General features: G+C 58.5%; 56 protein-coding genes (2 of these 56 only partly in view). 30 read left to right on the top strand and 26 right to left on the bottom strand.

Translation table 11 applies throughout. The features are described 5' to 3' along the window. Both ftsE and ftsY read right to left on the bottom strand, forming a co-directional pair. Positions 1-117, bottom strand: the 5' portion of a protein-coding gene (ftsE, locus tag AU11_RS14210; RefSeq protein ID WP_043319950.1) for a cell division ATP-binding protein FtsE. 567 nt of this gene lie to the left of the window's left edge; the window shows 117 of its 684 coding nt (coding positions 1-117); the start codon lies at positions 115-117; its stop codon lies beyond the left edge, outside the window. A gap of 224 nt (positions 118-341) precedes the next feature. Further along, a complete protein-coding gene (gene ftsY / locus AU11_RS14205; protein ID WP_043319949.1) occupies positions 342-1,631 on the bottom strand; it encodes a signal recognition particle-docking protein FtsY in 1,290 nt (429 codons plus the stop codon). 148 nt (positions 1,632-1,779) lie between these two features. Between ftsY and rsmD the strand changes: the two genes are divergently transcribed. The 4 genes from rsmD to sugE all read left to right on the top strand — a co-directional run bounded on the left by rsmD (position 1,780) and on the right by sugE (position 5,158). Continuing rightward, complete coding sequence (gene rsmD, locus AU11_RS14200; RefSeq protein ID WP_043319948.1) at positions 1,780-2,373, top strand: 16S rRNA (guanine(966)-N(2))-methyltransferase RsmD; 594 nt, start codon at positions 1,780-1,782, stop codon at positions 2,371-2,373. A 108-nt stretch (positions 2,374-2,481) separates the two neighbouring features. Beyond that, a complete protein-coding gene (gene coaD / locus AU11_RS14195) occupies positions 2,482-2,961 on the top strand; it encodes a pantetheine-phosphate adenylyltransferase (protein ID WP_043319947.1) in 480 nt (159 codons plus the stop codon). 57 nt (positions 2,962-3,018) lie between these two features. Beyond that, positions 3,019-4,779, top strand: coding sequence for a gamma-glutamyltransferase (gene ggt, locus AU11_RS14190; protein WP_231491946.1), 1,761 nt, complete (start codon positions 3,019-3,021; stop codon positions 4,777-4,779). 52 nt (positions 4,780-4,831) lie between these two features. Further along, positions 4,832-5,158, top strand: a complete 327-nt coding sequence (gene sugE, locus AU11_RS14185; RefSeq protein ID WP_043319945.1) for a quaternary ammonium compound efflux SMR transporter SugE — start codon at positions 4,832-4,834, stop codon at positions 5,156-5,158. A gap of 8 nt (positions 5,159-5,166) precedes the next feature. On the opposite strand, the gene AU11_RS14180 is transcribed toward sugE, so the two are convergent. The 6 genes from AU11_RS14180 to radC form a co-directional block, all read right to left on the bottom strand. Beyond that, positions 5,167-5,742: a disulfide bond formation protein B gene (locus tag AU11_RS14180; protein ID WP_231491938.1), complete on the bottom strand. Its 576-nt coding sequence runs from the start codon at positions 5,740-5,742 to the stop codon at positions 5,167-5,169. A gap of 20 nt (positions 5,743-5,762) precedes the next feature. Then, entirely contained in the window at positions 5,763-5,921 is a 159-nt protein-coding gene (locus AU11_RS18490) for a DUF5993 family protein (RefSeq protein WP_043319944.1), read from the bottom strand. A 61-nt stretch (positions 5,922-5,982) separates the two neighbouring features. Further along, a complete protein-coding gene (gene mutM / locus AU11_RS14170; protein WP_043319943.1) occupies positions 5,983-6,798 on the bottom strand; it encodes a bifunctional DNA-formamidopyrimidine glycosylase/DNA-(apurinic or apyrimidinic site) lyase in 816 nt (271 codons plus the stop codon). Between the two features lie 245 nt (positions 6,799-7,043). After that, positions 7,044-7,199 (bottom strand): 50S ribosomal protein L33, encoded by a 156-nt coding sequence (gene rpmG, locus AU11_RS14165; RefSeq protein WP_043319942.1) that lies wholly within the window; start codon positions 7,197-7,199, stop codon positions 7,044-7,046. 32 nt (positions 7,200-7,231) lie between these two features. After that, positions 7,232-7,468 (bottom strand): 50S ribosomal protein L28, encoded by a 237-nt coding sequence (gene rpmB / locus AU11_RS14160; RefSeq protein WP_010132080.1) that lies wholly within the window; start codon positions 7,466-7,468, stop codon positions 7,232-7,234. Positions 7,469-7,827: 359 nt separating this feature from the next. Further along, entirely contained in the window at positions 7,828-8,502 is a 675-nt protein-coding gene (gene radC / locus AU11_RS14155) for a DNA repair protein RadC (protein ID WP_043319941.1), read from the bottom strand. Positions 8,503-8,643: 141 nt separating this feature from the next. Here radC and coaBC point away from each other — a divergent pair, with 141 nt between their 5' ends. The 4 genes from coaBC to slmA all read left to right on the top strand — a co-directional run bounded on the left by coaBC (position 8,644) and on the right by slmA (position 14,087). Next, positions 8,644-9,858 (top strand): bifunctional phosphopantothenoylcysteine decarboxylase/phosphopantothenate--cysteine ligase CoaBC, encoded by a 1,215-nt coding sequence (gene coaBC, locus AU11_RS14150; protein WP_043320561.1) that lies wholly within the window; start codon positions 8,644-8,646, stop codon positions 9,856-9,858. Positions 9,859-9,950: 92 nt separating this feature from the next. After that, complete coding sequence (locus AU11_RS14145; protein WP_043319940.1) at positions 9,951-12,302, top strand: phosphomannomutase/phosphoglucomutase; 2,352 nt, start codon at positions 9,951-9,953, stop codon at positions 12,300-12,302. Between the two features lie 26 nt (positions 12,303-12,328). After that, positions 12,329-13,240 carry an acetylglutamate kinase gene (gene argB, locus AU11_RS14140; RefSeq protein ID WP_043319939.1) on the top strand — a complete coding sequence of 304 codons (912 nt, stop codon included), beginning with the start codon at positions 12,329-12,331 and terminating at the stop codon, positions 13,238-13,240. Between the two features lie 235 nt (positions 13,241-13,475). After that, on the top strand, positions 13,476-14,087 hold the full coding sequence (gene slmA / locus AU11_RS14135) for a nucleoid occlusion factor SlmA (protein ID WP_043319938.1): 612 nt from the start codon (positions 13,476-13,478) through the stop codon (positions 14,085-14,087). A gap of 52 nt (positions 14,088-14,139) precedes the next feature. On the opposite strand, the gene AU11_RS14130 is transcribed toward slmA, so the two are convergent. After that, positions 14,140-14,736 carry a hypothetical protein gene (locus AU11_RS14130; RefSeq protein WP_043319937.1) on the bottom strand — a complete coding sequence of 199 codons (597 nt, stop codon included), beginning with the start codon at positions 14,734-14,736 and terminating at the stop codon, positions 14,140-14,142. A 200-nt stretch (positions 14,737-14,936) separates the two neighbouring features. Beyond that, positions 14,937-15,593, bottom strand: coding sequence for an orotate phosphoribosyltransferase (gene pyrE, locus AU11_RS14125; protein WP_043319936.1), 657 nt, complete (start codon positions 15,591-15,593; stop codon positions 14,937-14,939). A gap of 123 nt (positions 15,594-15,716) precedes the next feature. On the opposite strand from pyrE, the gene AU11_RS14120 reads away from it, so the two are divergent. Next, positions 15,717-16,484: an exodeoxyribonuclease III gene (locus AU11_RS14120; RefSeq protein ID WP_043319935.1), complete on the top strand. Its 768-nt coding sequence runs from the start codon at positions 15,717-15,719 to the stop codon at positions 16,482-16,484. 90 nt (positions 16,485-16,574) lie between these two features. Here AU11_RS14120 and rph read toward each other — a convergent pair whose 3' ends face one another. Next, on the bottom strand, positions 16,575-17,294 hold the full coding sequence (gene rph / locus AU11_RS14115) for a ribonuclease PH (RefSeq protein WP_043319934.1): 720 nt from the start codon (positions 17,292-17,294) through the stop codon (positions 16,575-16,577). Between the two features lie 155 nt (positions 17,295-17,449). Between rph and AU11_RS14110 the strand changes: the two genes are divergently transcribed. The 4 genes from AU11_RS14110 to AU11_RS14095 all read left to right on the top strand — a co-directional run bounded on the left by AU11_RS14110 (position 17,450) and on the right by AU11_RS14095 (position 23,186). After that, entirely contained in the window at positions 17,450-18,319 is an 870-nt protein-coding gene (locus tag AU11_RS14110; protein ID WP_043320560.1) for a YicC/YloC family endoribonuclease, read from the top strand. A gap of 7 nt (positions 18,320-18,326) precedes the next feature. Further along, positions 18,327-19,565 carry a glycosyltransferase family 4 protein gene (locus AU11_RS14105; RefSeq protein ID WP_043319933.1) on the top strand — a complete coding sequence of 413 codons (1,239 nt, stop codon included), beginning with the start codon at positions 18,327-18,329 and terminating at the stop codon, positions 19,563-19,565. A gap of 26 nt (positions 19,566-19,591) precedes the next feature. Next, the gene (locus AU11_RS14100; RefSeq protein WP_043319932.1) at positions 19,592-20,794 is read left to right on the top strand and encodes an MFS transporter; all 1,203 of its coding nucleotides are present in this window, start codon (positions 19,592-19,594) and stop codon (positions 20,792-20,794) included. A 310-nt stretch (positions 20,795-21,104) separates the two neighbouring features. Further along, positions 21,105-23,186: a S8 family peptidase gene (locus AU11_RS14095; RefSeq protein WP_051687264.1), complete on the top strand. Its 2,082-nt coding sequence runs from the start codon at positions 21,105-21,107 to the stop codon at positions 23,184-23,186. An 88-nt stretch (positions 23,187-23,274) separates the two neighbouring features. Here the strand turns inward: AU11_RS14095 and AU11_RS14090 are convergent, their stop codons facing one another. Next, entirely contained in the window at positions 23,275-23,817 is a 543-nt protein-coding gene (locus tag AU11_RS14090; RefSeq protein WP_043319931.1) for a carboxymuconolactone decarboxylase family protein, read from the bottom strand. Positions 23,818-24,029: 212 nt separating this feature from the next. Here AU11_RS14090 and AU11_RS14085 point away from each other — a divergent pair, with 212 nt between their 5' ends. The 6 genes from AU11_RS14085 to AU11_RS14060 all read left to right on the top strand — a co-directional run bounded on the left by AU11_RS14085 (position 24,030) and on the right by AU11_RS14060 (position 30,458). Continuing rightward, complete coding sequence (locus AU11_RS14085; protein WP_043319930.1) at positions 24,030-24,605, top strand: TetR/AcrR family transcriptional regulator; 576 nt, start codon at positions 24,030-24,032, stop codon at positions 24,603-24,605. 279 nt (positions 24,606-24,884) lie between these two features. Beyond that, positions 24,885-26,129: a sterol desaturase family protein gene (locus AU11_RS14080; protein ID WP_043319929.1), complete on the top strand. Its 1,245-nt coding sequence runs from the start codon at positions 24,885-24,887 to the stop codon at positions 26,127-26,129. Positions 26,130-26,372: 243 nt separating this feature from the next. Further along, positions 26,373-26,993 (top strand): guanylate kinase, encoded by a 621-nt coding sequence (gene gmk, locus AU11_RS14075; protein WP_043319928.1) that lies wholly within the window; start codon positions 26,373-26,375, stop codon positions 26,991-26,993. 353 nt (positions 26,994-27,346) lie between these two features. Beyond that, positions 27,347-27,610 (top strand): DNA-directed RNA polymerase subunit omega, encoded by a 264-nt coding sequence (gene rpoZ, locus AU11_RS14070; protein ID WP_043319927.1) that lies wholly within the window; start codon positions 27,347-27,349, stop codon positions 27,608-27,610. Between the two features lie 58 nt (positions 27,611-27,668). Then, a complete protein-coding gene (gene spoT / locus AU11_RS14065) occupies positions 27,669-29,786 on the top strand; it encodes a bifunctional GTP diphosphokinase/guanosine-3',5'-bis pyrophosphate 3'-pyrophosphohydrolase (protein ID WP_043319926.1) in 2,118 nt (705 codons plus the stop codon). 288 nt (positions 29,787-30,074) lie between these two features. Beyond that, positions 30,075-30,458 (top strand): RidA family protein, encoded by a 384-nt coding sequence (locus tag AU11_RS14060; protein ID WP_043319925.1) that lies wholly within the window; start codon positions 30,075-30,077, stop codon positions 30,456-30,458. A gap of 105 nt (positions 30,459-30,563) precedes the next feature. On the opposite strand, the gene AU11_RS14055 is transcribed toward AU11_RS14060, so the two are convergent. Next, a complete protein-coding gene (locus AU11_RS14055) occupies positions 30,564-31,442 on the bottom strand; it encodes an NAD-dependent epimerase/dehydratase family protein (RefSeq protein WP_043319924.1) in 879 nt (292 codons plus the stop codon). Positions 31,443-31,662: 220 nt separating this feature from the next. Further along, complete coding sequence (locus AU11_RS14050) at positions 31,663-31,917, bottom strand: GlsB/YeaQ/YmgE family stress response membrane protein (protein WP_043319923.1); 255 nt, start codon at positions 31,915-31,917, stop codon at positions 31,663-31,665. A 244-nt stretch (positions 31,918-32,161) separates the two neighbouring features. Between AU11_RS14050 and AU11_RS14045 the strand changes: the two genes are divergently transcribed. The 4 genes from AU11_RS14045 (at position 32,162) to AU11_RS14030 (ending at position 37,109) form a co-directional block, all read left to right on the top strand. Further along, positions 32,162-33,085, top strand: a complete 924-nt coding sequence (locus tag AU11_RS14045; protein ID WP_043319922.1) for a hydrogen peroxide-inducible genes activator — start codon at positions 32,162-32,164, stop codon at positions 33,083-33,085. A 29-nt stretch (positions 33,086-33,114) separates the two neighbouring features. Next, a complete protein-coding gene (gene recG / locus AU11_RS14040; protein WP_043319921.1) occupies positions 33,115-35,214 on the top strand; it encodes an ATP-dependent DNA helicase RecG in 2,100 nt (699 codons plus the stop codon). A gap of 229 nt (positions 35,215-35,443) precedes the next feature. Next, positions 35,444-36,154 carry a hypothetical protein gene (locus AU11_RS14035; protein WP_043319920.1) on the top strand — a complete coding sequence of 237 codons (711 nt, stop codon included), beginning with the start codon at positions 35,444-35,446 and terminating at the stop codon, positions 36,152-36,154. Between the two features lie 274 nt (positions 36,155-36,428). Continuing rightward, positions 36,429-37,109, top strand: a complete 681-nt coding sequence (locus AU11_RS14030) for a hypothetical protein (RefSeq protein ID WP_043319919.1) — start codon at positions 36,429-36,431, stop codon at positions 37,107-37,109. A gap of 77 nt (positions 37,110-37,186) precedes the next feature. Here AU11_RS14030 and AU11_RS14025 read toward each other — a convergent pair whose 3' ends face one another. Then, entirely contained in the window at positions 37,187-38,497 is a 1,311-nt protein-coding gene (locus AU11_RS14025; RefSeq protein ID WP_051687263.1) for a dicarboxylate/amino acid:cation symporter, read from the bottom strand. A gap of 357 nt (positions 38,498-38,854) precedes the next feature. Between AU11_RS14025 and AU11_RS14020 the strand changes: the two genes are divergently transcribed. From AU11_RS14020 to phoR, 4 genes are all read left to right on the top strand, one after another. Beyond that, positions 38,855-39,430, top strand: coding sequence for a chorismate lyase (locus AU11_RS14020; protein ID WP_043319918.1), 576 nt, complete (start codon positions 38,855-38,857; stop codon positions 39,428-39,430). Positions 39,431-39,466: 36 nt separating this feature from the next. Then, on the top strand, positions 39,467-40,366 hold the full coding sequence (ubiA, locus tag AU11_RS14015) for a 4-hydroxybenzoate octaprenyltransferase (protein WP_043319917.1): 900 nt from the start codon (positions 39,467-39,469) through the stop codon (positions 40,364-40,366). A 130-nt stretch (positions 40,367-40,496) separates the two neighbouring features. Next, positions 40,497-41,201: a phosphate regulon transcriptional regulator PhoB gene (phoB, locus tag AU11_RS14010; RefSeq protein ID WP_043319916.1), complete on the top strand. Its 705-nt coding sequence runs from the start codon at positions 40,497-40,499 to the stop codon at positions 41,199-41,201. A gap of 298 nt (positions 41,202-41,499) precedes the next feature. Further along, complete coding sequence (gene phoR, locus AU11_RS14005) at positions 41,500-42,819, top strand: phosphate regulon sensor histidine kinase PhoR (RefSeq protein ID WP_051687262.1); 1,320 nt, start codon at positions 41,500-41,502, stop codon at positions 42,817-42,819. A 70-nt stretch (positions 42,820-42,889) separates the two neighbouring features. Here the strand turns inward: phoR and traF are convergent, their stop codons facing one another. From traF to AU11_RS13980, 5 genes are all read right to left on the bottom strand, one after another. Next, positions 42,890-44,056 carry a conjugal transfer protein TraF gene (gene traF / locus AU11_RS14000; RefSeq protein WP_081848124.1) on the bottom strand — a complete coding sequence of 389 codons (1,167 nt, stop codon included), beginning with the start codon at positions 44,054-44,056 and terminating at the stop codon, positions 42,890-42,892. 274 nt (positions 44,057-44,330) lie between these two features. Continuing rightward, on the bottom strand, positions 44,331-44,693 hold the full coding sequence (locus AU11_RS13995) for a hypothetical protein (protein WP_043319914.1): 363 nt from the start codon (positions 44,691-44,693) through the stop codon (positions 44,331-44,333). 67 nt (positions 44,694-44,760) lie between these two features. Further along, the gene (locus AU11_RS13990; protein ID WP_043319913.1) at positions 44,761-45,375 is read right to left on the bottom strand and encodes a DUF938 domain-containing protein; all 615 of its coding nucleotides are present in this window, start codon (positions 45,373-45,375) and stop codon (positions 44,761-44,763) included. A 2-nt stretch (positions 45,376-45,377) separates the two neighbouring features. After that, positions 45,378-46,157, bottom strand: a complete 780-nt coding sequence (yaaA, locus tag AU11_RS13985; RefSeq protein WP_043319912.1) for a peroxide stress protein YaaA — start codon at positions 46,155-46,157, stop codon at positions 45,378-45,380. 133 nt (positions 46,158-46,290) lie between these two features. Further along, positions 46,291-46,782: a DUF4265 domain-containing protein gene (locus AU11_RS13980; RefSeq protein WP_043319911.1), complete on the bottom strand. Its 492-nt coding sequence runs from the start codon at positions 46,780-46,782 to the stop codon at positions 46,291-46,293. Between the two features lie 60 nt (positions 46,783-46,842). Between AU11_RS13980 and AU11_RS13975 the strand changes: the two genes are divergently transcribed. Next, on the top strand, positions 46,843-48,135 hold the full coding sequence (locus tag AU11_RS13975; protein ID WP_043319910.1) for a M48 family metalloprotease: 1,293 nt from the start codon (positions 46,843-46,845) through the stop codon (positions 48,133-48,135). A gap of 89 nt (positions 48,136-48,224) precedes the next feature. Here AU11_RS13975 and AU11_RS13970 read toward each other — a convergent pair whose 3' ends face one another. From AU11_RS13970 to AU11_RS13945, 6 genes are all read right to left on the bottom strand, one after another. Continuing rightward, positions 48,225-49,025, bottom strand: coding sequence for a putative porin (locus AU11_RS13970; RefSeq protein ID WP_043319909.1), 801 nt, complete (start codon positions 49,023-49,025; stop codon positions 48,225-48,227). 515 nt (positions 49,026-49,540) lie between these two features. After that, a complete protein-coding gene (phoU, locus tag AU11_RS13965; protein WP_043319908.1) occupies positions 49,541-50,236 on the bottom strand; it encodes a phosphate signaling complex protein PhoU in 696 nt (231 codons plus the stop codon). 25 nt (positions 50,237-50,261) lie between these two features. Next, on the bottom strand, positions 50,262-51,002 hold the full coding sequence (gene pstB, locus AU11_RS13960; protein ID WP_255343231.1) for a phosphate ABC transporter ATP-binding protein PstB: 741 nt from the start codon (positions 51,000-51,002) through the stop codon (positions 50,262-50,264). Between the two features lie 340 nt (positions 51,003-51,342). Next, positions 51,343-52,644: a phosphate ABC transporter permease PstA gene (pstA, locus tag AU11_RS13955; RefSeq protein WP_043319906.1), complete on the bottom strand. Its 1,302-nt coding sequence runs from the start codon at positions 52,642-52,644 to the stop codon at positions 51,343-51,345. Continuing rightward, positions 52,637-54,016: a phosphate ABC transporter permease subunit PstC gene (gene pstC, locus AU11_RS13950; protein ID WP_043319905.1), complete on the bottom strand. Its 1,380-nt coding sequence runs from the start codon at positions 54,014-54,016 to the stop codon at positions 52,637-52,639. The genes pstA and pstC overlap by 8 nt, the downstream gene beginning before the upstream one ends. A gap of 162 nt (positions 54,017-54,178) precedes the next feature. Then, positions 54,179-55,246, bottom strand: a complete 1,068-nt coding sequence (locus AU11_RS13945; RefSeq protein ID WP_051687261.1) for a PstS family phosphate ABC transporter substrate-binding protein — start codon at positions 55,244-55,246, stop codon at positions 54,179-54,181. A gap of 255 nt (positions 55,247-55,501) precedes the next feature. On the opposite strand from AU11_RS13945, the gene AU11_RS13940 reads away from it, so the two are divergent. Both AU11_RS13940 and AU11_RS13935 read left to right on the top strand, forming a co-directional pair. Continuing rightward, on the top strand, positions 55,502-56,137 hold the full coding sequence (locus AU11_RS13940; RefSeq protein ID WP_043319904.1) for a TRAP transporter small permease subunit: 636 nt from the start codon (positions 55,502-55,504) through the stop codon (positions 56,135-56,137). Further along, positions 56,134-57,480, top strand: the 5' portion of a protein-coding gene (locus tag AU11_RS13935; RefSeq protein ID WP_043319903.1) for a TRAP transporter large permease subunit. 15 nt of this gene lie beyond the right edge of the window; the window shows 1,347 of its 1,362 coding nt (coding positions 1-1,347); it begins with the start codon at positions 56,134-56,136; the stop codon falls past the right edge of the window. The genes AU11_RS13940 and AU11_RS13935 overlap by 4 nt, the downstream gene beginning before the upstream one ends.

Genomic DNA, 57,480 nt, shown 5'->3' with positions numbered 1-57,480 from the left:
GGCACCTGAATGACCGGTGAGAAACACCATCTCCGCGCGATCGATCTCCAGGCTGACACGCCCCAGGGCATCCTGGCCGGATTCGTAGCGTTTATTGACGTTATCAAACTGGATCATGAGCGCATTTTTGTTGTTTTTTGATTAAGCAGTCGCACATAGCCACAGAATTCACAGAGCTATGCGCGCAGGCGCTGATATCGGGTAAAGCTTTCTGAGACCTTCAAAAACAGGATGTTTTTGCAGAGCCCCCATGGATGGGTTCACGGCGTGTCTCAGAAAGCTTTACCCGGTAGCAGCGCCGCCATCAAACTCTCCGAGAAAGAGCCACGAACCCTAAAAAATCACCCCTGAGCGCGATTAAACAGCGCCGCTACAAAGTCCTTGGCCACAAACGGCTGCAAGTCCTCTGCCTGCTCCCCGACGCCAATAAAGCGTACCGGAATCCCCAGCTTCTGCGCCAGCGCGAAAATCACCCCGCCCTTGGCCGTACCATCAAGCTTAGTCAGCACCAGACCGGAAACCCCCGCAGAATCCTTGAAGGTCTCCGCCTGGGACAGCGCGTTCTGCCCGGTCCCCGCATCCAGCACCAGCAACACCTCGTGGGGCGCCGAACCGTCCAGCTTGCCCATCACCCGGCGCACCTTCGACAACTCCTCCATCAGATTGGACTTGTTGTGCAGGCGACCCGCGGTATCCGCAATCACCACATCCACACCCCGGGACTGCGCAGACTGTATCGCATCAAAGATGACAGAGGCGCTATCGGCACCCGTATGCTGGGCCACCACCGGCACATTGTGGCGCTGACCCCATACCTGCAGCTGCTCCACCGCAGCTGCGCGGAAAGTATCACCGGCCGCCAGCATCACCGACTTGCCCTCATTCAGGAAGCGGTGCGCCAGCTTGCCGATCGTCGTCGTCTTGCCCACACCGTTCACACCCACCACCAGGATCACAAACGGCTTCTTTGCCTGATCGATGGCCAGCGGCGCCTCCACCTTGTCCAAGAGCCCCGCCAGTTCTTCCTGCAGCGCCTTGTACAGCGCCTCGCCATTGGACAGCTCACGGCGGGAAACTCGCTCGGTCAGGCGATCAATGATCTCGGTGGTGGCATCTACACCCACATCCGCCATCAGCAGCTGGGTCTCCAGTTCCTCCATCAGATCTTCATCGATCTCCTTGGCGCCCAGGAACAGATTGCCCATGCCCTCGGCAAACTGGCTGCTGGTGCGGGACAGGCCGCGGCGGATGCGGGCGAAAAAGCCCTCTTTTTTGGGTTTTTCCTGCTCTTTCGCGGGAACTGGAGCCACTGCGGCTGGCGCTTCCGGCGTGGCAGCAACCGGTGCCTCCGGCGCAGGAGTAACTTCCACCTCCGCCAGCGGATCAAATCCGGATTCCGGTGCTTCTTCTGCCGAGAGCGTCTCTGCTACCGCGTCATCACCCGTCTCCTGCCCCACTTCCTCGCGCGCCTCTTCAGCTCTCGCTTGTTCCGCGGGCTCGGCCTTCAGGTTCTCCGGAATCTCAAACTCATCCGCTTCATCGAGCAGCGGGTTCTGAACCTCTGTCGAGGAGGCAGCCTCCTCAGCGGGCTGGTCCTCGGGCTTCTTCTTGCGCAGAAAATCAAAAATCATCGGGTGTGGATTCTTCGAAGGAAAAGGGTGACTGGCAAATACCGGCTGGCAGCCGGCCCTGGAAAGGCGCTAATCTTAGCACCGCTGACTGTTTCGCACACAGTAGCCCGTCCCTATTTGCCGCTGTAACGATTTTTCCGGACCGCCAATGCCCAGAAACCGCCGCCCCCGACCTAACGACAGTGCTCGCCCGTCGGCAGCATCGCAGTTGCGTATCATCGGCGGCCGCTGGCGCGGGCGCAAAGTGACCTTTGCCCCCATTGAAGGACTGCGCCCCACCGGCGACCGCCTGCGCGAGACACTGTTCAACTGGCTGCAGTTTCACCTGCCAGGGGCCCGCTGCCTGGACCTGTTTGCGGGCTCCGGCGCGCTGGGCCTGGAGGCCCTGAGCCGCGGCGCCGCACGGCTCGATTTTGTGGAGCTGGACAGGGGGGCCGCGCAGATACTGCGACAGCAGCTCGATCTGCTGGAAGCGGAAGGTGCACAGGTGCACAACTGCCCCGCCCAAGTGTATCTGAGTCAGTCCAACACAGCATTTGACGTGGTCTTTGTCGACCCTCCCTTTGCCAACGACCTGTGGACATCCACTTTTTCAGGCCTGGTGGAGGCCGGCTGTATCGGCGAAGGCACACTGATCTACGTAGAGTCCCCCCGGGATACCCATGTTTCCGCACCGGCAAGCTGGCAACTGGAAAAGGAAAAGCAGGCAGGGCAGGTTTGTATGCGGCTATTTCGGGTGTGAATCCCGAGCATTCACCCGGGTTTGGCAGATTTTCCCCGGACTTTTTGAGGGTGGGGGCTAAATTGTTTAAGATGCGCGTCCCTTCTGGCCGGCAAGGCGAATTGGCTTATGAAAAAAGTGGTTTACCCAGGTACTTTTGACCCCATCACCAACGGTCATATGGACCTTGTGGAGCGGGCCTGCCGCCTGTTCGATCACGTGGTGGTCGCCGTTGCCGCCAGCACCCGCAAGAACCCTCTGTTTACCATGGAAGAACGGGTAGAGCTGGCCCAGCAGGAGCTGGCCCACCTCGATAATATCGAGGTGATCGGCTTCGATATCCTGCTCGCGGATCTGGTGCGCCAGCTGGACGCCCACGGCGTCGTGCGCGGCCTGCGCGCGGTATCCGACTTTGAGTACGAATTCCAGCTCGCCAATATGAACCGCCAGCTGGCACCACAGATGGAAAGCCTGTTCCTGACACCGGCGGAGCACCTTTCCTATATTTCTTCCTCTCTGGTGCGCGAAATCGCGTCCCTCGGCGGCGATGTCACCAAGTTCGTCCCCCCCGGCGTGCAGAAAGCCCTGCAGGAAAAATACAGCCGCTAAGGCCCGGCGCCACCATTCTGATACACTCGGGCGATTCCAGTCACTTTGGATCGCCCAGTGAAACGCTTCGTCTCTCTCGCCTGTTCCACCACCCTGTCCGGATTGCTGATCACCTCGGCCTGCCTGGCTGCGCCCGCAATGCAGGCGTCCACGGAAGTCCAGCCGGAAATCGCCACTGGACGCACGGAAATCAAATCCGCCACGGCGGACACCTATATGGCGGTCACCGCCAACCCCCATGCCTCCGACGCCGCGGCGCAGATACTCGCCAACGGCGGGTCCGCGGCGGATGCCGCCATTGCCGCGCAACTGGTACTCGGGCTGGTGGAACCCCAGTCCTCCGGGATCGGCGGCGGCGCCTTTATGCTGAGTTACCGCGCCGATGACAAGAAGCTGTTCTCCTACGACGGCCGAGAAACCGCACCCATGGCGGTGGATGAAAACTACTTTATCCGCGACGGCAAACCCCGCGGTTTTCTCGACGCCGTCATCGGCGGTTATTCGGTAGGGGTACCGGGCGTCATGCGCATGTTGGAGCTGGCCCATAAACGAGACGGTAAGCTACCGTGGAAACAGCTGTTCCAGCCGGCAATCGCGCTCGCGGAAAACGGCTTTGCTATCTCCCCACGCCTCTATCAACTGGCGGACCGGCTACCCCGGGTGGCTGCGCGTCCAGCGATCCGCCAATACCTGTTCGGCGAGGACGGCAAGCCGCTTCCGGTAGGCCATATCCTGAAAAACCCCGAGTACGCCGCCACCCTGAAATTGCTGGCCGCCAAGGGTTCCAAACCTTTTTACGAGGGAGAGCTTGCCGAAGCCATTGTCGATGCGGTGCGTAATGACCCCATCAACCCCGGAGTGATGACCCTGCAGGACATGGCCGACTATAAGGCCAGGGTGCGCAAGCCGGTGTGCAGCGAATTTTTCGAATATGCAGTGTGCGGCGCCGCGGCGCCGTCGTCCGGCGGCACCACCGTGGGAGCAATCCTCGGCATGATGCAGCATATTCCCATGGAGAAGCTGGACGTCGGCAGTGCGGAACTGACCCACCTGTTTGTGGAAGCCTCTGAGCTGGCCTTTGCCGATCGCAATACCTACTCTGCAGACAGCGACTTTGTGAAAGTGCCCACCGATGAACTGGTTGCACCACACTACCTGGCGCAACGGGCGAAGCTGATCAATCTGGAAAAAGCCATGCCCGCTAGTTCCGGCGCGCCAGGTGCGTTGGCCGGCAAACGCATTGAAGCCAAATCCCCGGAAATGCCCAACACCAGTCACCTGTCCATCGTTGACCGTTACGGCAATGCGGTGAGCATGACCACCAGTATTGAAACCGGATTCGGTTCGCGCCTACTGGTGAAAGGGTTTCTGCTGAATAATCAGCTCACCGACTTCTCCTTTGTTCCGCGCACTGCGGAAAAAGAACTGGTGGCGAATCGCGTACAGCCGGGTAAGCGCCCGCGCTCCTCCATGTCGCCCACCATCGTATTCAACAAAGACGGCAGCCTGCGCCTGATCGCCGGTTCCCCCGGCGGTTCGCGTATTATTGATTACACTGCCCGCACCATTCTCTATCACCTGGCGAAAGGTATGCCAATTGCTGAGGCCATCGACGCGGGCAATATTGGCGCGATCGGTTACCGGGTTGAAGTAGAGCCGGAAACCCTATCGGACACCGAGCTGACAAAGCTCGAGGCCATGGGGCACAAGGTTGTACGCAAGGAATTGAACAGCGGTATTCACGCTATCGCGCTGAAAGATGGAAAACTGCATGGCGGTGCAGACACACGCCGCGAAGGCAGCGCGGTCGGGCGCTAATCAATTGCGAAAAAGTTTGCAACACAACCGGTTTTAACAGAGGTAAATTCACATGGCCAATCCCTGGTTACTGTTACTGATCGCCGGAGTACTGGAAGTGGGCTGGGCCATCGGCCTCAAGTACACCCAGGGCTTCAGCAAACCGTTGCCCAGTGTGCTCACAATTATCGCCATGATCGCGAGTTTCTATTTCCTCGCACAGGCATTAAAGACGATTCCCGTTGGCACCGGCTACGCCGTATGGACCGGCATTGGTGCGGTAGGTACTGCGATTCTCGGCATTGCCCTGTTTGCGGAATCCACAGCCTTGCCGCGGCTACTGTGTATCGGCCTGATTGTAGCCGGTATTGCCGGCCTCAAATTCACTTCGTCGGTTTAATCGCACATCTAAGACCTGCCCGGCAACCACAGATAGTCCGTGGGATCATCCGGGCAGGGACCAAAGCCACACTCCAGCAGAGTGGAGAGGAAGGTCACCAGCAAAATGGCGAGAAAGCTGTATACGGCCAGCTTCCCCAGCCATCCCGGCGTGCGCGGTACATCCGCCGCTTCCTTCAACTTCATCTGATCAAGCAATAACAGCCCAGCGAGAAACAGCCCCAGAGCAAAAAAAGCCAGCAGCGCCCAGGTGTAGAAATGCAGCCCGAGAAATGGTGAACCAAAACCCGGATCGCCCGGCGCGATGTGCAGCAGTACCTGGCGCGCGGACGACACCATGCCAGCCAGTGCCGACAAAATCGCAATGCCGTAGTGCGCCGGACGACTGCCAAAACAGACGTTCAGCATCAGACCGAGCCCGGCCATGGCAAAGGCAACCCGCTGCAGCAGGCACAGTGGGCAGGGCAGTTCGTGCAGCACAATCTGCCAGGCAAAGGCGAACCAGAGCACCCCGCTAATTCCGAGCAGGGCGAGAGCGTTCAGACAGTCGGTCCAGCGGCGCAGACCAAGCAATTGGTGAATCACGGCGCAGGTCTCCGGTGGCGTTACAGGGAAATGTTCAGGCTCGACGTCATATGGTAGAAGCACCAGGCCATATAGATGACCGCGGTAATCCCCCACCAGACCATGGCGGTACAACGGTGCCCACGCCAGGCGAACCAGGCGGAGATGAGTGCCGTGAGTAAGGGCAACATCATAATCATGGAAATGCGTCCGATGAGAATATCGGACTCAAATTTAGGGTGGGTGCAAATGGATTCCCAATCAGCGCTGGCAGCGGGGGCAGAAGAAGGTGTTTCGTTGCCCGATGATCTGCTCACGAATGGTACCGGGGCAGCGAGGGCAGGGCTGGCCGGCACGGCCGTAGGCATTGAGTTGCTGGGCGAAGTAGCCGGGCTTGCCGTCGCCACCGACGAAGTCTTTTAGGGTGGTGCCACCCTGCTCGATGGCAGCAGCGAGGACAGTTTTGATGGCCTCCACTAACCGCGCGTAGCGGGGGCGAGTGATTTTGCCAGCGGGGGTCTGCGGGCGGATGCCGGCCATAAACAGGGCTTCCGACGCGTAGATGTTGCCGACACCGACGACGATACGACCATCCATGATGAAGGTCTTCACCGGGGCTTTGCGGTTGCGGGAGGCGCTAAACAGGTAATCTCTGTGAAACTCATCGCTGAGCGGCTCGGGGCCCAGATGGGCGATGAGCTCGTGGTCGGCGATATCTTCGGTTGTCCACAGCAGGGCGCCGAAGCGACGGGGGTCATGGAAGCGCAGGCGCTGACCGCTGTCGAGCAACCAGTCGATATGGTCGTGTTTTTCCGGCGACAGTTTACCGTCGACGATTCGCAGGCTGCCGGACATACCCAGGTGCCAGATGGCGAGGCCTTTATCGGTTTCCACCAACAGATATTTTGCGCGGCGGTCCAGCCGCTTGATCCGGGCACCCTGAATCTTCTCGGCAAAGTCCGCATCCACCGGCCAGCGCAGGCTGTGCTGGCGGATCTCACACAGTTTTACCGTTCGACCCTCAAGATGAGGGGCCAGGCCGCGTTTGGTGGTTTCTACTTCTGGTAACTCAGGCATTGTTTGGGTTCCGGGTAGCCACGTATTTGACTTGGTGGCGGCTCCGCTACCGGTAGCCCTTTGCCAGACACGGGCTAGGCGCCCCCCCTCAACCCATCCATGGGGGCTCTGCAAAAACATCCTGTTTTTGAAGGTCTGGCAAAGGGCTACCGGCATCGAAGCCTTCGCGTCTGGCTTTCGTCTGATCGACAGACACAAAAAAGCCCGGAAAACCGGGCTTTTTCGCGAACTAGCAAGGCAATCAATTACTTGATTTTGCCTTCCTTGTACATAACGTGCTTGCGAGCAACGGGATCGTATTTTTTGATCTCCATTTTCTCAGGCATGTTGCGCTTGTTCTTGTCAGTGGTGTAGAAGTGGCCGGTGCCGGCGCTGGAATTCAGGCGAATCTTGTCACGCATTGTTCTGTCTCCAATCTGCGGTTAAGCAGTAATTAAACTTTCTCGCCGCGCTTGCGCAGCTCTGCCAGTACGGTATCGATACCTTTCTTATCGATAATGCGCATACCTTTAGTAGAAACACGCAGTTTAACGAAGCGCTTCTCTGCTTCCACCCAGAAACGGTGGGACTGCAGGTTCGGCACGAAGCGACGCTTGGTGCGGTTTTTGGCGTGAGAAACGTTGTTTCCGGTTACCGGGCGCTTACCGGTTACCTGACATACCTTGGACATCTGATTAGCCTCTTAAAAACTCTCGTGCCCTCAGCTCGGCGGCGGGGCAAATGCAAAATTCGTTATCCAGCGGACCGCGGGATCTGTACAGAATCTGGCCCGGCCGCAAAGAGCGGCGTTTTATACCAGAACACCCTAGGTGGGGCAAGTTTTGACCAGCTTTTTTGCTGCCTGAGCAGCCACTTTGGGTCGGAGGCGTCAATCCCGCCACAATTCAGGGAATCGCACCCCGGCTACGTAGCGCCATCGCCCTGGAGGGAAGGCGGAGTGACAGGGGTGGGTTCACAGCGATTTCGAAAACCCACACCTGGCGCTTCGCCGCCACGGCGGTGACTACGAAGTCCCTTATATAGAGGGAGCTAAATCAGCCCCCGCTCCGCAAAAGAACACCCTCCACCCTCTCCGACAATCAGGTGATCCAGCACCCGAATATCCACAAGCGCCAGCGCATCCTTCAGCCGCCCGGTGATATGAATGTCCGCCTGACTGGGCTCACTCACCCCGGAAGGGTGGTTGTGGGCGAGGATCACTGCGGCAGCTCCCTTACTCAGGGCCGCCTGTACCACCTCGCGAGGATACACACTCGCGGCATTCAAGGTGCCCTCAAACAGCTCTTCATAGGCAATTACCCGGTGCTGACTATCCAGAAACAGACAGCAGAACACCTCCCGGGTCCGATGCCGCAATTGTGCGGATAAATAGTCACGCACCGCCTGTGGGCTGGTCAGCACATCCGAGCGCTTCAGATCCTCCGCCAGATGCCGCCGGCCCATCTCCAATACCGCCTGCAACTGCACAAACTTCGCATCCCCCAGCCCCTTACCCGCACAGAACGCCTTGCGCTCCGCCTCCAGTAAAGGCCGAAGCCCCCCGAAATCCGCGAGCAACTGCCGCGCCAGATCCACTGCCGAAATCCCCGGCAGCCCTGTGCGCAGAAAGATCGCCAGCAGCTCCGCATCCGACAGTGCCGCCGCGCCTTTGGCCAGCAACTTCTCCCGCGGCCGCTCCTCCGCTGGCCAATCCGTAATCGCCATATCCCCTCCCTGGGCAAAACCAATCGGTCACAGTAATCGCTCACATCCCCTGCGAGCCCGCAATGACTGCCGGTGGCCCATATTGCCCCCGGCGCTAAGATGGTAATCTTACGCGTTCCCAGCATTTCGGAAATACAGAATATGCCCACACTGGCCGACAAACGGATCCTGCTTGGCGTCTCTGGCGGCATTGCCGCCTACAAAAGCGCCGACCTGGTACGCAGGCTCCAGGATCAGGGCGCCGATGTGCATGTCGTCATGACAGCCGGTGCCCGGGAGTTCGTACGTCCGCTGACTTTCCAGGCTCTCTCCGGAAACCCGGTGCACACCGATCTGCTGGACCCGAGTGCTGAAGCGGCCATGGGGCATATCGAACTGGCAAAGTGGGCGGACGTAATTCTCATCGCCCCCGCCAGCGCCAGCGTGATGGCCAGGCTCGCCGGCGGCATGGCCGACGATCTGCTCACCACCCTGTGCCTGGCCACCGAAGCGCCGGTGCTACTGGCGCCGGCGATGAATCAGGCCATGTGGCGCAACAAGGCCACTCAGGCCAATGCACAGACACTGCGTAGCCGGGACATAACCCTGTTGGGACCGGACGCGGGCAGCCAGGCCTGTGGCGATGTAGGCCCTGGACGCATGCTGGAGCCACTGGCGATTGTCGATGGGCTGATTGATTTCCTAAGGCCAGCGCAAATACTCGCCGGCAAAAAGGTCGCCATCACCGCCGGCCCCACCCGCGAAGCCCTGGACCCGGTACGTTATTTGAGCAACCACAGTTCCGGCAAGATGGGTTTTGCCATCGCCGCTGCGGCGGCGCGTGCGGGTGCTGAGGTGACACTGATCGCCGGCCCGGTACGCCTGGAGACGCCGGCCGATGTAACACGGGTGGACGTGGTGAGCACCAGCGATATGCTCGCTGCCGCCGAACAGGCCGCGGATGATTGCGACCTGTTTATTGCCGCCGCTGCAGTGGTGGACTTCCGCCCCGCGGTCGTCGCGGACCAGAAAATCAAGAAAGAAGACGGTAACGACCGTGACGTGCTTAGCCTGGTGAAAAATCCGGACATTGTTGCCACCATTGCGGGCCGCAGAGACAGGCGCCCATTTGTGGTGGGGTTTGCTGCGGAAACCGAAAACGTCATTGAGCATGCGAAACTCAAACTCGCACGCAAAAATCTCGACATGATCGTAGCCAACGATGTCAGTGCCCCCGAAGGCGGCTTTAACAGCGACCACAACCAGGTCACCGTCATTGATCACAGCGGCGAACAGACATTACCGGCCGCATTGAAAACCGAACTGGCCGCTGAGCTGATCGCTCGCATCGCCAACAAGGCGTTTTCCGGCAATTAGGTTGCTGCAAACAAAAAATTCAAAGCTCACAACAGCACATAAGATTCAGAGCCCACATTAACTGAACAAAGGTCTGGGGAGACTGTTAAGTCGTGGCCGTACAAACACAAACTCGAAACAAGCCGCTGTGGCACAGCGGCCTGACTCTGCCCGCACTACTGGCGGCCGCATTTTGGCTGGGTGGGGCGCATCTGCTGATGTCAAATGTGATCAGTCAGCACAATAGTGAAAGTGTGCAGGAAGCGGCACAGCAAAAGGCCAATGAGTATGCCCGGCAACTGCAGGCATTCTTCGATCAACGGCAGCAGCAACTGGGCAGCCTCAAACCACAGCAGGTGTCGGCCATCCGCGTCGGTACCAGCGCCGTCACTCAGGCGTCGGTGCAATACTTTACCGCGGAAGAACTGCGCGTAGGCGCGGGCAAGCCCCCACTCAATTTCGCCCTGGTGGACCTGCTTAAACGGAGTCTCGAGGAAGGTCATCAAAAGCCGGAGTTTCTGCGCAACGACGACAACCAGTGGCAACTATACAGCGCACGACCCGAAGCCGGTGGAGCGCTACTGGTGACACAACCTTTTGGGGTATTCGAGCGCGAGCTGACAAAGCTGGACGCAGCAGCCGGAAACATTCAGATTGCGCAGCAGTTTCCCGATGGGCCAGCTCGCCCGCTGTGGAACACTGCCAGCCACTCGATGGGCGGTGAAACCGCATCCGCATCGGTTTCCGGCAGTTACCTGAAGATTTCTTTTACTCCCGCACCGACCTTCGCCGCCAACCACAGTATTCCCGCGTTATGGGTTTATTGCGCCGCAGCCATTGGTCTGCTCGCCAGTCTGTTCGTCCTGTGGAAACTGCTACCGGCCGATGGAGGTGCCGCACCCTGGGAAAAAGGTGGCCGCCGCAGTGGCAGCGGGGCGAAAAAAGGATTGCGTAAAGAAGATCTGGATAATCCACCGCAACCGCAAGAATCCACCAGTACCCTAGTAGCCGCGGCGCCGTCTCCCGCCCCCGCCGCTCCGCAGGTTGAAAAGCCTTCACCCGGCGACCTGATGCGCACCCCAAGTACTGAAATCCCGGCACACGTTTTCCGCGCCTATGACATCCGTGGTATTGCAGGTGAAGAAATCAACGAGCCTTTCGCTTACCAGCTTGGCCGGGCGCTCGGCACCATCGCACTGCAGGCAGGACAAAAACTACTACTGGTAGGGCGTGACGGACGCAATAGCAGCGAGTTGCTGCGGGATTGCCTGGTTGAAGGAATCCTGGAGAGCGGCTGCAATGCGGTCGATCTGGGCCTGGTACCCTCGCCGGTACTCTACTTCGCCTGCGCCAAAGGCAAGAATGCCAACAGCGGTGTGATGGTTACCGCGAGCCACAACCCGGCCGAATACAACGGCTTCAAAATCGTGATGGACGGCCGTCCACTGGCAGACGACAAACTGCGCGACCTGCACAGCATGATGCAAAGCATCCAGGTTTCCAGTGGCAAGGGCAGCCACAGCGCTCAGGACATCAGCACAGCGTATATCGACGAGATCTTCAACGATGTGGCGCTGGCAGGCCAGCCCAATATCGTGATCGATGCGGGTAATGGTGCCGCCTCCAGATTGGCACCGGAGCTGTTTGAACAACTTGGCTGTGCGGTAGAGCCCCTTTACTGCGAAGTCGACGGCAATTTCCCCAATCATGCCCCAGACCCATCGCGGCCGGAAAACCTGCGCGATCTGACTGCCGCAGTGAAAGATGGGAGTGCCGACCTGGGTATAGCTCTGGATGGAGATGGCGACCGCGTAACGCTGGTGACCAGCAGTGGCCGCATCGTTTGGGCAGACCAGCTGGTGATGCTGCTCGCGCGGGATATTCTCGCGCGCAACCCGGGCTCCGATATCGTGTTCGACGTGAAAAGTTCACGGGCGCTCGCGGATCTTGTTACCCAGTATGGTGGCCGCCCGATCATGTGGAAAACCGGACACGCGCCAATGAAAACCAAGATGCTCGAAACCGGCGCATTGCTGGGTGGCGAACTGTCCGGCCATATATTTATCAAGGATCGTTGGTATGGCTTCGACGACGGCATCTATGCCGCCGCGCGAATTCTGGAAATCATGGCCCTGCGAGAACAAAGCCTCGACGAGTTGCTCGATTCATTACCCCAGATGGTGAACACACCGGAAATCCTCCTGCCGGTTTCCGAGCGTGACAAGTTCGCGTTGATCGAGCGCCTGCGTAGCGAAGGCAAGTTCGACGGGGCAGACCTCAATACCATCGACGGCCTGCGCATTGAATTCGCCGATGGCTGGGGCCTGGTGCGCGCGTCCAACACCACAGCCGCACTCACCCTCCGCTTTGAGGCCGACAACGAGGCGGCCCTCGCACGGATTCGCGAGCAGGTTGCCAGCCAACTTCAGAAAATCGACTCAGCCCTGGTGCTACCAGCCGGCTGACCTATTGAAGCAGTAAGGAAAACGCTATGTCCCTGGATCAGAAATCCGCCCTGCGCGTTGCACAGGTTCTCAACGAAGCGCTGCCATATATCCAGCGGTTTATTGGCAAGACCGTGGTGGTCAAATTTGGCGGTAACGCCATGGTGGACGAGGAACTACAGAACAGCTTCGCCCGCGATGTGATCCTGATGAAACTGGTGGGTATGAACCCGGTAGTGGTCCACGGCGGTGGCCCGCAGATCGGCGACCTGCTAGACAAGCTGAGCATTGAATCCCGTTTTGTCGATGGTATGCGTGTTACCGACAGCGAAACCATGGATGTGGTGGAAATGGTGCTGGGCGGTACCGTGAACAAGCAGATCGTCAACCTGATCAATAAAAACGGCGGCCGCGCTGTCGGTGTAACCGGCAAGGATGGCTTGCTGATTCGCGCGAAAAAGCTTCGCCGCCAGGAAGAGACCGCAGGACTCCACGCATCGGAAATCATCGACATCGGTCATGTGGGTGAAGTGGAAAGTGTCGATACCGGCGTTATCGACATGCTCATCAACAGCGACTTTATCCCGGTAATCGCCCCCATTGGCGTGGGCAAAGGCGGAGAGTCCTACAACATCAACGCGGACCTGGTGGCGGGCAAGATTGCCGAATACCTCAAGGCAGAAAAGCTGATGCTGCTCACCAATGTAGCGGGGCTTCAGAACAAGCAAGGAGAGGTGCTCACCGGTCTTTCCACCCTGGAAGTCGACGGCCTGATCGCCGACGGCACAATTTACGGAGGCATGCTGCCCAAAATCTCCTGCGCACTGGACGCGGTGAAAGCCGGGGTGACTTCCGCGCATATTATCGACGGTCGTGTACCCCATGCTGTACTACTGGAAATTTTCACTGATACCGGTGTCGGCACCCTGATCACCAACGCGAGTTTGCACGAGGATTAACCAACAGGGTACGTGACAGCGGTCACATAACCAGTGTTAACGATCACTAACAATTGATGCGGTGGCGCCGAATCGTTACGATTCTGGCGCAAGTTCACCGGCTTTTGGCGCGTTAAGCTATTTATTAAAACCGCGGGCTTCTGACACCCCGACGCCGCCAGGCCAGGTAATGAGAACAGGACCGGCACAACAACAAAATCAGATCCCGGCTGAATACTCCGGGCAAAGGCAGTTCATGAGCAGCGAAAAAATCAATCGGCGCCAGCAGATTCTGCAGGCCCTGGCCCACATGCTGGAAGCCAGCCCCGGCGCCCGCATCACCACCGCGGCACTGGCCAAAGAGGTGGGGTTCTCTGAGGCGGCACTGTACCGCCACTTTCCCAGTAAATCCAAAATGTTCGAAGGCCTCATCGAGTTTATCGAAGAGACCATCTTCAGCCGTATCAAACTGATCATGCAGGACGAGCCCAGCGCGCTGGCCCGCTGCCAGAAAATCCTGCACCTGCTGCTGGCCTTCTGTGAGCGCAATCCGGGTATTACCCGCCTGCTTACCGGTGACGCCCTGACCGGTGAAACCGAGCGCCTGCACGGCCGCATCCTGCAATTGTTTGACCGTCTCGAAACCCAACTCAAACAAATCCTGCGTGAAGCGGAACTGCGCGAACAGCTGCGTCCCGCCATCCCCCTGACCGCAGCCGCCAATCTATTGCTGGCCAGTGCAGAAGGGCGCATTGTCCAATACGTTCGCAGCGGTTTTAAACGCAAACCCACCGAACACTGGACAGAGCAGTGGCCGGTTCTGGTTGCCGGGTTTTTCCGGGAAAGTGCGCTGACAGCGCAGGGATAAGCCGAGTAGATGTACGGATCGGAAGCGGTGGCGCTGGCAGCTGCCAACGAGGTTAGTTGCCGGCGATTTCCTGATAACGGCTGGCCGCCGCATCAAATTCGCTATTGATGGCCACCGCTTCCTTCTCACGCAGTGACAGGCGCTGCGCCACCACTGCCACCTCCTTGTTCAGATTCTCAATACGCGCCAGCAGCTCGGCGGATACCGTGCCGCCGTTGCGCTGGGTGCGAGCGGCCGCAGACTCTTCGCTTTCGATCTGACGGTTAAGAGAGGCCATATTGGAGCGCAGGATTGCCATATCCTGCTGAACGATCGCCAGCTTGCGCTTGCGCGCGGATTCGATGTCGGCAACGCTGTTGTAGCGTTTGAGCAGCTGCAGGTCCGCTTCCATCTGGGCTTCGCGGCGCTGCTTTTCTTCCAGTTCCTCGCCAGTTAGCTCCGGCGCCACCACCTCCAGAACACGCCCCGAAATCGTCAGCACCTCGTAACCGCCGGCCACATAACGTGGAGGCACAACGTCGTCCAGCACCTGGACGCCGTGTTCGTTGGTATAGCGGTATAGCTTCTTGCCATCCCACCCCGAGTCTGCAGCTCCGACATCCAGTGTCAGAAGGGCACCGGTCAATGCCAGCGCGAGTGCGGTTTTCACACCTGCCTCATTGTATATTGTCTATTAAGCGCCAATTGTCGGTCCGCGGCACCGCCCTGTGCTTCCCGCCAACGCCGGCCAATGGTCGTTATCCGGGTCAATCTCTCCTGAACACCTATATCAACGTGATTTCAACAGAGTACCCCAGGCCAGACACCGTGTAGTTAGCCCGATTGGGTCAATTGCGTGCTTCTGCCCGCCTAACCCCCAGCGGAAACGCCATATTGCTGGCGATAACCGATAATTCGCTGCAACAGCGCGTCACTGGCAGCTTCCGACTTAAGATAAGAAATAATATCGTCCAGTTCCACAATCCCGATCACAGGAATACTGTATTCCTGTTCAACCAGCTGGATCGCGGACAGGTCCGTATCGTCGTTGGCCTTCTCCTGGCGGTTCAGGCCAATGACCACACCAGCGGGCTGTGCGCCTTCAGCCTGTATGATCTGCATCACTTCGCGCACGGCCGTACCCGCGGTAATCACATCATCGATGATCAAAACCTTGCCTTTAAGCGGCGCACCCACTAAGGTTCCGCCCTCGCCGTGGTCCTTGGCCTCTTTCCTGTTGTAACAGAAGGGTTTATCAACCCCTTTCTGCGCCAATGCCACCGCGGTCACCGCTCCCAGCGGGATGCCTTTATAGGCCGGCCCGAATATGACATCAAATTCCACTCCAGAGGCAAGAATCGCCTCCGCGTAGGCATTGCCCAGTGCGGCGAGCGCCGCACCGCTGTGGAAACGGCCGGCATTAAAGAAATAGGGGCTCTGGCGCCCGGATTTCAGCGTAAAATCCCCGAAACAGAGCACATCGTGCTCCAGGGCCAGTTGTATAAAGTCGCGCTGGTACTGCTGCATGGCAATTTGATAACTATTGGCTAAGGTGAAGGAAGGTCCCCACGGAAAGGGGAGCGGCAATCGAAAAATGTTCAGACGAATAACGACTGCAATTTTACACAGTCCGCTGGTAAGGGGCTAATAATGCGAATAGTGAGTTTGTCCGTTGATGGTGTGCACCAGGCTGCACAGCGCGGACTCTATGACTGGCTGGCAGAACAGGACGCAGACATCATCTGTCTCCAGGATCTGCGCTCACTGGAACCGGAACTGGATCACCCTATCTTCCATCCGGACGGTTACTACAGCTATTTCTTTGATTCCGGCACTCCCCATGAAAACGGCGTAGCCATCTATACCCGTGCCCAGCCGAAAGCGCTGATTTACGGTATGGGGTTCGCCAACGGCGTAGACATGTACGGCCGCTACCTGCAGGCCGATTTTGAGCGCCTGAGCGTTGGCTCACTGCTGGCGCCGGTCGCCAAAGATGAAGCGTCGCTGGAAGTCAAAGTCCAGTTCTTCGACGATATGCAGGCCCATCTGGCCAAAATCAGCCGCAAGCGTCGGGATTTTATTTTCTGTGGAAACTGGGGCATGGCACACCGTCGCGCGGATGTGCAGAACTGGCAGGACCATCAGGACACACCAGGGTTCATGCGCCACGAGCAGCGCTGGCTTGACCAGCTGTTCAATGACATCGGTTATATCGATGCTTTCCGCCGGGTAGTGAAAGACGCGGACGAATTTACCTGGTGGCCCAGTGGCGAGCCCGGGAAAGGGGATGGCTGGCGTACCGATATGCAGATTGTCTCGCAGACCCTGAAGAACAAGATCGAGTACGGCGCGATCAATAAAAACGTCAACTTCTCCAGCCATCTGCCACTGATCATGGATTACGACCTGGAAGTGTAGTTTTCCGCTACGTGATACCAAGATGCAAAAAGGGCCCGCTGGAAATCCATCGGGCCCTTTTTATGGCGATCGCAAGTACAGGCCGCGCGCCTATTCCGCCAGGGCCTTCTTCTGCAGTTCCACCAGCTCTTTAATGCCCGCCTTGCCCAAAGCCAACATTTCCGCGAACTGATGCTCGGTGAAAGGTGCGCCTTCCGCGGTGCCCTGCACCTCTATCATACCGCCGTCCTCTGCCATCACCAGGTTCATATCCGTATCGGCATTGGAATCTTCCGGGTAATCCAGGTCGAGAACCGCTGCCCCGTCATAAATACCCACCGAAATTGCCGCGACCATATTTTTCAGCGGATCGGTGGCGATCATTTTTTCCCGCTGCATATAGCGGATGGCATCTACGAGCGCCACGCACGCACCGGTAATCGAGGCGGTGCGGGTGCCGCCGTCGGCCTGTAGCACATCGCAATCCAGGGTAATCTGGTGCTCACCCAGGGCTTTCAGATCTACTGCCGCACGCAGAGAACGGCCGATCAGGCGCTGAATCTCCACCGTGCGGCCACCCTGTTTGCCACGCGCCGCCTCACGCCCCATGCGGGAACCTGTTGAGCGGGGCAGCATGCCATATTCCGCGGTAATCCAGCCGCTTCCCTGGCCGCGCAGGAAGCGCGGCACCTCCGCCGCCACCGAAGCATTGCACAGCACCTTGGTGTCACCGAACTCCACCAGCACCGAGCCCTCCGCGTGACGGGTATAGTTGCGGGTAATGCGCACATCGCGCAGTTGTTCCGGTTTGCGGCCGCTGGGTCGCTGCATATTGCACCTCTGATTTTTGCGAAATTTAACGAAAGGTCGTGGTTAACTTTTGAAGCCCGGCATTATAGCCATCTAAGCACACAATCACCCTGTGCTATGCTTTGCCGCTGTTTTTCACCTCTGATCTCAATGTATTTCCGGAGTACGGCAATATTATGGCCAACAACAAAGTGCGCAGCATGACCGCCTTCGGGCGCGCGGAAGTCAACTATTCCACCGGTACCGCCGTGTGGGAGATGCGCTCCGTCAATCATCGCTACCTGGAGCCCCACTTCCGCCTTCCGGAAGCCGCCCGCGCACTGGAGCCAAAACTGCGCGAGCTGCTGCGCAAAACCCTCAACCGCGGCAAAGTGGAAATGAACCTGAACCTTAAAGCCAATAGCGGCGAGATTACGGGGATCAAGGTAAACCAGGCACTGGTAGAAGAACTGGTCAAAGCCGCCGCTCAGGTTGCACCGGACAATCAGCCACTGAACCCCCTCGAAGTACTCAAGTGGCCGGGCGTGATCGCAGAACCGGAAACCGACGCGGAAGAGCAGGCCGGCGCCATTCTCGAGGGCTTCAAGCAGGCCCTGAAGCAGATCGTGGATAACCGCGAACGCGAAGGCGCGGAACTCGCCGGCTTTATCGAAGCCCGTCTCGCCGGCATCAATGATCAGGTCACCACCGTGCGTGCGCTGTTACCGCAGATACTGCAAAGTCAGCGCGAGAAACTGAAAAGCCGCCTGGAAGAATTGCTGGAAGAAATCGACAAGGACCGCATCGAACAGGAAATTACCCTGCTGGCACAGAAGGCCGACGTGGACGAAGAGCTCGACCGCCTCGACGCCCACATCACCGAGACCCGCCGCGTGCTGAAAAATGGCGGGCCAATTGGACGCCGCCTGGATTTCCTGATGCAGGAATTCAACCGCGAGGCGAATACCCTTTCTTCCAAGGCGGTGGTTACCGATACCACACAGGCCGCGGTGGAATTGAAAGTGTTGATCGAACAGATGCGGGAGCAGGTGCAAAACATCGAGTAATCCACCGATGTCTCCCAGCACAGGTAGAAGGATCGCTCTACTGATCGCCAAGCAGTGGCCCGAACCCGCCTCTACGGCGGCCGGCAGGCGCACACTCGATATTCTCGATCTGCTGCATGAGGCGGGCTACGAAATTGCCATTGGAAGCCCTGCCCAACCCACTCCGTTTCAGGCGCGCACCGGCTACGGCGAACACCAGATTGCAGTGAACGAATCCAGTTTTGATACCTGGGTACGCGCGCTGAGTCCATCGCTGGTGATTTACGACCGTTTTATGATGGAGGAGCAGTTCGGCTGGCGGGTGCGCGAGCAATGCCCGCAAGCGGTTACGGTTCTGGACACCAGCGATTTTCACAGCCTGCGCGAGGCGCGCCATCAGGCTCTCAAAAATGGTCAACCGATAAATCTGTTTAACCCCTGCGCCGAGCGCGAGATCGCGGCCATGGCACGCTGCGATCTCACCATCATGATTTCCCAGGTTGAAGTGGATCTGCTCAAACAGCATTTCTGCCTGCCGGATTGGCAATTGCACTATTTGCCATTTCTTGTACGGGAACTTCCGGATTTCTCGACCACTCCCGATTTTGCCGAGCGACAGCACCTGGCGATGATCGGCGGCTTCAAGCACGCCCCCAATCGCGATGCGGTTGCCTGGCTCGCGGAATCTATCTGGCCAAGGCTGCGCGCGCTATTACCCGATGTTGAATGCCATGTGTACGGCGCTTACGCGGATCATGCCATGCAGCGTTTCCACGACCCAAAATCGGGATTGCGAATTATGGGCCGCGCCGACGATGCACTGGCGACTCTGTCGGGCTACCGGCTGAATCTTGCACCACTGCGCTTCGGCGCTGGGCAGAAAGGGAAAATTCTCGATGGTTGGCTATCCGGCACACCGACGATCACCACACCCGTCGGCGCGGAATCCATGGCTCCACCGGATGCCTGGGGCTACACACTGACGGCGGATCCCGCTCAACTGGCCGATATCACTGCCCGTGTTTATCGGAACCAATCCGAGTGGCTGGCCGTGCGCGATGCCGGCCTCCACGCGCTGTCTGCAGGTTTCTCTTACACACCATACGCAAAGGCATTGATAGAGCGCTTGCAATCAATCGCCGGGAATCTGGATGCGCACCGCAACCGCAACATCTGGGGCAGAATTTTGCGACGCACAGAATACCGGGCCGAGGAATACATGAGCCGCTGGATTGAAGCCAAAAATAAACTGCCCGACGCCACATAACACGCAGAGCCGGCTCTCAATCCCTTATGCGACTTTCAAACCCAGTAATCGTCATCGCCCTGGCTCAGCTACTGGGTACTTCTCTCTGGTTCAGCGCCAACAGCGCCGCCGACGATCTCGCGCTTAACTGGCAGATTTCAGTGACTGACATTGGCTGGCTGACCAACGCGGTGCAGGGCGGTTTTATTCTGGGCACGCTGGCCCTTGCCCTTGGTGGCATCGCGGACCGTTTCCGGGCCAGTCAGATTTTTATTGTGAGCACATTGGCGGGCGCGGTGTTTAATGCCGGCTTCGCATGGCTGGCGGATGGGCTCTCCAGCGCTGTCATCTTCCGGTTTTTAGTGGGTGTGTGCCTGGCAGGCATTTACCCCATGGGGATGAAATTGATTGTGAGCTGGGCGCCGGAGCGTGCCGGTGCTGCACTGGCACAACTGGTGGCAATGCTCACCCTTGGCACAGCGCTGCCGCACGGGCTGCGGGAAGCTGGTGCCGATTTGCCCTGGCAGTGGATTATCTCGGCTTCGTCAGCCCTTGCACTGGTCGCCGCTATTTTAATTCACTACCTCGGCGACGGGCCCCACCTGCCGCCGCCACTTAGGCAGTCTGCCGTGTTACCTGGTGACCGGAGCAGTGGTCCGCCGGCGGTATTTCAGGCCTTTCGAATTCCCCGGTTTCGCGCAGCCGCCTGGGGATATTTCGGACATATGTGGGAACTCTACGCTTTCTGGGCGATGGTGCCATTACTGGTTTCAGGCACCGCTTTGTTCGAACAGTTTCCCGCGCTGGGTATTCCCGGTCTCTCGTTCTGCATTATCGCGGCGGGTGCACTGGGCTGCGTCATTGGCGGAAGATACTCACGAAAATATGGCAGCGGGCCGGTGGCCGTGGCCGCACTGGCAGCATCCGGAAGTTGTGCATTGGTATTTGCTCTGCTGTGGAGCACACTGCCAGCACCCGCGCTCGCACTTCTACTGTTGATCTGGGGAGCAACCGTCATCGCAGACTCTCCACAGTTTTCCGCACTCTCTGCCACCGCCTGCCCTCGCCATCTGGTGGGTGCGGCCCTAGCCATTCAGAATTCCATCGGCTTTGCAATCACGGTTATTTCAATCACCGGAGCCAGTGTACTGTTCGAGCGGATAGGCCCGTCGGCGGTCTGGCTTTTGTTACCCGGACCAATAGTCGGTCTTCTGGGTTTTAGTCTCACCATGCGGCGAGCCGCGGGCTGATCACCAGAAACATTGAGCGGTTGGCCAAAAATCATTTCGCTGCCAGGCGCCGAGACCCCCGTCACATCGGGCCCCAAAAGGGTTACGATCGTACCAACTAAAACCTAAATTTGGCGCGAATTCCAAAGAGTTGTCCCGATTTTCACTTGTGGGCGAAATGAATCTCCTCGTTACATAAGAACCTTGTTAAATAAATCCGTAACAAAATTGCGGGGATATTTGCGGGTCGCCGCGCAGGAGTTCCGCGGTGTCGTTACGGCGGCTCTACCCAGCTCCGCCGATAAAAATAATTATGGAGAAATTCGCAACAATGAAATTATCAGCGTTATTGAAACCTTCCCCCGGTGCTATTTTCGGCGCCGCAACGCTTCTGCTGAGCGCCAGTTTCGGTGCAAGTTTTTCAGCCCACGCGGTCGAACCTGAGCTCTCTGCCATGTCGGTGGCAGCAGACGAGGTGATTACCGATCGCATTATTGTTAAGTACAAAAGCACCATGGCAGGAGCCAATGCGACGGCGATGTCACAGACAGCCATCGATCGAGTTGCGCAAACCGCCGGTCATCGCTTTAAACATATGCGTCGCCTGGCCACCGGTGCGCAGTTGATGAAATTGGAAAAGCGCGCAAGCAAAGCGGAACTTGACGCAATCATTGCGCGCCTGCAGCAGGACCCGCAGGTGGAGTACGCGGAGCCCGATCGCTTGATGCAACCTATGGCCACCCCCAACGACAGCTATTACAACCAGCAGTGGCATTACTTTGAAGCTACCGGTGGCCTGAATCTGCCAGCGGCATGGGACGTGACACAGGGCGAGGGTGTTGTAGTGGGGGTCATCGATACCGGCTATCGCCCACACGCGGACCTCAATGCCAACCTCCTTCCCGGCTATGACATGATCTCTGATACCACCGTGGCTCAGGATGGTAACGGCCGTGACAGCGACGCCAGCGATCCCGGCGACTGGTCACCGGCGGGTGCCTGTGGCGCAGGGCAGCCGGCGCGCAATAGCAGCTGGCACGGCACCCACGTTGCGGGCACCATTGCTGCGGTGACCAACAACGGCAGCGGTGTGGCGGGCGTTGCCTACAAATCCAAAATTGTCCCTATCCGTGTACTCGGCCGTTGTGGTGGTTACACCTCGGATATCGCCGACGGCATTATCTGGGGTGCCGGTGGCAACGTCAGCGGCGTTCCTGCCAACGCCAATCCGGCCCAGGTGCTGAACCTGAGCCTTGGCGGAGGCGGTGGCTGTGACACCACCACGCAAAATGCCATCAACACTGCGCGCAGTCTCGGCACCACCGTGGTGGTGGCCGCGGGTAACTCCAACGCCAATGCCGGCAATTACAGCCCGGCCAGCTGTAATGGCGTCATTACCGTAGCCTCCACCAATCGTGCCGGCAGTCGCGCCTATTATTCCAACTACGGCAGCGTGGTGGATGTGGCGGCGCCCGGGGGCGAAACCTCGGTGAGTTCAAACGGCGTGCTTTCCACCCTGAACAGCGGCACCCAGGGCCCGGGCAGCGATAACTACGCCTTCTATCAGGGCACCAGCATGGCCGCTCCCCACGTGGCCGGCGCTGCGGCGCTGCTGTACGCGGTGGACGGAGGTATCACCCCGGACGAGGTAGAGTCCATACTCAAAAGCACCGCGCGTAGCTTCCCCGGCTCCTGCAGTCAGTGCGGTACCGGTATTGTCGACGCAGCCGCCGCGGTGGCCGCGGCCAACGGTGGTGGCGGTGGTAACCCGCAGCCTGGTGATGGCGAGCTGACCAATGGTGTTGCCGAAACCGGTCTCTCCGCGAGCTCGGGTCAGGAACTACGGTTCACTCTGGAAGTCCCGGCTGGAGCCAGCAATCTGAGCTTCCAGATTTCCGGCGGCAGCGGTGATGCCGACCTGTACGTCCAGTACGGCAGCCAGCCCACTACCGGCAGCTACGATTGCCGCCCCTACCAAAATGGCAACAACGAAACCTGCTCAATTAGCAATGTGCAGGCCGGTACCTATCACGTGATGGTGCGCGCCTATAGCAGCTTCTCCGGTGTCAGCCTGGTGGGAAGTTTTGATGAGGGCGGTAGTGGCGGTGGCGCCACCGGCTGGACCGAGACCAATGTCGCCGGTTCGGCGAATGCCTGGCAGCACTTTACCCTCGATGTGAACAGTGGCATGAGCTCTCTGGAAGTGCTGATGAGTGGCGGAAGCGGCGATGGTGACCTGTACGTGCGTTATGGCAGCCAGCCCACCACCAGCAGCTACGATTGCCGCCCCTATCGCTGGGGCAACGACGAGAGCTGCAGTCTCAGTAACCCGCAAGCGGGTACCTGGTACATCAGTATCCGCGGGTACAGCGCCTACTCCGGGGTGACCCTGCAGGCTGAAGCCGCTCCCTGATAGCGGTCAGTAGAAATACCCCCTCCTTGATTGGCCGGCATTTGCCGGCCTTTTTTACTCGGGGTCGTATCTGTGGGACGGGAACAGATTACTTCACAAATGACTGAAACTGTTTGTCCACCGGTGTATCAGCAAAGTGATTGATGTAATTGCTCATCACCTTCTGCGCGACGCCGACAATGATTTCCAGCAATTGCTGGTGGCCGTAACCCGCATCGTAAAAGCGCTGCAACACTTCATCAGAAACCACGCCGCGGTCGCGCACGATTGCCAGCGTAGTGTCCCGCAGTACCTCCAGCTTTTCCGTGGGCAGAGGCGTTTTATTGCGCAGCGCCTCATTGATTTCGTCGTCTACCTTCATAGATTTGGCAATGGCACTGTGGGCAGGCACGCAATAATGGCAACCGTGCTCCACATTGATGGCCTGCCATACCACGGTCTTTTCTTCCGCAGAAAATGACGTGTTGAGAAACTGTTCGTGCAACACCTGATAGGACTTCAGCGATGTAGGCGCTTCTGCCATCACCCCATGCAGGTTGGGAATGGAACCAAAGGCGTCGATAGAGTTCTGCAACAGGGACTTGCTGTCTTCAGGCGCGCTTTCGATATCGTGAATCTTGAAATCGGACATATCGTACCTCCGGGTGTCTGGGTCATCTGGTAAGTGATAGCGATCTGCTCGACCAACCACAGCAACGAATCAGTATTTTTGAGCAGTCGATCAATAATTCACACCTTACCCAATTTTGAGCAGTCGTTCAACACCTTTTCGCAGATTTGCCGAATGCCGCGCCCGGGCATAAAATTGAGCGCCTGTTCAACCCACTCACCAGGTGAGGCACCATGGCCAATACGGCAAAATTCGATCGCCGGGAAGTGCTGGAGAGCGCTACACGCCTGTTTTGGCAAAAGGGTTATCACGGCACTTCCACACGGGATATACAGCAGGCCACCAACCTCAAACCCGGCAGCATTTACGCAGCATTTGGCAGCAAATCCGGGCTTTTCAACGAGGTTTTGCATTTTTACGCCGAAAGTATGGCGGATCAGCTTGCGCAGATTCTGAGCGAACACCACCGGGTCACCGATGGTCTGCGCGCATTTTTACGCCACGTGATTCTGGAGGGGGGAGACGACGCCCCAAGTGAGCTGTGCCTGCTGGCGAAATCACTGTCGGAGCTCGAAGAGGGTGAAGCGGAGCTGCTGAGCGAGACCCGGAAACTGCTGGCGGCAACGGAACAGCGGTTTCAGCAGGCACTGTCACAAGCGGTCGCCAATGCCGAGCTTCCCGCGAACACCGATACTGCACTTGCCGCGCGACAGCTACAAATCCAGCTGATCGGGCTGCGGAGTTATTTGCGTGCCACCGGAAACCGGGGCGCTGTCGAAGAGTTGATCGCCCGACAGTTCTTCAGCTGACCGGCACCAGCACTACACCACACCGAGGGCGGACCCCACCCACGCCGTCGGGTTTGCTTTCCCGGCTCAAAGCCATTCCGCTAACGCACCTCACCGCCCGGGCGCTCTACTTTTTCACCCAAGCATGTAATTCGATGCAGACCGGTGGTGATACATCAGGTTAAAGCACACGGATTTCGAAATCCGGTCTCTGCGGACATTGTTCACGTCGCGGCCTGTGGCAACATTATCCGCGAGGCCAGAAAAACCATAACGATATAGACAATTTCCGAGGTTCCTGTGGGTTTAGTCACCGCTGCCATTCCCTTTTTCCTGCTTGCCGTACTGATCGAGCTGGCACTCGACCGCTGGCGCGGCTGGGGGCTGTATCGCCTGAATGACGCCATTGGCAGCCTGGGTGCCGGCATATTGAGCCGCATTCTGGGGCTGGTGAAGGTGGGCATCCTGATGCTGCTGTATATCCCGCTGTACCAGTGGCTGGAACCCACTTACCAGAGCCTTGGCATCCACTGGTCCCTGGATAATCCCTGGCACCTGGTGCTGGCGGTGATCGCCTATGATTTCTGCTACTACTGGAAGCACCGTATCTGCCACGAGATCAATATCTTCTGGGCGGAACATCTGGTGCACCACCAGAGTGAGGACTACAACCTCACCACCGCCCTGCGCCAGTCCAGCGACCTGGTGCCTCTGGGCTGGATCTTCTATCTGCCGTTGCTGCTGATCGGCATGCCCCCTGAAGTGCTGATTACCGCCGGCGCCATCGACCTGATCTACCAGTTCTGGGTCCACACCCAGAAATTCCCCAAAGTCCGCTGGATGGAGTGGATCCTGGTCACCCCCTCCAACCACCGGGTGCACCACGCCCAGAACAAGGTGTATGTAGACCGCAACTACGGCGGCGTGTTGATCATCTGGGATCGCCTGTTCGGCACCTACCAGGAAGAGCTGGATGAGGAACCCTGTATCTACGGCGTGCGCAAACCCCTGAATACCTTCGACCCCCTGGCCGCCAACCTGCAGCACTTCAAGCGCATGTGGCTGGACGCGATGTACACCAAAAGCTGGAAGGAGAAGTTCACCCTCTGGTTCCGCGCCACTGGCTACCGGCCGGCAGATGCGGAAGCGGCGATGCCCGTCCCCAGTGGCGACCTCGACAATTTCCACCGCTTCGACCCCCAGATCACCCGCGGCCTGCGCTGGTACGCCCTGGTCCAGCACCTGACCTATTCCGTGGCAACCCTGGCGTTACTGCAATTCAGCAAGGAGCTCGGCTACGGGCTCACTGCGCTGATGGTGCTGATGCTGGTGATCGGCCTGGTCATCAACGGTCGTATCCTCGACGGCGAGCCCCGCACTCGCCGGTGGGAAATCGGACGCCTGGCACTACTTGGCGCCACCATTCCCCTGTTGCCTCAGGCCATCTGGGGCGCGGTAGCCGGATATGGCCTGGTAAGCGTGGCTGTCTGGTGGGTGTTGGTTTTTACCAGTAAAGACGATACAGTCACCTCCGTTAGTCATTAACGCTAGGAATCCGCAGTAGCCCGGGACTTCCCCAAAGCCCCGCAGGCTGAGATTCCGCAGGCACCCCCGACCGGGTTCGGAAAACCTGCCTCCCCGTGGCAGGCGGACCGGAAAAGCCCAACACTTTGCCCCCAGCACCGGTCGAGGGTCGCCTGTATTGCGTTCGCACCCTGCCACCTGCATTCGTTATACTCCCCGCCCGACATACCCCTCTCCATCCACTTATTTGCAGCAAGGTTCGCCGTGTCCACAGGTACTCTCTATACGGTCTCCGCGCCCTCCGGCGCCGGCAAAACCAGCCTGGTAAAGGCGCTCGTCGAGGCCGATACCCAGGTCACTGTATCCGTATCCCACACCACCCGGCCCATGCGCCCCGGTGAAATCGACGGCATCAACTATCATTTTGTGGATCGCGACGGCTTCATCGCCATGCTCGGCGAGAACGCTTTTCTGGAACACGCTCAGGTTTTCGAGAATTTCTACGGCACCTCCAAGGCGTGGGTCGAAGAAACCCTCGCCAGCGGCCGCGATGTGATTCTGGAAATCGACTGGCAGGGCGCAGAACAGGTGCGCAAGCTGATGCCGGAGACAGTGGGCATTTTCATTCTACCCCCGTCCCAGCAGGCACTGCTGGAGCGCCTGACCGGGCGCGGCCAGGACGACCAGGCAGTGATCGACAAGCGCATGGCCCAGGCAATCGATGAAATGTCCCACTATGTGGCCACCGATTACCTGATCATCAATGACGATTTCACCACGGCCCTGAATGAGCTGCGATCTATTATGGTGGCTGAGCGTCAGCGGCTAGTAAGGCAGCAGGAGCGGCACTCCGGTCTTCTGCAATCATTGCTGCGCAGTCAGTAGAGCTCTAAACAGATTTCGTGGCGGTGACGCTGCCGGGTATAGGGTTGTGAGACACGCCGTGAACCCATCCATGGGGGCTCTTCCGCGAGGTCCCTCTCGCAGACAAAGCGTTCGCTTTGGACGCCAAAGGCGCCCGCAGGGTGAGCGAAGCGAATCAACGTCTCACAACCCTATACCCGGCATCGCCACCTTCGCATCGACCCGTGTTGCGCCTTTAAGCATTGTTCGATTTGCGTACACCGCGCGGTCCGGTAGAATAGTCAACCCCGTCTGTGCAGGCGCTGACCGCACCGACAACAGAATTCGTCAATTTTGCCCAGCCGGGCGAACTTACACACTGGAACAGAAGATTTATGGCACGTATTACCGTTGAAGATTGCCTCGACCACGTAGACAACCGTTTTGAGCTGGTGATTGTGGGCAGCAAGCGCGCTCGTCAGATCGCCACCGGCGGCCGCGACCCGTTTGTGCCGGAAGAAAACGACAAGCCCACTGTTATCGCCCTGCGCGAAATCGAAGAAGGCTTTGTTGACGCCAGCATCCTGGATGAGCCGGAAGAAGAGCCGGTACAGCACGCGGCACCGGCGCCGGTATTCCTGTCCGAGCAGGATCTGTAATCCTATTTACGACGTATTAATGCAGGATTTGCAGGTAATTTAAGAGGCGATCGCGGCTTTGCACACTATCGACAGTCTGGCCCATCGCCTCTCGTCCTATCTCCCCCCCGACCAGATCCAGTTCGTCCGCCGCGCCTACTTTTACGCGGAGCAGGCCCACGAGGGCCAGAAACGACGTTCCGGAGAGCCCTATATTACCCACCCCCTCGCGGTAGCCACCATTCTGGCCGGCATGCATATGGACGCCCAGAGCCTGGCGGCGGCCATGCTGCACGATGTCATCGAGGATACCGGTATCCCCAAGGCGGCGCTGGCGGAGCAGTTCGGGGAGGAAATTGCGGATCTGGTGGACGGCGTCTCCAAACTGACCCAGTTCGAGACCGACAGCCCGGCGGAAAAGCAGGCGGAGAACTTCCAGAAAATGGCCCTGGCCATGGCGCGGGATATCCGCGTGATCCTGGTGAAGCTCGCCGACCGCCTGCACAACATGCGTACCCTCGGCTCACTGAAGCCGGAGAAGCGCGCGCGCATTGCCCGCGAGACCCTCGAGATCTACGCCCCCATCGCCAACCGCCTGGGCATGAACGATGTGCGGATCGAGTTCGAAGACCGCTCCTTCTTTGCCATCTATCCGCTGCGCGCCAGTCGCCTGCGCGCAGCGCTGGTGGCGGCCCGCGGCAACCGCAAGGAGCTGTTGGAGAAGATCCAGAATGCCATCGAGCTGCGTCTTGACCGGGAGAATATCGACGCGCTGGTGATCGGCCGCGAAAAGCACCTATACAGTATTTACCAGAAGATGCGCTCGAAGAAGAAGTCGTTCAAGGAAATCATGGACGTCTACGCCTTCCGCATCATCGTCGACAGTGTCGATACCTGTTACCGGACATTCGGGGTTATCCACAACCTTTACAAGCCGGTGATCAGCGAATTCAAAGACTATATCGCCATCCCCAAATCCAACGGTTACCAGTCGCTGCACACGGTGCTACTCGGTATGCACGGGGTGCCCATCGAGGTGCAGATCCGCACCAAAGAAATGGACGAGATGGCCAACAGCGGTATTGCCGCCCACTGGCTGTACAAGTCCTCCGGGGATGAGGTACTCAATACCGGCGGCACCAGCCAGGTGCGCGCGCGCCGCTGGGTGCAGGGCCTGCTGGAGATGCAGCAACGCGCCGGCGACTCGCTGGAATTTATCGAGAACGTAAAAATCGATCTGTTCCCGGACGAAGTTTACGTGTTTACCCCGAAGGGCAAAATTATCGATCTGCCCGCAGGTGCCACCGCAGTGGACTTCGCCTATTCAGTGCATACGGATATCGGCAATTCCTGTGTGGCGGTACGCATCAATCAGCGCCTGGCGCCACTGTCGCAACCGCTGGAAAGTGGGCAAAAAGTCGAAATCCTTACCAGCAAAAATGTGCAGCCAAACCCCAACTGGCTCAACTTCGTGGTGACGGCGAAGGCACGCAGTGCGATTCGCCACTACCTCAAGCATCAGCGCCATCACGACTCCATCGAGCTGGGGCGGCGCCTGCTGGAAAAAGCGCTGACCAAGTTCCATCTGAAAATTTCCGACTTGGAAGAAGAGCAGATCAAGCGCGGGGTAAAAGAGGCCAAGTGCGAGACGTTCGACAATCTTCTCGAGGAGATCGGGCTGGGGAATCGCGCGGCGTTTTCTGCAGCAAAACTGCTGGTGCCGCCGGGCACCATGGAGACAGAGGCGAGCAATATTTCATCGCCGCTGACCATCGATGCCCAGGAGGGCATGCTGATCAGCTTTGCCCGCTGCTGTCGCCCGATTCCGGGAGATACCATCATGGGGCACATCAGTTCCGGCAAGGGAGTGGTGGTGCACCGGGATACCTGCCGCAATGCGGCGGAGCTGCGCGAGCACCCGGAAAATATTATGGCGGTAGCCTGGTCGCCGGATGTGAAGGGTGAGTTTCTCGGCGATGTGCGGGTCGAAGTGGAATCCGAGCGGGGGATTATTGCCCGTCTGGCCACGCGTATTACCGAGGAGGGCGCCAGTATCGAGCAGATCCATGTCGACGAGAAAGACGCTCAGCACAGCGTGATAGCGCTCACGCTGGAGGTCGCTAACCGGGTGCATCTGGCGCAGGTTATGAAACGGCTTCGCAACCTGCCCGCGGTTATCAAGATCGCTCGTCCCTGATTCCCGGTAGCCCCCCCGCCCAAACAACCTCCTGGACACCCGTTTATCGGACGGGTACCGGAAACGGACCTTCCCCGTTACGCCAGCCGCTTGAATTTTGGCGGACGCTTATTGCGACTAACTTGTGAATCTTGGTGGGCTTTTGCGGTAATTTTCCCGGATTGTGGACAGGTTCCGCATCTGGGGATTTCGACCTTTCCTCTGCTCCCCAAGCCTTTCAAACCGCGCTATATTCTCCCGCTTTCTTTTTCAGCTAAGTGGCCCCGTTCGGGCCGGGAGAGGTCATCCATGCCTAATCGTGCAGTGATAAAAACGGATAAAGCACCGGCGGCTATCGGCAGTTATTCACAGGCAGTGAAAGTCGATAACACTATCTATCTGTCCGGTCAGATCCCGCTGGTTCCGGAGACGATGGAGCTGGTTTCCGACGACTTCCGCGAGCAGGCAGTGCAGGTATTCAAGAATCTGCAGGCGGTGTGCGAGGCGGCCAATGGTTCGCTGGATGATCTGGTAAAACTGAATCTCTATCTCACCGACCTGAGCAATTTCGCCACGGTGAATGAGGTGATGGAAGAGATGTTCACCAAGCCGTTTCCGGCGCGCGCTGCGGTGGGTGTCAGCCAGCTGCCGAAAGGCGCGCAGTTCGAAGCGGAAGGGGTTCTGGTAATCTGAGACCATTTCCGGGGTTAACCCGGGGCATGCTTGCGCCGCTCGCGATTGGTCGACCAAGAGCGGCGCCGTTCGCTTTAGACCTGTCTTTTTGAGCTGTTTTCCGGCTCAGTCGTTTTCCAGCAGGGTGCGGTAGCCAGCGCGGTAGTCGGGATACAGCATCTTGTACCCGCTATCCAGCATACGTTTGTTACTCATTTTCTTGGAGCGCCGCTCACTGGTGGCGACTTCTTCGCGCAGGTGCGCACTGGTGTAACCCATGGATTTGGCCAACCAGCTCTGCAGCTCGTACATGGGCACCGGCGTGCAGTCAGCGCCGATATACAGCTTCTCCAGTGGCATGCCCTTTTTCTGACCGTCGATGAGGTGCGCAAGGAAGCCGACCGCATCGTCTACGTGAATACGATTGCTGAACTGGGGCGGGGAGGGTGGTGCGCAGCGGCCGGCACGAACCTGAGACAAGAGCCGATCGCGACCCGGGCCATAGATTCCAGCAAAGCGCACCACACAGGTGTCGACCACGCTCTGCTGGGCGATTTTTTCTGCAGCGAGCAAGGCTTCACCCTGGAAGCTGCCGGGCAGGGGCTGTGAGCGCTCATCCAGCCACTGGTCTCCGCTTTGACCGTACACGCGAGTGGAGGAGATCCACAGCAACAGACGCGGAGGCCTTTCCATATCCGCGAGCGCCTGGCGCAGACAGGTGGCAGTTTCTACATAGGCGCGCTGGTATGCCTGAGGTGTACTGGCGCCGGGCGTAAAGGTGGCAATGACGACGTCGGCACCGTTTGCCAGGTGCCGATGAATATCTTCTGCCTTGGTGGCGTCACCACGACGCCAGTTGACCACATCGGCTCGACGCTTGCGGGCCAGCGCTTGCAGCGGATTGCGTCGCACACCAAAAACATCGTAGGCCTTGCGATCCAGCTTCAATGCCAGACGGGTCCCCAGATCCCCACAGCCGAAGATCCAGACTTTTTCCTTTGCCATAACCGCTCGATTAAACCCCCGGGTATCGAATTCCGATCCCAACAATTGCCGCGCCGCAATCTATCGGGCGCCACTTAGAATAGTTACTTGAGTGTAATCTGTGAATTACTGTGAGTATGCAGTCTATTGACCCTTTATAGCCAATTCAGACCATCAAGTCTGTGAACCGGGCCCACAGTACACTGCGAGCCCGGCATCCTTTTTGCTAACCGCTTGGCGGTCAGCCTCGGGATTTCACCAACCGATAGATGAACAGCAGAATCACTGCACCGACTACCGCGGTGATAATGCTGCCCAACGACAGCCCGCCGGTAGTTCCGAGGCCGACAAAGCTGCCAACCCAGCCGCCGATAAAGGCGCCGACAATACCGATGATCATGGTCACGATCCAACCACCCGGATCCGGGCCGGGCATGATCCACTTGGCCAGTGCGCCAGCAATTAAACCGAGAATAATCCAAGACAAGATTCCCATAGCGATTCTCCGCTTTGTGTATTTCGAACACTTGCCTTCCATGTATAGCAAAAAAAGCGCCAGATCACCGGTTCGGATCGGTAGTTAATAGCAAAAATTACTAACTATAAACATTTCTAATAGCATTTTTTTCTAGTTTGAGACATTTACACAGGCGACCAGCGGAGTGCCGGCAGTTTTACTGGCCGTAGGGGGGTGTTTATGAATAAACTCTATCGCCAAGATTCATCTGATTGCGTTTGCCATGACACTGAACGAACTTCGTTACATCGTCACCCTGGCTCAGGAACAGCATTTCGGCCGCGCTGCGGAGCGCTGTTTTGTGAGCCAGCCGACCCTGTCTATCGCGGTGAAAAAGCTGGAGAAGGAGCTGGGCGTCGCCCTGTTTGAACGCTCCAAGACCCGCGTCCAGGCCACGCCTCTGGGAGAGCGTATTGTCGCCCAGGCCCAACTGGTACTGGAGCAGTCCGCAGCCATCAAAGACATCGCCAGTGCTGGCAAAGATCAGCTGAGCAGCCCACTGTCCGTAGGGGCCATCTTTACCATCGGCCCCTACCTGTTCCCACACTTTATTCCCCAGCTTCAGCAACTGGCCCCACAGATGCCGCTGTACGTGGAAGAGGGCTACACCTCAACGCTGCGTCAGCGCCTGCGCAAGGGCGAGCTGGATGCGGTCATCATCGCATTGCCGTTCACCGAACCGGATGTGGTTACCCAACCTCTGTACGACGAGCCTTTCGTGGTACTGATGCCGTCGGATCACCCTCTGGCAGAGTTTGAGGCACTGAGCCCGGAACAGCTGTGTGAAGACAATGTCCTACTGCTGGGCGAAGGCCACTGTTTCCGGGATCAGGTGTTGGAAGCCTGCCCACAATTGCAGCAGTCCATCGAAAAAGAAGCCGGCAGCGGCCATATCCGCACTGCCGCCGACGGCAGCTCCCTGGAAACCCTGCGCCATATGGTGGCCTCGCGCCTTGGTATTACCGTGCTGCCGCTGTCCGCCGCCGCGGCCTCACAGTACGCCACCGGGGTACTGGTGACCCGCCCGTTTGTGACGCCAGCGCCGCAGCGCACCGTGGCCCTGGCCTGGCGTGCCAGCTTCCCGCGGCACCGCGCCATCGATATGCTGCGCGATGCCATCAACCAGTGCCAATTGCAGAGTCCGTGACTCCCAAGCAGCCAGACCCGCCCGCTCGAATGGCCCAGAAACTACTCGCCGAGATTCCCGTGACAGCCCTCAAGGGCGTGGGCGCCAAACTGGCGGAAACCCTCGCCAGGCTGCATATCAGATCTCTACAGGACCTGATGTTCCATCTACCCGCCCGCTATCAGGACCGCACCCGCGTGGTTCCACTGGCGGGCCTGCTCCCGGGAATGGATGCGGTAGTTGAAGGCGAGGTACGCGCCGCCGACGTCACCTTCGGTCGCCGCCGCAGCCTGGCGGTGCGCCTGCAGGACACCACCGGTAGCATTACCCTGCGCTTTTTCCATTTCACCGCCGCGCAGAAAAATCGCCTGTCCCCCGGCACCCGGGTCCGCTGTTACGGGGAAGCCCGCCGGGGCAGCGCGGGCATAGAACTTTATCACCCAGAAACCGAAATTCTTGGGGAAAATATTTCGCCAACCGCGCAAACTCTCACCCCCATTTATCCCCTGACGGAAGGTCTGGGGCAGGGGCGCCTGCGCGCCCTGATCGGTCAGGGACTTGGCTGGCTCGCCGACGGCAATGTCACCGAACTGCTGCCCGCAGACCTGCTTCCGCGCGCACTGCAGATGCCACTGGCCGGTGCGCTGATGTACCTGCACCAGCCGCCGGCGGACGCCGATCTGTCGCAACTGGCCGAAGGGCAGCACCCGGCACAACAGCGCCTAGCCCTGGAAGAACTGCTGGCCCACCACCTGAGCCTGCTGGAACTGCGCCGCAGCGCGTCGAAGGTAAACGCACCACCGCTGTCCGCGAATGCGGCACTGGATCGAGACTTTCTCGCGCGGCTACCGTTTGCGCCCACCAACGCGCAGCGGCGGGTGGGCGGCGAGATCGCCGAAGACCTGGCCAAAAGTACGCCGATGATGCGGCTGTTACAGGGCGATGTGGGCGCGGGCAAAACCCTGGTCGCGGCGCGCGCCGCACTGCAGGCCATCGGCGCCGGCCACCAATGCGCGGTGATGGCGCCGACGGAAATTCTCGCCGAGCAGCACCGCATCAACTTCAGCGGCTGGCTGGAGCCTCTCGGTATTACCGTGGCCTGGCTTACCGGCAGTATGAAAGTATCGGAAAGACGCGCGCAGCTGGCCGCAATCAGAAGTGGCGAAGCCCAGTTGGTAGTAGGTACTCACGCACTGTTTCAGGAAGGTGTGGCGTTCCACCGCCTGGCCCTGGTGATCATCGATGAACAGCACCGCTTCGGCGTGGCCCAGCGACTGCAATTGCGCGAAAAAGGTTCGGTTGAAGGTGCTCCCGGTGAACAACAGCGCACACAACCCCACCAGCTGATCATGACCGCCACCCCGATCCCGCGCACCCTCGCCATGTCTGCATTCGCCGACCTGGACTGCTCGGTGATCGATGAACTGCCGCCTGGGCGCCAGCCCATCAACACCGTGGCCATCTCCAACGAGCGCCGCTACGACGTGATGGCGCGGGTGCACAGCGCAGTGCAGGAAGGGCGCCAGGCGTATTGGGTATGTACCCTCATCGAGGAATCGGAAACCCTGCAGGCCCAGGCCGCCGAATCCACCGCCGAGGAACTGGCAGACACTCTGAACGGAGTGCGCGTGGCACTGGTACACGGACGCATGAAGCCGGCAGAGAAAGACCAGGTGATGAAGGCCTTCAAGGCCGGTGAGGTGGATCTGCTGGTGGCCACCACGGTAATCGAGGTAGGCGTGGATGTACCCAATGCCAGTTTGATGATTATCGAGAACCCGGAGCGCCTGGGCCTCGCTCAACTGCATCAGTTAAGAGGTCGGGTTGGGCGGGGCAGTATCGCCAGCCACTGCGTACTGATGTACTCCACCCCGCTGTCTGCAAATGGCCGCGCCCGTCTGGAAGCACTGCGCAATCACGCGGATGGTTTTGCCATCGCCGAGGAAGACCTGCGCCTACGCGGTCCCGGAGAGATTCTCGGTACTCGTCAGACCGGCGAGATCCAGCATCGTATCGCCGACCTGCAGCGCGATGCCCACCTGCTACCTCAGGTACAGAAAATCGCCGCGGCACCACAACTAACCGCAGAGTCCCGCGCGGCCCTGGTACGCCGCTGGTTACACAACAAGCCCCGCTTCGCCGAAGCCTGAACCCGGCCGCCCCCGGCTCTCGCACAGGTCGCACTTCCCCCTGCCCCCGGTTTTTGAGAACCGCCGCGCGCAAAACGCGGTGCCCCCATATGACTGAGACCATCTGGTCACATCGGGTCACTAATATTTTTGCGCTCCGGCCCCGGCAATGGCAGCCTGCGCCTACTAATAGGTTGCAACAACAGCTAACAGGCGGCCGACCGCCCCCACAGCAATCAGGAAACTCCCGGTGACCAGTTTTCTCCGCCCACGCCACTTAAATCTCCGCCGCAGCCTCAGCGCCATTGCAGTCCTGCTGGGTGCCGCATTGATGCACACATCGACACACGCGCAGGGTTTTTTCGGCGGTAGCGACGAACCTATCCCCCACCTCACCCTCGCCCGCACCGAAGTAGCCGCAGAGGTACCCACCCCACTGGTTGGCAATGATTTTGAAAGCATGCTCGCGCAGGCGACCAACAGTGGCACCCTGAGCGCGGCCAAAGAAACCGCGAACCGGGAGTTCGCCGACTACCTACGCGCCCGCCTGGATGGCGCCCTGCGCGAATTCTTCGCCGATGAAGACATCCCTCTGTACAGCGACAACAACTCGCTCATTCTGTACAACTTCATCGATATTTCCGTGGTGAAGCGATTAAGCGGCCTGAAAAACAGTGGCGATTACGAAATCGAAAGGGGCAGCCTGAGCGCCAGTGGTGACTACCACCTGCGCCTGCAGGCACCCGGGGAGCGGTTGCTGGTGGAGAGACGTGTCGACATTGCCGATCTGCGCCTGAAGGGTAAGTACCAGATCAAAACCTCACTACGCGGCGATGCCGGGGAAGACAACACCACCGAAGAATTGCGTCAGATGGCAGACCAGCTGGTTAAGCGCGTCATCGACCGCATCGAAGACGACCTGGAAGCCGACGCTCTGCGCGAACTGCAGCACCGCAGCTGACGACTTTCTCGCGTCACCGCACCGGTGGCGCCTCCAGCACTGCCCATACAGCTCACTGCTAATTCACTCCCCCGTTGCCCGCCGCGACCCACCTCACACAACTGACTACTACTGACGCACAAGTCACCGAAATTTTTTGCTCTCTGCACCGATAAGTGGCAGCCTGTGACAGACGTCTAAAAATGATAGAGCGGATTCATCCGCCACAGAGCGCCCCATCAAACAGCGCCGATAAAAATTATCCCGGTATAAAAATCAAAACAGGGAGCGATGCATGAGAACCCAAGGACTCCGTCGGCTATTCGCCGCCGGTATGGTTAGCCTTGCGCTATCCACCAGTACCAGTGCCCAAGACAGCTTCTGGGGTGGCGATGACCACACCCCCAGCCTGGCCATAGCAGCCACTGAAATTCAACTCGATGTACCCATGCCGGTATCCAGTGGCGATATGCAGCTGATGCTTGCACTGGCTGGCAATGGCGGCGGTCTTGCGGACCTGAAAAAAGAAGCCATCCGCAATTACACCCAGCATATCCACAGCGAGCTGGCGCGTGTTCTGTACGGATATCTGGAGGATGAAGAGGTACCGCTGGTTGCGGAAAATGGCCTGCTCCAGCTGCAGAACAAACTCAACCTCAAGGTGATCAAACACCTGAGTGCCATGAAACCGAAAGGCGATCACGATCTTGAGCAGGGCAATGTGACCCTGAAGGGTGAATTCCGCTACATCCTGAGCAATCGCAGTGGAACCGCACTGCGCGAACAGCGCGTCAGTATCGACGACATGAAAATCACCGAGAAGTACCGGGTGCGCACCTATCACGACAATCGCGCCGGCGAAGACACCACCGAAGCGGCCATCAAGGAAGCCCTCACCGAAATGGTTGAAGAGCTGGTGGAGGCGATGGAGGACAATCTCGAGGCGGATGAATTGCGGGATATGGCCGCACTCTAGACCCCCTCCGACCGAACTGAAAAGGGCGAGCCGCACCAGCGGCTCGCCCTCTATTTATCTCGACTGACTTAAAGAAATCAGGCCGAAGAAGAGCTTCCTTCCCCGTTTGTCACGACGCTGTTGTAATTGTCGTCATTGAACGTATTTACATCCAGTGCACCCTCGCTGTTGGCCACAATGGTGCTCACCACCGAGTCACCGGTAATGTTCACCGCCGTGCGCACCATATCCAGCAGGCGATCCACGCCCATCACAATGGCAATGCCTTCCACCGGCAGGCCCACCTGACTCAGTACCATCGCCAGCATGATCAGGCCAACACCCGGCACACCGGCAGTACCCACAGATGCGAGCGTCGCAGTCAGGATTACCGTCAAGTAACCCATCAGGCCAATCTCGATGCCGTACAGCTGAGAGATAAACACCGTCGCCACACCCTGCATGATCGCTGTGCCATCCATATTGATGGTCGCCCCCAGCGGAACAGTGAATGACGCAATCTTGTTATCCACACCCAGACGCTTTTCCACCGTCTGCAGGGTAACCGGAATCGTCGCCGCAGAAGACGCGGTACTGAATGCAAATGCCATCGCCGGGCGCATTTTCTTCAGTAACTTGACTGGATTCAAACCAGACAGCAACTTCAACAAAAGCGGGTATACCCCAAAAGCGTGAATCAGCAGCGCCAGCAGCACCACGCCAAAATACTTCGCCAGTGTCGGAATGGCATCTAGACCCAGCAGCGCAATCTTGTTCACCAACAGCGCAAACACCCCGTAAGGCGCAAACACCATCAGCACACCCACCATCCTCAGGATGACCTCGTTCAGATCATTAAAGAACGCCGCCACCCGCTGTCCCGGCTTGCCGCTGCGGGAAATCGCGTAACCCAGCAGCAGGGCAAACACGATGATCTGCAGCATGTTGCCTTCTGCCATCGCCAGCACCGGGTTGGTGGGAAAAATATTCACCAGCACATCGGAAAGAGGCGGCGACTCCTTCGCCTCATACTGCGCATCGCCCGCCAGGTATTCCATGCCCACCCCGGGCTGGATCACCAACGCCAGCAACAGCGCCAGGGAAATGGCCACCGCCGTCGTGCACAGGTAGAGCAGCAAGGTCTTCCCTGCCAACACCCCAACCCGACTGCCCTCCGACAGCGCGCAGGCACCGCAGATCAGCGACACCAGCACCAACGGCACCACCATCAACTTCAGCGACGCAATGAAAATCCGCCCGATGATGTCGAACAGACCATTGGTGAGGTAGTTGTTGATAAATCCGGTAACCGTCGTACCCAACACCTGGCTGGAGTTGAGTACATTGAACAGCAGGCCAAGCAAGATCCCCGTGATCATGGCCAGTACGATTTTTTTGGTAAGCCCCATGGTCCGTCCTGTTTTTGCATCTACCTTTCAAATGGCAGATTTTCTGATCGTTTTCAGCGCTAATTATATTCGGGCGAAGGTGGTGATACCGGGTACAGTCTTGTGAGACCTTCAAAAACAGGATGTTTTTGCAGAGCCCCCATGGATGGATTCACGGGGGGCCGCCTAGGTCGTGTCTCACAAGACTGTGCCCGGTAGCGCCACCGCCACCGGGTTTGTTCAGAGCCTCTTATCTGGGTAAAGGCAGTGCGCCACTATATCCACCCCACCCCCAAGGGGCAAAGCGAGTTCCCCTGAAACCCTCGTCAGGTACAATGCGGTTAATTCAAACCAGCATAACCCCGCGCGGAGTCTGCGTTGTACCACTCCCCCTTTGAGGCCATCGGCGACTGGCACCCACAACCCCTCGAAAGCCTGCACGGCCACACCCCGCCGGACCACCTCCTGCCCTGGCTGCAACACAAAGGATCTCTCACCGCCGCCCTCAAGCACCTGAGCCACGGCGAGTTTAGCGTACAAATACTGCGCCAGGGCTGGCACACACCCAACCTCGAAGAGCGCCGCGCCCTCAACCTCAAGGAGCGCACCCGCGCCCTGATCCGCGAAGTCCTGCTCTACGGCAGCGACACCCAGCCCTGGGTCTACGCCCGCAGCGTCCTCCCCGAGCGTACCCTCGCCGGGAAATCCCGCTACCTGCGCAGCCTCGACAACCGCCCCCTGGGCGAGCTCCTGTTCAGCCAGCCGGACATCCGCCGCGGCCCCATCGTCCTCAACCGGCTCAAACGCAACTCCCAGTGCCAGCTGGCAGAGCTGGACCAGAGCGAAGCCCATGCCTGGGGCCGCCGCTCCACCTTCTGGCTGCACGACAAACCTCTGCTGGTTGCAGAGACCTTCCTCAGCGGGTTCAATCCCCACAAACCGCCAATGACCTAGTGCCCTGAAGAAACAGGAAAGAATACGGGAACTGCCATGCAAGCCATTCGCCAACAAGTCCAGCAGCGCTTCGCGCAGCACTGGCCCAGCGTACAGCCCTACTGGCAACTGGCGCGACTGGACAGGCCCATCGGCTCACTGCTGTTGCTGTGGCCAACCTGGGCCGCACTGTGGATTGCCGCCAAAGGCTGGCCGGGGCTGCACCTGTTTGTGGTGTTTACCCTGGGTGTAATTCTTACCCGCGCCGCCGGCTGTGCCATCAATGACTTCGCCGACCGCGAGATCGACGGCCACGTAAAGCGCACCAGCCAGCGTCCCCTGGCCACTGGCGCCGCTACCCCAAAAGGCGCACTGATGCTGTTCGCCGGCCTGATGCTGCTGGCATTTCTGCTGGTGCTCACCACCAACAAACTGACCATTTTGCTGTCACTGCCGGCGCTGGTGCTGGCCTTCTGCTATCCCTTCGCCAAACGCTACACCCATTTGCCACAGGTGGTACTGGGTGCGGCGTTCAGTATGGGAATCCCTATGGCATTTGCCGCGGTCACCAACGCGGTGCCGGCGGTAGCCTGGGTGCTGTTTACCGCAAACCTGCTGTGGACCGTGGCCTACGATACCTTTTATGCCATGGTTGACCGGGACGACGATCTGAAGATCGGGGTGAAATCCACAGCCATCCTGTTCGGCGATATGGACCGGGCGATGACCGGCTGCCTGCAGGGCATGGTGATTCTGGCCTTACTGATGCTGGGAGGGCGCGCGGAGCTCGGTACGCTGTATTACTGCGGGGTTGCGGCGGCGGGCGGGCTATTTTGCTATCAGCAGTGGCTGATTCGCGATCGGCAACGGGAACCCTGCTTCAAGGCATTTCTCAATAACAACTGGGTCGGAATGGCAATTTTCCTGGGTATTTTTTCTCATTATCTGTGGAATTAGGCGCAAGCGGCCACCCGCAAACCGGGCTTCCCGTACGGCTGTCATATTTTTGTCACTAAAGTGACGTTAAATGGCCACTCTAGAATAGTCAGTTAAATGACAATCACTTCAGTTAGGGTATGGCAGGCAGATGCACAGCAAGACGATCCTCATAGTCGACGACGAAGCCCCGGTGCGGGATATGTTACGGGTAGCTCTGGAAATGGCGGATTACCGTTGTCTTGAGGCGGAAAATGCCCAGGCGGCCCACGCGCTGGTAATCGATGAAAAGCCGGATCTGATTCTGTTGGACTGGATGCTGCCGGATGTTTCCGGTGTTGAGCTGGCCCGCCGCCTGAAGCGGGATGAACTGACTTCTTCGCTGCCGATCATCATGCTTACCGCTAAGGGTGAGGAAGACCACAAGATCAAGGGTCTGGAGACCGGTGCGGACGATTACATTACCAAGCCGTTTTCACCCCGCGAGCTGGTAGCGCGCCTGAAGGCGGTGTTGCGCCGCGCGGGCCCGAGCACGCCGGAGGAGCCGCTGACGGCGGGTGGCCTGGTGCTGGATCCGATCAGCCACCGGGTGACGATCAATGGCAATCCGGTGGATATGGGCCCGACCGAGTTCCGCCTGCTGACGTTTTTCCTGAGTCATCAGGAGCGCGCTTACACCCGTACCCAGTTGCTGGACCATGTTTGGGGTGGCAACGTGTATGTTGAGGAGCGCACCGTGGATGTTCACATCCGTCGCCTGCGCAAAGCCCTGACCGTCGATGGCCACGAGCGCTACATCCAGACCGTGCGCGGCACCGGCTACCGCTTTTCTGTACAGACCGCGGAAAGGGTGTAACCTACACCCAAGAATTGTAGAGGGCTCCGTAGCGGGTCCTGTGGCGGTCGAGCCCCGGGTATAAGTTTTTGAAAAAATTGTCGGGAACAATTTTCAGCAGCTTTAGCTGCCCGTAGGGCTGAGCACAGGGATGTGCTCAGCTAAACCGCTGTGAATACTTCCCTGTACGCTGCGTCGGCGACATCCCTGTCGCCGACGCTTTCAAAAACGCTTACCCGGCACTCGACCTTCGCTTAGAACCTCGGTAGTTTTTCCAGTTACCGGGTTTACCTACCTGAAACAAGATGGCCAAACCATCATGCTCGATCGCAGTATTGGCGAGTTTTCCCGCTTTATCATTATCGCCCTTGGCACCACCATTCTCGGTTTTGCCAGCGGCCACTGGTGGCTGGCGCTGTGCGCTGGTCTTGCCGCCTATGTTTTCTGGTTGCTGTGGCAACAAAATCAATTTGATCGCTGGCTCGCCAACGGCCGCCGCGGCCCGGCGCCGACGAATTTTGGCGTGTGGGGGGATATCACCGACGATTTCTACCGCATGCAGCGCCGTCACCGCAAAGAGAAGCAGAAGCTGCACGCGATGCTGCGGCGGGTTCAGGACAGCACCAGTGCATTGCGCGAGGGTATTGTAGCGCTGGAGGACGATGGCAATCTGGCGTGGTGGAATCCGGCCGCCGGGCAAATGTTGCGTTTACAGACGGACGATGCAGGCCAGCCACTGGTCAATTTTGTGCGCGACCCGCGTTTTGTCGAGCATATGTACGAGCGTATGGGTGGCGGCAAGCGGGCGAATCAGCAGCCGATCACGCTGCCGGCACCGGGGGATGATTCACGGATTCTACAAGTGGAGGTGACGCGCTTCGGCCAGGATGAGGCGCTGGTGATTGTGCGGGATATTACCCGGCTGCATAACCTGGAGCAGATGCGGCGGGATTTCGTGGCGAATGTTTCCCATGAGCTGCGCACGCCGCTGACGGTGATCGCCGGTTACCTGGAGACGCTGCAGATGAGTGGCCAGGCGCCGCGCAATTGGGACAGACCCCTGGGGCAGATGAGTGAGCAGACGGTGCGTATGACCAGTCTGGTCAACGATCTGCTGCTGCTGGCGCGGCTGGAGACATCCGAACGCGACAGTGGGCGCGACCAGGTTTCGGTGCGCGAGCTGATGGAGCGGGTGGCTGGCGAGGCCCGCTCACTGAGTGGCGAGCGCCACGTGATTTCCGTAGCCTGCGATGAGGATTGCACGATTACCGGCGACGCCGGCGAGCTGCACAGTGCTTTCGCCAACCTGGCGTTTAACGCGGTGAAGTACAGCCCGGATGGCGGGCCGATTGAGCTGCGCTGGCGCACTGATGCCAGCGGCGGGCATTTTTCGGTGAAGGACTCCGGTATCGGTATAGACCCGATGCATATTCCGCGCCTGACGGAACGCTTCTACCGGGTGGACGCCGGTCGCTCCCGCGAGAGTGGCGGCACCGGTCTGGGTCTGGCAATCGTGAAGCACGTGTTGCTGCGCCACAGCGCAAATATGAGTGTCACCAGTGTACCCGGCCGCGGCAGTACTTTTACTCTGAACTTCCCCACCCAGAAGCTGACCCAGGTCAGTTCTGAGGCGAGTTAATAAAGTAATCAAACAGAAAGGGGCCAGCAGGCCCCTTTTTTATTTTTGCCTGTTTATCAGCAGCGGAGTCTTACAGCTCCATACCAAACTGCAGCGCCGCACCCAGGGTGTCCCCTGAGGATTTGATCGCCGACAGATGGAAGTGCAACACATCGAATGGGCTGAATCCGATACCTGCGGTCAGTGCGCCATCGTAAGTGTCCTTGAGGTCGTGGCGGTAACCCACCCGCAGCTGCACCCAGTCGAACAGGTCCGCTTCCGCGCCCAGGCGCAGTACTTGCACTTCACCGGCACCATCAAACAGCTCTACGGCATTCAGATCAGCATCCGCCAGCAAAGTGAACACCTCACCGGTGTAGCCAACACCCGCAGTCAGCTGCGGATCCAGTTGGATCTCCACACCACCCTGCACGGTGTCGTATTCCTGAGCAATGGCATTTCGCAGGGAGACACCGCCCTGCAGCTGGCCGAAATTGATCGTAGCGCCCAGATCCAGGTTGAAATTGGTGTGTTCCAGGGTGTAGTCATCGACCTCGAAATCGTCGCTGTCGAAGTTGGCGATGGTTTCGATGTATTCGATGGACTCCACGCGCTGGTACTTGGGCGTTACGCCGAGGGACACCTGATAGTCCTTGAAGGTAAAGTTGCGTGCGGCGGCGAAACCGATCTCCTGCATCGAGTAACCGAAGGCTCCGGCCGCGGTTTCCAGATCATCCTCGTCGAATAGTTGTTCGCCAAAGTTTTCCAGCAGTGCAATATCCGCATCCGCCAGCTGCACATCGGTGGCAATAAACGCGGACTGGCGAACAAACAGCAGGCCAGAGGCAACACTGTTGGGAATGGCAACGGTCAGTTGCGCGCCAGCATCGGCGGTGAGACGGCCTTCGTCGAGCAACTGCAGCTGCTCGAGGATGTAGTCGGCGTCGTCCTGGTTGGCGGTGAAGCCATCCAGCTCATCGATAAAATCGGTAAGATCTTCGCTGGTATCGATAAAGTCATTCTGATCATTGGCGATCAGTCCGAAGTCAAAGGTCAGTGCAAAATCATCACTTTCGCCGAAATTCGTCGCGGTTGCGGGATTGATCAGCGCACTGTAGGTGTAGTCGCCCCCGGCAACTCCGGCACCGGCCATGGCGCTCCCGCGCCCGGAAAAAATTTCCGCAGCAACCGGCGTTGCACTCAGCATCGCCGTGGCGGTGAGTGCACCGGCCAATCGGTTTTTTGTCCACTGTTTCATCTAAGCCCCCAATAATAATCGTTTAATAGTCATCGCACCTTTCGGCGCACAGTCAGAAGTTTGCTTTTATGCCCGTTATGCGTGTTGTTATCGGCGGCGCAAAAATAAACGTGAGAGGGGAAAGGCACAATGGCCCTTTCGGGGTGTTTTGCGAACTACTTCTCAGGGATATTGTGACGCGAATTCGCTGAATGGCGGGTGGCAGAGGGAATTGACAGGCCCCAGGCGGGGCCTCCTGACGAAAAAATGTACTCTCGGTCCGACGCCCGGTGGGTTATTCCAGTTCCTGCAGGGGGCGCGCTTCGCCACCGGCAACATATTCCGGTGAACGGTCGTCTGCGAGCGCTTCCGCTTTGCGTTTCCCGATGGTGATATGCACCACTTTGCGCGCGCTGTCGCGGATCAGGATATGTTCGCGACCTTCATCGTCCACCGGCAGGTTGCGCTCGCCAATCAGGCCATCGCGCAGGGCGCGCAACTGCGGCACATCGCGGTAGCGGTCCAGGTCTTTGGACAGCTTGTGCTTCATGCGCTCGGATTCGTGCAATGCCGCCGACGTTTCACGGTATTTCGCAAAGAAAAACACCGCCGCGATGGCGGCGAAAATGGCGAGGGTGGTTTCAAACCATGGGGGCATAGTGTGGTTTCCTTAACTGTATTGGCTCGTTGTTCCGGTATCTCGAAGGCGCCTGCCCAGCTGGCTCCTACAAGGTGCGGTTCCTCGTCATCTGCCACACCAATAACTGGTTGTTGGCGGGCAGGTAATTGTTTTCGGTTCTTTGCAACCCCTGGGCCTCGGCGAGCTGGTCCAGCCACTCCAGATCGCGAATCCCGCGCAGCGGGTCCCGCTCTTTCAGCCACACATCAAAGTCCGCGTTGCCGGGGCCGATATACTCACCGTCAATTTTCACCGGGCCATAGACGATCAGTTGGCCGCCAGGCTGCAGCACCTGCGGCAACTTCTGAAAGAACATCTCCACCGCAGTAGCCGGCATAATGTGCAGTGTATTGGCGGTAAACACAGTGTCCACCCGCAGAGGTGGCCAGTCACTGCTGACATCCAGTGCAATCGGTGCGGGCAGGTTGGCCGCGGGGCTGTGGTGGAGCCAAGCCTGTACCTGGTGCAGGTTTTGCGGCCGCTCGCTGGTCTGCCAGTTGAGATGGGGCAGGTGCGGGGCGAAGTACACCGCGTGCTGGCCGGTGCCACTGCCGACTTCCAGTACCCGGCGACTGTCCGCCAGCAGGCGCTTTAGATGAGCCAGGATGGGTTCGCGATTGCGCGCGGTGGAGGGGGCGTCAGGAAGCTTGCTGTCGCTCATATTCAGGCGGGCTGTTCATCGCGCAGAAACACCCAGTCATTGCCCTTGGAGTGTTCTTCACTGAAATAGTAACCGGCGACATCGAAATCTTTCAGTTGTTCAGCCTTCTTCACCCGGTTGTCGATGGCCCAGCGGCTCATCATACCGCGGGCTTTTTTGGCGAAGAAACTGATCATCTTGTATTGGCCGTTTTTCCAGTCCTTGAAATGCGGGGTGAAGATCTCCCCCTGCAGCGCTTTTTTCTGCACCGATTTGAAGTACTCGTTGGAGGCCAGGTTCACCAGCTCTTTGCTCTTGAGCACCTGTAACTGTTCATTCAGCGCCGCAGTGATCTTGCCATCCCAGAATTCATACAGATTCTTGCCGCCGCTATTGGCAAACTTTGTGCCCATCTCCAGCCGATAGGGCTGCATCAGGTCCAGCGGGCGCAGCAGGCCGTAGAGGCCCGAGAGCATACGCAGGTGTTTTTGTGCAAAGGCAAAATCCCGCTTGCCCATGGTCTCCGCTTCCAGCCCGGTATACACATCGCCTTTGAAGGCGAGGAGGGCAGGGCGGGCGTTTTTATCCGTGAACGGACGCTTCCAGCTGTGGAAACGATCGTAGTTCAGTACCCCCAGCTTGTCAGAGATCTTCATCAGACTAGAGATATCCTGCGGACTCAGAGCCTTCAGTTCCTTGATCAACGCCGCGGACTCCTTGAGGAAATCCGGCTGGGTGGTGTCCAACGCGGGAATTTCACTGTCAAAATCGAGGGTTTTTGCGGGGGAGATAACGATTAGCATAGGGAATCACTACTGATGATTTTCGTCATTCCGGTCCAGAGCCTGTGCCGGACTTGATCCGGTATCGGGATCCAGAATCCGGAGTGCTGGATTCCGGCCTGCGCCGGAATGACGGTATTTAGAGGGCGTTGGATTATTCTGGCTTCAAAATGTGCTGCCACCAGTTGAGTGGCGTCTGCCCATCCACCGGATCGTACACATTACCGTAGTACCAGACACTGTTGGCACCGTCACAGACACTGTTGAGGATCTGCTCAATCTCGGCAAAGCCACAGCTTACATGGATGCTGTACACCAGCAGGCGCGGGCTTTCCAGATCCAGCTCGCCGCCAAGTTTTTCCAGCTGCGGGGTCAGTTGATCGGAGAGCCTGGTGCTGTCTTCGCGACAGAAGATACGCACCGCCAGGTTCCCGGAACGCTTGACCAGATCAAAGCTGGGTTTTTCCGGGTCGTCGCGATTGACCTTGATGGTGTCACCGCTGGCGATGCCCTTGATAAAGGCCGGGGAGCGCACCAGCTGTACGCTGTCGTCCTCATTGACCCGCACCTGCATGCGCTCTACCACCGGCTCTCCATCGGGATTCATACCGGCAAACAATTCGATAATCTGCAGTGCGGTCGTCATAACCTCTCTCTCCGGACTGTGTACAATATTGTGCGAACCGCATTATACAGGGAGAGGATCATGTTTCCGCGTTCATTCACCAAGCGCCTCCTGGCCACCGCCACCGCCGCCTCTTTGACCGCCTCCATCTTTGGCTGTTCGGTCAATCCGGTTACCGGCAAGAAGGAGCTGTCGCTGATGTCCCAGAGCCAGGAAGTAGCCCTCGGTGAACAGCAATACCCCAAAGCCCAGCAGACCCAGGGTGGTGAATATCTGGTCGATCCCGCACTACAAAGCTACGTAAGCCGTGTGGGCCAAAAGCTGGCCAGAGTGTCCGACCAGCCCAATTTGCCTTACGAGTTCGTGGTTCTGAACAACTCGGTGCCCAACGCCTGGGCGCTGCCCGGTGGCAAGATCGCCATCAATCGCGGCCTGCTGGTGTTGCTGGAAGACGAGGCGGAGCTCGCAGCAGTTCTCGGCCACGAAATCGTGCACGCCGCCGCCCGTCACTCCGCCACCGCAATGTCTCAACAGCAGATTCTCGGCGCGGGCATTGCAATCCTGGGTGCCACCACTGAAAACACCGCCTACGGCGATCTGATTTCTCTGGGTAGCCAGTTCGGGGGCTCCGCCTATATTGCCAAGTACGGCCGCGATAACGAGCTGGAGTCCGATGAGTACGGCATGAAATACATGGCCGCCGCCGGCTACGACCCGCAGGGTGCGGTGCGTCTGCAGCAAAAATTCGTCGCGTTGTCTGAGGGCAAACAGGCGAGTGGCCTGGATGCGCTTTTCGCCAGCCATCCGCCATCACAATCCCGTGTCGATGCGAATATCCAGCACGCAAAAAACCTCGGCGGCGGTGTGACCAACCGCAATGAATACCAGCGTGCGATCGCGCAGCTCAAGAAAGATGCCGATGCTTACAAGAGCTATGACGCGGCAGTGGCTGCGGCACAGAAAAAGGATTATGACCGCGCTCTGATGCTGACGCGCCAAGCACAGAAGCAGCAACCAAAAGAAGCCGCATTCTTCGCATTGGAAGGGGATCTGCTGGCGCAGAAAAAGCAGTACCAGTCAGCACTGCAATCCTATGAAACCGCGGTGCAGAAAAATCCGACGCTATTTTCCAATTGGCTGATGCGCGGCATGCTGAACGCGCAGCTGAATAATTACACCGCCGCCGAGAGGGACCTGCAGCGCTCCACCAGCTATCTGGATACCCCCCATGCGCACTACTACCTGGGGCAGGTTTACGAAAAACAGGGCAACACCAAGAATGCCCTGAGCCAGTACCAGATTGCCGCACAGGACAGCGGAGATATTGGCACCAAGGCGCAGGCGCGGATGCAGGCGCTGGGCAATCAGGGATAAGCCGGGATAAATTTTATCCGGCACAGAAACAAAAAAAGCGGGCGAAGAAATTCGCCCGCTTTTTTTGTACTGGATTTCCCGAAAGGAAATTACAGCTGGACGGTTACGCCCAGGCTGAAGATGTCCAGATCGTCAGCGTCTCCGTTGGATCCGTATGCAATCTTGCCTGCAACGTTGCGATTGAAGAAGTGAGTCGCCTTGAATTCGTAGGACTCATTTTCATCATACGCAGCACCGATAGAGGTGTTCTCATTGAAGTAAAACTCTAATTCGCCACCCCAGAACAGGTCTGCTCCGTCTACGTCAACCAGCGCCAGTTTTGCCGTCAGATACTGACCGCCCGCCAGCGCGGTAAAGTATTTGGAAGAAACGCTGCGGTAGTCAAACTCATCATCCACTTCGGCGGTAAAACCGATGTAGTCGGTTCCGCTCAGCTGGTGATTGTATTGACCGCGGAAAAACAGCACGGTGTCCTGGTCTTCCGGCTTAACAGCTTCCACCTCGGCCAGGAAGTTCGGAGTAAACAGGAAACCCGCTCCCACACTGTAGTCGGTAGAAAAATCGTTATCTTGCACTTCGCCGAACAGTTTCCACTGACCGGTGAAGTATTCACCACCAATGTTCAACGCGTCGCTGTCATTACCATCGGCATCAGCATAAGCAAAACCGCCGTAAATGTTGGACACTGGCAGGATATAGTTGAATTCCTTGCGTGGACCCAGATTCTCCAGGGCGCCGAAATAGTATTGAGACTGGAAGCTCAACGTATCGACGTCGACACTACCGTAGTCAGCGGAAGTGTAATCAACATCGGTAAAAGAATTATATTGATCCGCGGAGGCAACCGCAGAGGCCAGCATCAGAGGCAGTGCTGCAAACTTGAACTTCATAGAAGTGTTCCCTGTTTAATTTACATCTGTACTTTCGTACCCATCCAACTCATCCGTTCGACCCTCTTCTGGGTCCCGGACAAATTCGGCGCGGATTCTAAGTGCAGGAAAATTTAAGTGCAACGAAAGAATTAATTGCGACGTGCGTCTCAAATACAGTTTGATTCCGGTAGTTTAGCTACAGTCGCAGGCGTATTTTGCTTGGGGACAACTGAACCAAAGCTGAATAGTATTTAAAGAGAGAAATTTACAGAATATGCGCCGTGAGGGGAGCTTCGGCCTGCCAAAGAGTTTTCTCGCTGTATATTGGCATTACCAAAACAGTATATTTTTATCGGTAACTAATTCTCAATTAAAACTGGTACGAAACACTGAAATGGAAAAAGGGCTGCAACTGCAGCCCTTTGTAAAAATAAAAACCATGGAAACTCAACTTATCCGAACTCTGCCGATGAATAAATCGGGGGGACTCTAGTGGCCCATGCGGGAAGTTGTGTAACGGTTCGCACGGGCCACTAGCGCATATTCTTTTCATTACCGTGGCGAATATCGGCACCTTTAACCAGGTACACCACCTGTTCGCAGATATTCTTCGCGTGATCGCCAATGCGTTCCAGTGAACGCAGGGTCCACAGCACATTCATCACCCGGGAAATACTGCGCGGGTCTTCCATCATATAGGTGACCATTTCGCGGATCGCGCTGCGGTAGTCCATGTCCACCTGCTCATCTTTGGCCAGGGTTTCCATGGCGGACTTGACGTCGAAGCGGGTGTAGGCGTCCAACGCGTCGTTCAGCATCTTGCGCACGGCGTTGGCGATATGGCGGATCTCGGTGTAGCCGCGGGGCGCCGTGCCTTCGTCGGTGAGGGCGATGGCCATCTTTGCGATCTTGCTGGCCTCGTCGCCGACGCGCTCCAGATCCCGGGCGATGCGGATAACCGACATCACCATGCGCAGGTCGGAGGCGGCCGGCTGGCGTTTGGCGATGATCAGGGTCGCGTGCTCGTCTACTTCCATTTCGCAGCGGTCGATTTCCTCTTCCACCTGCAAAACCTTTTCCGCCAGTTCGCTGTCGGCGTTGGCGAGGGCTTCTACGGCATCGGCTACCTGGCGGGTGACCAGGCCACCCATTTCCAGCATTTCCGTCTTGAGGCTTTCAAGATCTTCGTTGAACTGGCGGGAGATGTGTTGATCGAAATGCATTTCCATAACTTTGTGTGGGCTCCCCCCAACCTTAGCCGAAACGGCCGGTAATGTAGGCTTCGGTGAGATCGTGTTCGGGATTGGTGAACACGGTCTCGGTGTCATTCACTTCCACCAGTTTTCCCAGGTGGAAGTAGGCGGTGCGCTGGCTGACCCGCGCGGCCTGCTGCATGGAGTGGGTAACGATGGCGATGGTGTAGTTCTCTCGCAGTTCGTCGATCAGCTCCTCGATGCGGGCGGTGGCAATCGGGTCCAGCGCGGAACAGGGCTCGTCCATCAGGATGACTTCCGGGCTCACGGCGATGGCGCGGGCGATACACAGGCGCTGCTGCTGACCACCGGAAAGGCCGGTGCCGGGCTTGTCCAGGCGATCCTTCACTTCGTTCCACAGGCCGGCGCGACGCAGGCTGTTTTCCACGATTTCATCCAGTTCCGCGCGGCGGCTGGCGATGCCGTGAATCTTGGGGCCGTAGGCGACGTTGTCGTAAATGGATTTGGGGAAGGGATTCGGCTTCTGGAACACCATACCGACACGGGCGCGCAGGGGAACCACGTCCACCTTGGGGCCGTAGATGGCTTCGCCGTCCAGGCTCAGTTCGCCTTCCACGCGACAGCCCTCGATGGTGTCGTTCATGCGGTTGAGACAGCGCAGGAAGGTGGATTTACCGCAGCCGGAAGGACCGATCATGGCCACCACCTGGTTGCGGCCGATATCCAGGCTCACATCGTGAATCGCCTGAGACTCGCCGTAAAACACGTTCACATTGCGCATGCGCAGCTTGGCGTCGTCGCAAAACGGCGATCCGACGGTACCGTCCACTTGGCTATTTGGATTAGCCGCTCTGCTTTTCACTTCTGTCTGCTCCGCTACCGGTTGGGTGGCTTCTTTCTGCGCCGGTACAGCTTCGCCGGCGTTCAGGGTCATGGTACTCATGGCTCTTTCTCGATTCGCTATCTTAGCATTTGGTCTTAATCGGCACATGGATGTGCCGACGCCGGTCCAGGACCGGCGCGAGCCACCGTGATACCAGCAATTCCACGTAATTACGCCAGTATCGCGACGGCGACGATCCAATAAATCACGGATGATTTATTGGATCACAAGGTAAAAGTTACCAGCGGCGCTCAAGTTTTTTACGCAGCCACACTGCGCAGGTGTTCATGGTGATCAGGACTGCCAGCAGTACCATGATCGCGGCGGAGGTGCGCTCCACGAAGGCGCGCTCGGGGCTGTCGGCCCACAGGAAAATCTGTACCGGCAATACGGTGGACGGGTCGGTAATGCCGTGGGGCACATCGACGATAAACGCCACCATACCGATCATCAGCAGCGGTGCGGTCTCACCCAGGGCCTGAGCCATACCGATAATCGCACCGGTGAGCATGCCGGGCATGGCCAGCGGCAATACATGGTGCAGCACCACCTGCATGCGCGACGCACCCATGCCCATGGCTGCTTCACGAATGGACGGCGGCACGGACTTGAGCGAGGCGCGGCTGGAAATAATGATCGTCGGCAACGTCATCAACGTCAGCACCAGGCCACCCACCAGCGGCGCCGAACGCGGCAGTTCGAAGAAATTGATAAAGATCGCCAGGCCCAGCAAACCGAACACGATGGACGGTACCGCGGCGAGGTTGTTGATATTCACCTCGATCAGATCGGTCCAGCGGTTCTTCGGCGCGAATTCCTCCAGGTAAATGGCCGCGGCCACACCGATGGGGAAAGACAGCACCAGGGTAACCAGCAGGGTGAACAGCGAGCCGACCAAAGCCGCGCGGATACCCGCCTGTTCCGGCTCGCGGGAGTCACCGTTGGTAAAGAAGGTGGTGTTGAAGCGCTTTTCCAGCTCACCGCTTTCGCGTAGTGCCAGGATCCACTGCGCTTTCTGCTCGGAGGTACGGCCGAGGAAACCCTCTTTGGATTTGGACAGGCTCTTTACATAGGTGTCCACATCGTCATCGGCGTTAAACCACAGGGTTTCGGTTTTGCCCAGCAGCTGCGGGTTTTCCTGCAGACGCTCGCGCAGCTCGAAGCCGGCACCGTTGGACACCAGCGAATAGAGCTCGCGCTTGTCGCGGCGGCCGGTCACTTCCGGGAAGCGCTCGCGCAGGGCGTTGCGAATCACCGCATCAAAGTTGGCCCAGGCCAGGCTTTCCTCGTCCACGGTTTCGATACCGAGGGCGGCCGGGTCGTAGGTCACCTGCAGCTGGATATCCGTCTGCACAAAGGCACTGCTGCCCTTGCTGATGATGTCGGTGAACAGCACCAGTACCGCCAGCACGCCAAAGGCAATACTTGCGATACCAAACCCGCGGAAGATTTTTTCCTTGCGGTGACGGCTGGCGAGGCGCGCTTCGATTCGCTCGCGGACCTGCTTCTGGGTCAAGTTGGATTGAGTCAGATCAGTCATACTGTTCCCGGTATTTTTTCACTACGTGCAGGGCGATAAAGTTCAGAATCAGGGTGCTGATAAACAGCATCAGGCCGAGGGCAAACGCCGCGAGGGTCTTGGGACTGTCAAATTCCTGGTCGCCCACCAGCAGGGTCACGATCTGCACCGTTACTGTGGTCACCGACTCCAGCGGGTTGGCGGTGAGGTTGGCAGCCAGACCCGCGGCCATCACCACAATCATGGTCTCGCCGATCGCGCGGGATACCGCCAGCAGCACGCCGCCGACAATGCCGGGCAGTGCTGCGGGAATCACCACCTTGCGCACGGTTTCCGATTTGGTGGAGCCGAGTCCCAGGGCGCCGTCACGCAGGGACTGAGGTACCGCGTTGATCACGTCGTCAGAGAGCGACGACACGAACGGAATAATCATCACCCCCATCACCAGGCCGGCGGCCAGGGCACTTTCACTGGAGGCTTCCATTCCCATGGACTGGGCCACTTCGCGCACGAAGGGTGCCACTGTGAGGGCGGCGAAGAAGCCGTATACCACGGTGGGTACGCCGGCGAGAATCTCGATCAGGGGCTTGGCAAATGCGCGCACCTTGTTGCCGGCGTATTCGGCCAGATAGATGGCGGACATCAGTCCCACCGGCACCGCCACAAACATGGCGATGGCAGATACCATCAGGGTACCGGTAAACAGGGGCACCGCACCGAAGGCGCCGCTGGAGCCGACCTGGTCCGAGCGCAGTGCCATCTGCGGGCTCCAGTGCAGGCCGAACAGGAATTCGGTCACCGGTACCGACTGGAAGAAACGCAGGGATTCAAACAGCACCGACATCAGAATGCCGACGGTGGTAAAGATCGCGGCGCAGGCGCAGGCCAGCAGGATTATCCGCAGAACTTTTTCCACTTTCTCACGGGCGCGCAGCTCCGGAGAAATACGCAGTAGGGTGTAGACACCCAGGCCGGCCGCCAGGATCAGGGTGATTGTGGTCTGCATCCAGCGGCCACTTTGCCGCAGGCTGACCAGATGATCTGCCGCTGCCTGAATCTGTGGCGTAGTTGCGCCAATAAGGTTACCCGCGGCCAGGTTCTGGATCTGCGCGTACAGCAGGTTCTGGCCGGAGATGGTTTCCGGCTTGTCGGCAACACCACCCAGCACCAGGGTGCGAATAATCGCGTCGTCGAACAGCATCCATAAGCCCAGAATGACCAGGGCCGGAAGGCCGCACCAGAGGGCGGTGTGCACCCCGTAATAATTGGGCAGGGAGGCGAGACTGCGTACACCACCGCGGCTGCGAGCGGTGGCGATGGCGCGGCTGAAGCCGGTACCGTAGGCCACCAATACCAGCAACAACAGCAGGGCGAAGAGAGTGGGGGTCTGCATCGATTCGCTCGGTTATCTGTGATGAAGTAAAACGCCGGCCATTATCCGTAGTTGTGGCCGTAATTCCATGAGATTCAGCAATGGCGCATATACGTAAACGGCCAAGCCCCCATTTGGTAAAGGGACTCGGCCGGTAATTCCGTCTACCTGTCTGGCTTAGCTTTATTTTGCTGCCAGGTTGGTCAGCGCGTTCAGCTTGCGCACATTGGTGGCCACTTGCTGACGCTGTGCATCGGGCAGAGAGATCATACCCTTGTCGGCAAGGTAACCTTCTTCACCCCAGGCGCGCTCGTTGGTGAGCTCGGCCAGGAATTGTTTGATCCCGGGGACCACGTCCACGTGTGCTTTCTTTACATACACGAACAGCGGGCGGGAAACCGGGTAGCTGTTGTCGGCGATGGACTCGAACGTCGGTTCCTGACCTTCGATCACGGATCCCCGCACCTTGTCCGCGTTCTGGTCGAGGAAACTGAAACCGAAAATACCGAGTGCATCAGGGCTGGCAACCAGCTTGTTCACGATCAGGTTGTCGTTCTCACCGGCTTCCACGTAGGCGCCGTCTTCACGCACGTTGTGGCAGATGGCCTTGTAGGCATTTTTGTCGGAAGACTTCTTGGCCGCGATCCAGTCGAACTTCTTGCAGCCACCTTCCATTGCCAGTTCGGCAAAGGCGTCGCGGGTACCGGAAGTCGGGGGCGGGCCCAGTACTTCAATTTTGGTCGCCGGCAGGGTCGGGTTTACGTCTTTCCAGGTCTTGTAGGGGTTGGCAACCAGAGTCTCGGAACCGTCCGGGTTCGGCACGTCTTTGGCCAGGGCCAGGAAGATATCCTTGCGGGTCAGCTCGAATGGCGCGGACGTCTTGGCATTGGCCAGCACGATGCCGTCGAAACCGATCTGTACTTCCACCACGTCCACGCCATTGTCGTTGCACATGTCCAGTTCGGACTGTTTGATGCGACGGGAAGCGCCGGTGATATCCGCGGTGCTCTCGCCCACACCCTGACAGAACAGCTTCATGCCGCCGCCGGTACCGGTGGATTCAACAACTGGGGTCTTGAACTGGGTGGCGCGGCTGAAGCGCTCGGCAACCACAGTGGTGAACGGATATACGGTGGATGAACCCACGATGCTGATATGATCGCGCGCCGCCAGAGCAGCATTGGACGCCGCGATGGTCAGGGCCGCGAGGGCGGAAGCCAGTACTTTTTTGCTCGCAGAACGGTTGTTCATGATTTCTCCAGAAATGGTCGCGAATTGGTCGAGAATTAGTCTGTAGTCTCTGCACGCCGCGCATGCTATTTCGAACTGGTGACGATTCTATGAATGAAAAGTTACAAACAGATTACAGTCATCGGCGCAATTTATGACCGCCCCTTGAAATCCGGTCGCCTCAACAGCCGCAGCCGGAACTGGCGCAATTTCTGACCGAAAGGTACGCTCTCACTTATTAATAACAAACAAAAAAGATGGTTTGAGAGACCTTCCATGAAGTTTCTACTAAGCAGCGCCGATACTCTGGACCGCTTTGCCCACCGCTGCGGTGGGGTTTTGGGCTGGTTTACCCTGGCCATGGTGGCGGTCCAGAGCCTTGTGGTCGCTCTGCGCTACGGGTTCGATGGCGGTTCTCTGGCCCTGCAGGATGCCGTGACCTACCTCCACGGCGCCGCCTTTATGCTGGGCCTCGCCTACGCAATGCAGGCCAATGCCCACGTGCGCGTGGATGTGATCTACCGCATCTTGTCCGCCCGTGGCAGGGCCTGGGTAGACGCTGTGGGCTGCCTGATATTCCTGCTGCCCCTATGTGCCTTTATCGGGTACGGCAGCTGGCAGTTTGCCGCCAGCAGCTGGGCGGTGAACGAATCCAGCAACAGTGCCGACGGCCTCGGGGGAGTCTATCTGCTGAAAAGTCTGATTCCCCTGGCCGCCGCCACCCTCGCTGTGCAGGGATTGAGTCAGTTTGCGCGGGCACTGAATACCCTGATGCAGTTGGAGGCCGGCAGCGACGAGAGCAGATTTTCACAGTCCTCCACCCAGGCATCTGCTCGTCCACAGGCCGAGACACAGCTCCACCCGCTGGTGCGGGAAGCCGCCCCCGGTTCGGCTTCGGAGGTGGGCGCATGATCGAGCTGATCCCCCTGTTGATGTTCCTCGCGGTATGCGCAACGCTGATGCTCGGCTACCCGGTGGCCTTTACCCTGGGCGGCACCGCGCTGCTCGCCGCCGGCCTCGGCATTGTCGGCGGCATCTTCGATGCGGAACTGCTCAAGGCGTTCCCGGACCGGCTCTACGGCATTATGCAGAACGGCACCCTGATGGCGGTGCCGCTGTTTGTCTTGATGGGCGTGATGCTGGAGAGAGCGCGGATCGCCGAGGAATTGCTGGTCAATCTGGCGCGGGTCTTTTCCGGAATCCCCGCGGGCATGGCGGTCTCCGTGGTGGTGGTTGGGGCGCTGCTCGCCGCCAGTACCGGTATTGTCGGCGCCACCGTGGTAACCATGGGGCTGATGTCCCTGCCCACCATGCTGAACCGCGGCTACTCCCCAAAGCTGGCCACCGGTACTATCTGTGCGACGGGCACCCTGGGACAGATTATCCCGCCATCGATCGCCTTGGTACTACTGGGGGATACCCTGTCCAACGCCTACCAACAGGCCCAGTTGAGCCAGGGGATTTTCAATCCCAAACCGGTCAGTGTGGGCGATCTGTTTATGGGGGCAATCATTCCCGGCCTGCTGTTGGTGGCCGCCTATATTGTCTACCTGCTGTTTATCGCCCGCAGCGAACCCGCCACCAAACAATCAGGCAAAGAAGAGGTGGAACTGCTGCAGACCCTGAAAAGCCTGTTCCCGCCCATCGCACTGATGCTGCTGGTGCTCGGCTCCATCATCACCGGTGCCGCCACCCCGACGGAAGCGGCGGCGGTGGGTGCCCTGGGGGCCGGTATCCTGGCCTGGGGGCGCGGCGCGCTGAACTGGGCCCGGGCCGGCGAGGTCGGGCAGAGCACCCTGCAGGTGACCGCCATGGTGTTCGCCATTCTGATCGGCGCCTCGCTGTTCTCGCTGGTGTTCCGCGGATTTGGCGGTGAGGAAGTGGTCACCCACTTCTTCGAAAGCCTTCCTGGGGGCATAGTGGGCGCGACCCTGCTGGTGATGCTGGTGATTTTCCTGCTGGGCTTTATCCTCGACTTTATCGAGATCACCTTTGTGGTGGTGCCCATTGTCGGACCGGTACTACTGGCCATGGGGCTGGACCCAGTGTGGCTGGGTGTCATGATCGCCCTGAATCTGCAGACCTCGTTCCTCACCCCGCCGTTCGGTTTTGCGCTGTTCTACCTGCGCGGCGTGGCGCCAGCGGAGGTGGCCACCGGCGCCATCTATCGCGGTGTGGTGCCATTTATCGCGATCCAGTTACTGGTCATGTGCCTGCTGGCACTGTGGCCTGCCCTGGCGACCTGGCTGCCGGCG

It is taken from the genome of Microbulbifer sp. HZ11, from assembly GCF_000708675.1.
Taxonomy (GTDB): Bacteria; Pseudomonadota; Gammaproteobacteria; order Pseudomonadales; family Cellvibrionaceae; genus Microbulbifer.
This window is presented reverse-complemented; position numbering and strand designations above follow the sequence as displayed.

Bases quoted from the DNA above. Each gene is read 5' to 3' on its own strand.
- AU11_RS14090 (WP_043319931.1), bottom strand. From the start codon at position 23,817: ATGTCCGATTTCAAGATTCACGATATCGAAAGCGCGCCTGAAGACAGC.
- AU11_RS13980 (WP_043319911.1), bottom strand. From the start codon at position 46,782: ATGACGACCGCACTGCAGATTATCGAATTGTTTGCCGGTATGAATCCC.
- rpmB (WP_010132080.1), bottom strand. From the start codon at position 7,468: ATGTCCAAGGTATGTCAGGTAACCGGTAAGCGCCCGGTAACCGGAAAC.
- AU11_RS18490 (WP_043319944.1), bottom strand. From the start codon at position 5,921: ATGATTATGATGTTGCCCTTACTCACGGCACTCATCTCCGCCTGGTTC.
- coaBC (WP_043320561.1), top strand. From the start codon at position 8,644: ATGCCCACACTGGCCGACAAACGGATCCTGCTTGGCGTCTCTGGCGGC.
- phoU (WP_043319908.1), bottom strand. From the start codon at position 50,236: ATGGAAATGCATTTCGATCAACACATCTCCCGCCAGTTCAACGAAGAT.
- AU11_RS14105 (WP_043319933.1), top strand. From the start codon at position 18,327: ATGTCTCCCAGCACAGGTAGAAGGATCGCTCTACTGATCGCCAAGCAG.
- yaaA (WP_043319912.1), bottom strand. From the start codon at position 46,157: ATGCTAATCGTTATCTCCCCCGCAAAAACCCTCGATTTTGACAGTGAA.
- AU11_RS14045 (WP_043319922.1), top strand. From the start codon at position 32,162: ATGACACTGAACGAACTTCGTTACATCGTCACCCTGGCTCAGGAACAG.
- argB (WP_043319939.1), top strand. From the start codon at position 12,329: ATGTCCCTGGATCAGAAATCCGCCCTGCGCGTTGCACAGGTTCTCAAC.
- AU11_RS14060 (WP_043319925.1), top strand. From the start codon at position 30,075: ATGCCTAATCGTGCAGTGATAAAAACGGATAAAGCACCGGCGGCTATC.
- slmA (WP_043319938.1), top strand. From the start codon at position 13,476: ATGAGCAGCGAAAAAATCAATCGGCGCCAGCAGATTCTGCAGGCCCTG.
- AU11_RS14085 (WP_043319930.1), top strand. From the start codon at position 24,030: ATGGCCAATACGGCAAAATTCGATCGCCGGGAAGTGCTGGAGAGCGCT.
- AU11_RS13990 (WP_043319913.1), bottom strand. From the start codon at position 45,375: ATGAGCGACAGCAAGCTTCCTGACGCCCCCTCCACCGCGCGCAATCGC.
- AU11_RS13940 (WP_043319904.1), top strand. From the start codon at position 55,502: ATGAAGTTTCTACTAAGCAGCGCCGATACTCTGGACCGCTTTGCCCAC.
- AU11_RS14055 (WP_043319924.1), bottom strand. From the start codon at position 31,442: ATGGCAAAGGAAAAAGTCTGGATCTTCGGCTGTGGGGATCTGGGGACC.
- AU11_RS14110 (WP_043320560.1), top strand. From the start codon at position 17,450: ATGGCCAACAACAAAGTGCGCAGCATGACCGCCTTCGGGCGCGCGGAA.
- AU11_RS13945 (WP_051687261.1), bottom strand. From the start codon at position 55,246: ATGAACAACCGTTCTGCGAGCAAAAAAGTACTGGCTTCCGCCCTCGCG.
- AU11_RS14025 (WP_051687263.1), bottom strand. From the start codon at position 38,497: ATGGGGCTTACCAAAAAAATCGTACTGGCCATGATCACGGGGATCTTG.
- rpoZ (WP_043319927.1), top strand. From the start codon at position 27,347: ATGGCACGTATTACCGTTGAAGATTGCCTCGACCACGTAGACAACCGT.
- rph (WP_043319934.1), bottom strand. From the start codon at position 17,294: ATGCAGCGACCCAGCGGCCGCAAACCGGAACAACTGCGCGATGTGCGC.
- traF (WP_081848124.1), bottom strand. From the start codon at position 44,056: ATGAAACAGTGGACAAAAAACCGATTGGCCGGTGCACTCACCGCCACG.
- rpmG (WP_043319942.1), bottom strand. From the start codon at position 7,199: ATGCGTGACAAGATTCGCCTGAATTCCAGCGCCGGCACCGGCCACTTC.
- AU11_RS13995 (WP_043319914.1), bottom strand. From the start codon at position 44,693: ATGCCCCCATGGTTTGAAACCACCCTCGCCATTTTCGCCGCCATCGCG.
- AU11_RS14050 (WP_043319923.1), bottom strand. From the start codon at position 31,917: ATGGGAATCTTGTCTTGGATTATTCTCGGTTTAATTGCTGGCGCACTG.
- phoR (WP_051687262.1), top strand. From the start codon at position 41,500: ATGCTCGATCGCAGTATTGGCGAGTTTTCCCGCTTTATCATTATCGCC.
- AU11_RS14095 (WP_051687264.1), top strand. From the start codon at position 21,105: ATGAAATTATCAGCGTTATTGAAACCTTCCCCCGGTGCTATTTTCGGC.
- phoB (WP_043319916.1), top strand. From the start codon at position 40,497: ATGCACAGCAAGACGATCCTCATAGTCGACGACGAAGCCCCGGTGCGG.
- pyrE (WP_043319936.1), bottom strand. From the start codon at position 15,593: ATGCAGCAGTACCAGCGCGACTTTATACAACTGGCCCTGGAGCACGAT.
- pstC (WP_043319905.1), bottom strand. From the start codon at position 54,016: ATGCAGACCCCCACTCTCTTCGCCCTGCTGTTGTTGCTGGTATTGGTG.
- ubiA (WP_043319917.1), top strand. From the start codon at position 39,467: ATGCAAGCCATTCGCCAACAAGTCCAGCAGCGCTTCGCGCAGCACTGG.
- coaD (WP_043319947.1), top strand. From the start codon at position 2,482: ATGAAAAAAGTGGTTTACCCAGGTACTTTTGACCCCATCACCAACGGT.
- sugE (WP_043319945.1), top strand. From the start codon at position 4,832: ATGGCCAATCCCTGGTTACTGTTACTGATCGCCGGAGTACTGGAAGTG.
- AU11_RS14100 (WP_043319932.1), top strand. From the start codon at position 19,592: ATGCGACTTTCAAACCCAGTAATCGTCATCGCCCTGGCTCAGCTACTG.
- radC (WP_043319941.1), bottom strand. From the start codon at position 8,502: ATGGCGATTACGGATTGGCCAGCGGAGGAGCGGCCGCGGGAGAAGTTG.
- AU11_RS14120 (WP_043319935.1), top strand. From the start codon at position 15,717: ATGCGAATAGTGAGTTTGTCCGTTGATGGTGTGCACCAGGCTGCACAG.
- AU11_RS14030 (WP_043319919.1), top strand. From the start codon at position 36,429: ATGAGAACCCAAGGACTCCGTCGGCTATTCGCCGCCGGTATGGTTAGC.
- pstA (WP_043319906.1), bottom strand. From the start codon at position 52,644: ATGACTGATCTGACTCAATCCAACTTGACCCAGAAGCAGGTCCGCGAG.
- ftsY (WP_043319949.1), bottom strand. From the start codon at position 1,631: ATGATTTTTGATTTTCTGCGCAAGAAGAAGCCCGAGGACCAGCCCGCT.
- mutM (WP_043319943.1), bottom strand. From the start codon at position 6,798: ATGCCTGAGTTACCAGAAGTAGAAACCACCAAACGCGGCCTGGCCCCT.
- rsmD (WP_043319948.1), top strand. From the start codon at position 1,780: ATGCCCAGAAACCGCCGCCCCCGACCTAACGACAGTGCTCGCCCGTCG.
- pstB (WP_255343231.1), bottom strand. From the start codon at position 51,002: ATGCGCAATGTGAACGTGTTTTACGGCGAGTCTCAGGCGATTCACGAT.
- recG (WP_043319921.1), top strand. From the start codon at position 33,115: ATGGCCCAGAAACTACTCGCCGAGATTCCCGTGACAGCCCTCAAGGGC.
- AU11_RS13970 (WP_043319909.1), bottom strand. From the start codon at position 49,025: ATGAAGTTCAAGTTTGCAGCACTGCCTCTGATGCTGGCCTCTGCGGTT.
- AU11_RS13975 (WP_043319910.1), top strand. From the start codon at position 46,843: ATGTTTCCGCGTTCATTCACCAAGCGCCTCCTGGCCACCGCCACCGCC.